The sequence below is a fragment of the Micromonospora matsumotoense genome (assembly GCF_050951065.1).
Taxonomy (GTDB): Bacteria; Actinomycetota; Actinomycetes; order Mycobacteriales; family Micromonosporaceae; genus Micromonospora; species Micromonospora matsumotoensis.
This window is the reverse complement of record NZ_CP192025.1, coordinates 1,944,810-2,001,445: the sequence shown is the minus strand read 5'-3', so window position 1 is coordinate 2,001,445 and position 56,636 is coordinate 1,944,810. Positions and strand designations below refer to the sequence as shown.

50 protein-coding genes and 5 tRNA genes (2 of these 55 cut by a window edge) are annotated in these 56,636 nt (G+C 71.0%); 22 read left to right on the top strand and 33 right to left on the bottom strand.

Going from position 1 to position 56,636, the window contains the following annotated elements; all coding sequences use genetic code 11:
- Positions 1-222, bottom strand: partial view of an alpha/beta fold hydrolase gene (locus tag ACQP1S_RS09115; protein ID WP_432905166.1) — the beginning only. Its footprint begins 699 nt before the window's first position; only the first 222 of its 921 coding nucleotides appear in the window; it begins with the start codon at positions 220-222; its stop codon lies off the left edge, out of view.
- Between the two features lie 79 nt (positions 223-301).
- Here ACQP1S_RS09115 and ACQP1S_RS09110 point away from each other — a divergent pair, with 79 nt between their 5' ends.
- Complete coding sequence (locus ACQP1S_RS09110; protein ID WP_432905163.1) at positions 302-871, top strand: TetR/AcrR family transcriptional regulator; 570 nt, start codon at positions 302-304, stop codon at positions 869-871.
- Between the two features lie 179 nt (positions 872-1,050).
- On the opposite strand, the gene ACQP1S_RS09105 is transcribed toward ACQP1S_RS09110, so the two are convergent.
- From ACQP1S_RS09105 to ACQP1S_RS09095, 3 genes are all read right to left on the bottom strand, one after another.
- Positions 1,051-1,434, bottom strand: a complete 384-nt coding sequence (locus tag ACQP1S_RS09105; protein ID WP_432905160.1) for a PIN domain-containing protein — start codon at positions 1,432-1,434, stop codon at positions 1,051-1,053.
- A complete protein-coding gene (locus ACQP1S_RS09100) occupies positions 1,431-1,679 on the bottom strand; it encodes a type II toxin-antitoxin system Phd/YefM family antitoxin (protein ID WP_091251897.1) in 249 nt (82 codons plus the stop codon). The genes ACQP1S_RS09105 and ACQP1S_RS09100 overlap by 4 nt, the downstream gene beginning before the upstream one ends.
- Positions 1,680-1,794: 115 nt before the next feature.
- Complete coding sequence (locus tag ACQP1S_RS09095) at positions 1,795-2,160, bottom strand: DoxX family protein (protein ID WP_432905156.1); 366 nt, start codon at positions 2,158-2,160, stop codon at positions 1,795-1,797.
- A 117-nt stretch (positions 2,161-2,277) separates the two neighbouring features.
- Here ACQP1S_RS09095 and ACQP1S_RS09090 point away from each other — a divergent pair, with 117 nt between their 5' ends.
- The gene (locus ACQP1S_RS09090; RefSeq protein ID WP_091251901.1) at positions 2,278-2,655 is read left to right on the top strand and encodes a winged helix-turn-helix transcriptional regulator; all 378 of its coding nucleotides are present in this window, start codon (positions 2,278-2,280) and stop codon (positions 2,653-2,655) included.
- A 28-nt stretch (positions 2,656-2,683) separates the two neighbouring features.
- On the opposite strand, the gene ACQP1S_RS09085 is transcribed toward ACQP1S_RS09090, so the two are convergent.
- Together ACQP1S_RS09085 and ACQP1S_RS09080 are read right to left on the bottom strand one after the other, a co-directional pair.
- Positions 2,684-3,457 (bottom strand): phosphotransferase, encoded by a 774-nt coding sequence (locus tag ACQP1S_RS09085; protein WP_432905152.1) that lies wholly within the window; start codon positions 3,455-3,457, stop codon positions 2,684-2,686.
- 184 nt (positions 3,458-3,641) lie between these two features.
- Positions 3,642-4,076 (bottom strand): hypothetical protein, encoded by a 435-nt coding sequence (locus ACQP1S_RS09080; protein ID WP_432905150.1) that lies wholly within the window; start codon positions 4,074-4,076, stop codon positions 3,642-3,644.
- Positions 4,077-4,134: 58 nt separating this feature from the next.
- Here ACQP1S_RS09080 and ACQP1S_RS09075 point away from each other — a divergent pair, with 58 nt between their 5' ends.
- Together ACQP1S_RS09075 and ACQP1S_RS09070 are read left to right on the top strand one after the other, a co-directional pair.
- Positions 4,135-4,338, top strand: a complete 204-nt coding sequence (locus tag ACQP1S_RS09075; protein ID WP_091251909.1) for a hypothetical protein — start codon at positions 4,135-4,137, stop codon at positions 4,336-4,338.
- A gap of 218 nt (positions 4,339-4,556) precedes the next feature.
- Positions 4,557-4,910, top strand: coding sequence for a hypothetical protein (locus tag ACQP1S_RS09070; protein ID WP_432905147.1), 354 nt, complete (start codon positions 4,557-4,559; stop codon positions 4,908-4,910).
- A gap of 99 nt (positions 4,911-5,009) precedes the next feature.
- Here ACQP1S_RS09070 and ACQP1S_RS09065 read toward each other — a convergent pair whose 3' ends face one another.
- The 5 genes from ACQP1S_RS09065 to ACQP1S_RS09045 all read right to left on the bottom strand — a co-directional run bounded on the left by ACQP1S_RS09065 (position 5,010) and on the right by ACQP1S_RS09045 (position 8,255).
- A complete protein-coding gene (locus ACQP1S_RS09065) occupies positions 5,010-5,984 on the bottom strand; it encodes a serine hydrolase domain-containing protein (RefSeq protein WP_432905144.1) in 975 nt (324 codons plus the stop codon).
- Positions 5,985-6,270: 286 nt separating this feature from the next.
- A complete protein-coding gene (locus ACQP1S_RS09060; RefSeq protein ID WP_432905141.1) occupies positions 6,271-6,543 on the bottom strand; it encodes a hypothetical protein in 273 nt (90 codons plus the stop codon).
- A gap of 226 nt (positions 6,544-6,769) precedes the next feature.
- Positions 6,770-7,042, bottom strand: a complete 273-nt coding sequence (locus ACQP1S_RS09055; RefSeq protein ID WP_432905138.1) for a VOC family protein — start codon at positions 7,040-7,042, stop codon at positions 6,770-6,772.
- A 122-nt stretch (positions 7,043-7,164) separates the two neighbouring features.
- Positions 7,165-7,386: a DUF397 domain-containing protein gene (locus tag ACQP1S_RS09050; RefSeq protein ID WP_432905135.1), complete on the bottom strand. Its 222-nt coding sequence runs from the start codon at positions 7,384-7,386 to the stop codon at positions 7,165-7,167.
- Complete coding sequence (locus tag ACQP1S_RS09045; RefSeq protein ID WP_432905132.1) at positions 7,383-8,255, bottom strand: helix-turn-helix domain-containing protein; 873 nt, start codon at positions 8,253-8,255, stop codon at positions 7,383-7,385. Before ACQP1S_RS09045 ends, ACQP1S_RS09050 begins: the two co-directional genes overlap by 4 nt.
- A 305-nt stretch (positions 8,256-8,560) precedes the next feature.
- Between ACQP1S_RS09045 and ACQP1S_RS09040 the strand changes: the two genes are divergently transcribed.
- Both ACQP1S_RS09040 and ACQP1S_RS09035 read left to right on the top strand, forming a co-directional pair.
- A complete protein-coding gene (locus ACQP1S_RS09040; RefSeq protein WP_091251920.1) occupies positions 8,561-8,818 on the top strand; it encodes a DivIVA domain-containing protein in 258 nt (85 codons plus the stop codon).
- Between the two features lie 41 nt (positions 8,819-8,859).
- The gene (locus ACQP1S_RS09035; protein WP_091252001.1) at positions 8,860-9,090 is read left to right on the top strand and encodes a hypothetical protein; all 231 of its coding nucleotides are present in this window, start codon (positions 8,860-8,862) and stop codon (positions 9,088-9,090) included.
- Positions 9,091-9,105: 15 nt separating this feature from the next.
- Here ACQP1S_RS09035 and ACQP1S_RS09030 read toward each other — a convergent pair whose 3' ends face one another.
- A complete protein-coding gene (locus ACQP1S_RS09030) occupies positions 9,106-9,882 on the bottom strand; it encodes a DeoR/GlpR family DNA-binding transcription regulator (RefSeq protein ID WP_091251921.1) in 777 nt (258 codons plus the stop codon).
- Positions 9,883-9,922: 40 nt separating this feature from the next.
- A complete protein-coding gene (locus tag ACQP1S_RS09025) occupies positions 9,923-11,971 on the bottom strand; it encodes a beta-galactosidase (RefSeq protein ID WP_432905128.1) in 2,049 nt (682 codons plus the stop codon).
- 279 nt (positions 11,972-12,250) lie between these two features.
- On the opposite strand from ACQP1S_RS09025, the gene ACQP1S_RS09020 reads away from it, so the two are divergent.
- From ACQP1S_RS09020 to ACQP1S_RS09005, 4 genes are all read left to right on the top strand, one after another.
- On the top strand, positions 12,251-13,576 hold the full coding sequence (locus tag ACQP1S_RS09020) for an ABC transporter substrate-binding protein (RefSeq protein ID WP_432905125.1): 1,326 nt from the start codon (positions 12,251-12,253) through the stop codon (positions 13,574-13,576).
- 22 nt (positions 13,577-13,598) lie between these two features.
- Entirely contained in the window at positions 13,599-14,558 is a 960-nt protein-coding gene (locus tag ACQP1S_RS09015; RefSeq protein ID WP_432905122.1) for a carbohydrate ABC transporter permease, read from the top strand.
- Positions 14,555-15,475 carry a carbohydrate ABC transporter permease gene (locus ACQP1S_RS09010; RefSeq protein WP_432905119.1) on the top strand — a complete coding sequence of 307 codons (921 nt, stop codon included), beginning with the start codon at positions 14,555-14,557 and terminating at the stop codon, positions 15,473-15,475. Before ACQP1S_RS09015 ends, ACQP1S_RS09010 begins: the two co-directional genes overlap by 4 nt.
- Before the next feature lie 196 nt (positions 15,476-15,671).
- Complete coding sequence (locus ACQP1S_RS09005; protein WP_432905116.1) at positions 15,672-17,960, top strand: alpha-galactosidase; 2,289 nt, start codon at positions 15,672-15,674, stop codon at positions 17,958-17,960.
- Positions 17,961-18,299: 339 nt separating this feature from the next.
- Here ACQP1S_RS09005 and ACQP1S_RS09000 read toward each other — a convergent pair whose 3' ends face one another.
- Positions 18,300-19,688, bottom strand: a complete 1,389-nt coding sequence (locus tag ACQP1S_RS09000) for a cellulase family glycosylhydrolase (RefSeq protein ID WP_432905113.1) — start codon at positions 19,686-19,688, stop codon at positions 18,300-18,302.
- A gap of 394 nt (positions 19,689-20,082) precedes the next feature.
- Between ACQP1S_RS09000 and ACQP1S_RS08995 the strand changes: the two genes are divergently transcribed.
- Both ACQP1S_RS08995 and ACQP1S_RS08990 read left to right on the top strand, forming a co-directional pair.
- The gene (locus ACQP1S_RS08995) at positions 20,083-21,045 is read left to right on the top strand and encodes a TIGR03557 family F420-dependent LLM class oxidoreductase (protein WP_091251934.1); all 963 of its coding nucleotides are present in this window, start codon (positions 20,083-20,085) and stop codon (positions 21,043-21,045) included.
- Between the two features lie 188 nt (positions 21,046-21,233).
- Complete coding sequence (locus tag ACQP1S_RS08990) at positions 21,234-21,989, top strand: alpha/beta fold hydrolase (RefSeq protein ID WP_432905110.1); 756 nt, start codon at positions 21,234-21,236, stop codon at positions 21,987-21,989.
- A 466-nt stretch (positions 21,990-22,455) separates the two neighbouring features.
- On the opposite strand, the gene ACQP1S_RS08985 is transcribed toward ACQP1S_RS08990, so the two are convergent.
- The 6 genes from ACQP1S_RS08985 to ACQP1S_RS08960 all read right to left on the bottom strand — a co-directional run bounded on the left by ACQP1S_RS08985 (position 22,456) and on the right by ACQP1S_RS08960 (position 27,794).
- Positions 22,456-23,280 (bottom strand): endonuclease/exonuclease/phosphatase family protein, encoded by an 825-nt coding sequence (locus ACQP1S_RS08985; protein WP_432905107.1) that lies wholly within the window; start codon positions 23,278-23,280, stop codon positions 22,456-22,458.
- Positions 23,281-23,299: 19 nt separating this feature from the next.
- The gene (locus ACQP1S_RS08980) at positions 23,300-24,793 is read right to left on the bottom strand and encodes a phosphatase PAP2 family protein (RefSeq protein WP_432905105.1); all 1,494 of its coding nucleotides are present in this window, start codon (positions 24,791-24,793) and stop codon (positions 23,300-23,302) included.
- A gap of 82 nt (positions 24,794-24,875) precedes the next feature.
- On the bottom strand, positions 24,876-25,877 hold the full coding sequence (locus ACQP1S_RS08975; RefSeq protein ID WP_432905103.1) for a YihY/virulence factor BrkB family protein: 1,002 nt from the start codon (positions 25,875-25,877) through the stop codon (positions 24,876-24,878).
- A complete protein-coding gene (locus ACQP1S_RS08970; RefSeq protein ID WP_432905101.1) occupies positions 25,870-26,877 on the bottom strand; it encodes a diacylglycerol/lipid kinase family protein in 1,008 nt (335 codons plus the stop codon). Before ACQP1S_RS08970 ends, ACQP1S_RS08975 begins: the two co-directional genes overlap by 8 nt.
- Positions 26,878-26,979: 102 nt before the next feature.
- Entirely contained in the window at positions 26,980-27,561 is a 582-nt protein-coding gene (locus tag ACQP1S_RS08965; protein WP_432905098.1) for a Clp protease N-terminal domain-containing protein, read from the bottom strand.
- Positions 27,558-27,794, bottom strand: a complete 237-nt coding sequence (locus tag ACQP1S_RS08960; RefSeq protein WP_432905095.1) for a helix-turn-helix domain-containing protein — start codon at positions 27,792-27,794, stop codon at positions 27,558-27,560. The genes ACQP1S_RS08965 and ACQP1S_RS08960 overlap by 4 nt, the downstream gene beginning before the upstream one ends.
- A gap of 114 nt (positions 27,795-27,908) precedes the next feature.
- On the opposite strand from ACQP1S_RS08960, the gene ACQP1S_RS08955 reads away from it, so the two are divergent.
- From ACQP1S_RS08955 to ACQP1S_RS08940, 4 genes are all read left to right on the top strand, one after another.
- Positions 27,909-28,712, top strand: coding sequence for a PP2C family protein-serine/threonine phosphatase (locus tag ACQP1S_RS08955; RefSeq protein ID WP_091251944.1), 804 nt, complete (start codon positions 27,909-27,911; stop codon positions 28,710-28,712).
- A gap of 85 nt (positions 28,713-28,797) precedes the next feature.
- Entirely contained in the window at positions 28,798-29,628 is an 831-nt protein-coding gene (locus tag ACQP1S_RS08950; RefSeq protein ID WP_432905091.1) for a universal stress protein, read from the top strand.
- A 125-nt stretch (positions 29,629-29,753) separates the two neighbouring features.
- The gene (locus ACQP1S_RS08945) at positions 29,754-32,156 is read left to right on the top strand and encodes a phosphoketolase family protein (RefSeq protein WP_432905088.1); all 2,403 of its coding nucleotides are present in this window, start codon (positions 29,754-29,756) and stop codon (positions 32,154-32,156) included.
- Between the two features lie 113 nt (positions 32,157-32,269).
- Positions 32,270-33,136: a universal stress protein gene (locus tag ACQP1S_RS08940; protein ID WP_432905085.1), complete on the top strand. Its 867-nt coding sequence runs from the start codon at positions 32,270-32,272 to the stop codon at positions 33,134-33,136.
- 414 nt (positions 33,137-33,550) lie between these two features.
- Here the strand turns inward: ACQP1S_RS08940 and ACQP1S_RS08935 are convergent, their stop codons facing one another.
- A complete protein-coding gene (locus ACQP1S_RS08935; protein ID WP_432905082.1) occupies positions 33,551-33,736 on the bottom strand; it encodes a hypothetical protein in 186 nt (61 codons plus the stop codon).
- 1 nt (position 33,737) lies between these two features.
- A complete protein-coding gene (locus ACQP1S_RS08930) occupies positions 33,738-33,950 on the bottom strand; it encodes a hypothetical protein (protein ID WP_432905079.1) in 213 nt (70 codons plus the stop codon).
- 133 nt (positions 33,951-34,083) lie between these two features.
- Here ACQP1S_RS08930 and ACQP1S_RS08925 point away from each other — a divergent pair, with 133 nt between their 5' ends.
- Positions 34,084-35,094, top strand: coding sequence for an Acg family FMN-binding oxidoreductase (locus ACQP1S_RS08925; protein ID WP_432905076.1), 1,011 nt, complete (start codon positions 34,084-34,086; stop codon positions 35,092-35,094).
- 96 nt (positions 35,095-35,190) lie between these two features.
- Positions 35,191-36,861 (top strand): GAF domain-containing protein, encoded by a 1,671-nt coding sequence (locus tag ACQP1S_RS08920; RefSeq protein WP_432907905.1) that lies wholly within the window; start codon positions 35,191-35,193, stop codon positions 36,859-36,861.
- Between the two features lie 154 nt (positions 36,862-37,015).
- Here the strand turns inward: ACQP1S_RS08920 and ACQP1S_RS08915 are convergent, their stop codons facing one another.
- Entirely contained in the window at positions 37,016-37,654 is a 639-nt protein-coding gene (locus tag ACQP1S_RS08915; protein WP_432905073.1) for a response regulator, read from the bottom strand.
- Between the two features lie 320 nt (positions 37,655-37,974).
- Between ACQP1S_RS08915 and ACQP1S_RS08910 the strand changes: the two genes are divergently transcribed.
- Complete coding sequence (locus ACQP1S_RS08910) at positions 37,975-38,949, top strand: Acg family FMN-binding oxidoreductase (protein ID WP_432905070.1); 975 nt, start codon at positions 37,975-37,977, stop codon at positions 38,947-38,949.
- 523 nt (positions 38,950-39,472) lie between these two features.
- Here ACQP1S_RS08910 and ACQP1S_RS08905 read toward each other — a convergent pair.
- The 4 genes from ACQP1S_RS08905 to ACQP1S_RS08890 form a co-directional block, all read right to left on the bottom strand.
- Positions 39,473-39,886 carry a hypothetical protein gene (locus ACQP1S_RS08905; RefSeq protein ID WP_432905067.1) on the bottom strand — a complete coding sequence of 138 codons (414 nt, stop codon included), beginning with the start codon at positions 39,884-39,886 and terminating at the stop codon, positions 39,473-39,475.
- Between the two features lie 6 nt (positions 39,887-39,892).
- Positions 39,893-46,762, bottom strand: coding sequence for a polymorphic toxin-type HINT domain-containing protein (locus tag ACQP1S_RS08900; RefSeq protein ID WP_432905064.1), 6,870 nt, complete (start codon positions 46,760-46,762; stop codon positions 39,893-39,895).
- A gap of 124 nt (positions 46,763-46,886) precedes the next feature.
- Positions 46,887-50,567 carry a LamG-like jellyroll fold domain-containing protein gene (locus tag ACQP1S_RS08895; protein WP_432905061.1) on the bottom strand — a complete coding sequence of 1,227 codons (3,681 nt, stop codon included), beginning with the start codon at positions 50,565-50,567 and terminating at the stop codon, positions 46,887-46,889.
- Between the two features lie 440 nt (positions 50,568-51,007).
- Positions 51,008-52,012, bottom strand: a complete 1,005-nt coding sequence (locus tag ACQP1S_RS08890) for an NAD-dependent epimerase/dehydratase family protein (RefSeq protein WP_432905058.1) — start codon at positions 52,010-52,012, stop codon at positions 51,008-51,010.
- Between the two features lie 573 nt (positions 52,013-52,585).
- Between ACQP1S_RS08890 and ACQP1S_RS08885 the strand changes: the two genes are divergently transcribed.
- The gene (locus ACQP1S_RS08885; RefSeq protein ID WP_432907902.1) at positions 52,586-53,188 is read left to right on the top strand and encodes a hypothetical protein; all 603 of its coding nucleotides are present in this window, start codon (positions 52,586-52,588) and stop codon (positions 53,186-53,188) included.
- 60 nt (positions 53,189-53,248) lie between these two features.
- Here the strand turns inward: ACQP1S_RS08885 and ACQP1S_RS08880 are convergent.
- The 6 genes from ACQP1S_RS08880 to ACQP1S_RS08855 form a co-directional block, all read right to left on the bottom strand.
- Positions 53,249-53,323 (bottom strand) — tRNA-Val (locus ACQP1S_RS08880).
- A 9-nt stretch (positions 53,324-53,332) separates the two neighbouring features.
- Positions 53,333-53,405: transfer RNA gene (locus ACQP1S_RS08875), tRNA-Gly, on the bottom strand.
- Between the two features lie 101 nt (positions 53,406-53,506).
- A complete protein-coding gene (locus tag ACQP1S_RS08870) occupies positions 53,507-54,772 on the bottom strand; it encodes a tetratricopeptide repeat protein (protein WP_432905055.1) in 1,266 nt (421 codons plus the stop codon).
- Positions 54,773-54,937: 165 nt separating this feature from the next.
- Positions 54,938-55,009: transfer RNA gene (locus ACQP1S_RS08865), tRNA-Val, on the bottom strand.
- Between the two features lie 13 nt (positions 55,010-55,022).
- A tRNA-Cys gene (locus tag ACQP1S_RS08860) sits at positions 55,023-55,093 on the bottom strand.
- A 34-nt stretch (positions 55,094-55,127) separates the two neighbouring features.
- A tRNA-Gly gene (locus ACQP1S_RS08855) sits at positions 55,128-55,200 on the bottom strand.
- A gap of 297 nt (positions 55,201-55,497) precedes the next feature.
- Here ACQP1S_RS08855 and ACQP1S_RS08850 point away from each other — a divergent pair.
- Together ACQP1S_RS08850 and ACQP1S_RS08845 are read left to right on the top strand one after the other, a co-directional pair.
- Positions 55,498-56,097, top strand: coding sequence for a TetR/AcrR family transcriptional regulator (locus ACQP1S_RS08850; RefSeq protein WP_432905052.1), 600 nt, complete (start codon positions 55,498-55,500; stop codon positions 56,095-56,097).
- Positions 56,098-56,214: 117 nt separating this feature from the next.
- On the top strand, positions 56,215-56,636 hold the beginning of the coding sequence (locus tag ACQP1S_RS08845; RefSeq protein WP_432905049.1) for a M36 family metallopeptidase. It continues 2,509 nt past the right edge of the window; only the first 422 of its 2,931 coding nucleotides appear in the window; it begins with the start codon at positions 56,215-56,217; the stop codon falls past the right edge of the window.

Genomic DNA, 56,636 nt, shown 5'->3' with positions numbered 1-56,636 from the left:
GGACCCGCGCGGGTCGACGGCGACGACGGTGTGCGTGCGGGCGAGGGCGGGCATCACCTTGCGCCAGGCGTACCAGGTCTGCGGCCACCCGCCGACCAGCAGCAACGGCGGGCCGTCCCCGCCGGTGACCGCGTGCAGCCGCAGCCCGTCCAGCTCGACGAGCCGGCTGGTGAAGACGTCGGTGAACCCGGCGGGCAGCCGCAGCGAACTCAGGGTTGTCATGCCGGCGACCATACCCATCTTGGAACGATCAGTACAAGACCCTTGGAACGATCGGTACAAGATGGGTATGCTGGCGACCATGGCAGGTCGCAAGCAGTTCGACGTGGACAAGGCGCTACGACGGGCGATGCACGTCTTCTGGCGCTGGGGCTATTCGGAGGCCTCGATCGACCGCCTCACCGAGGGCACCGGCCTGGGCCGCAGCTCGCTCTACGGCACCTTCGGCGACAAGAGCGCCCTCTTCCGCAAGAGCCTCCAGCTCTACACGCAGACCTACCACCCGCTGTTCGACCAGGCGCTACGCGGCCCCCACCCCAGCCCGAACGCCGTGGTGGCCGCCTTCCTCCGGGTCACCCTGAACCGCATCGCCGACCCGACCGTCCCGGACGGCTGCCTGGTCACCGTGTCGGCAGCGCAGTTCCCGGCCCTCGATGCGGAGGGCCAGGCGATGGTCCGCGCCGTGATCGACGGCCTGCGGGCGATGCTGGAACAGGCGTTGCTGGCGGCGGGGGCCGGTGAGCAGGAGGCGGCCGAGTGGGCGTTGTGCACGCTGGCGACGAACAAGTCCCTGGCGGTGCTGAGCCGCGCCGGCTTCTCCGGCGAAGACCTGGCAACCGTGGCCGCAGTCGCCGCCCGCCCCCGGGACTGACGGTGCCGGTGACGCCGACCCCGCCCGCCCCGGGAGCGGTCAATGCGTCCAGAAGGTCGCCGGGAGGGCTCGACGTCGGTCGCGGACCGTTCGAGGAGTGCGGCGATGGGCAACAGTGCGGTCGCCGCGGCGTCCCCGGCGCGGGCCAACTGACGGATCACGTCCGCCTACGGATCGCGTCAGATTATGCGGATCCTGACGAGGTCTTCGATTCCTGCGAGGTCGTCGGCGTTGCGGGTATAGACGGCGGCGTCGTGGGCATGTGCGGTTGCGGCGATGAGGAGGTCCATCACCCTGGCTCGCGGCTGACGGCCGGCCTCGACGACGCGGGCAGCCAGTCGTGCGTAGCTGTCGGCGATCACGTCGTCGATGGGCAGCGGATCAAATCGGCGCTGGATGGCACTCAACCGCGCCAATCGGAGCGCCCTCGCCTCGGCGGTTTTCGCGACCAGGACACCGAACTGGAGTTCGGCGAGGCTGGCGACGCTGATGGCCAGTTCACCCGGAATCGGGGTCACGTCGTTGGCGATGAGGATGCTGGTGTCGAGGATGCCGCGGCTCACCGCTCAGCCCATGGATCGGTGACGGTGCCGTCCAAGAGATCACGGTCGCCTGCCCACGCGGCGTCGGTGGGTTGGTCGAACACACCGGCAAGGTCGTCCCACTCGCGCCAGGTTCGCGGGCTGACCGGGCCGAGCACGGCTGCCGGGCGGCCGGCGACGGTGATCGTCAAGCGTTCACCTGCCTGCGCCCGACGTACCAGGTCGCTGGCGTTCTGGCGCATCTCCCGAAGCCCCACCTCATGCATGCGCCAAACGTAGCACATGTGCTACGTGCAGTCGGCGATCGCCGGCCGCGGCCCGGGCCGACTACTCAGATTCGGCCGCCGTCACGCAGGCAGGTACGGGTGCCCTGGGCCGTACTCAGATCCAGGTGGTGGCCAGCCAGGCCGTGACGGCGGCGGTCACCAGCAGGACGATGTTGAGTCCGATCTGGCGGGCCTCACCCCGGGACAGGTGCACGACGATGCCGCCGACCTGGATCAGGACGAGGCCGACGGCCGCCGCGACGGCGAGCCAGGGCGCGATCCCGGTCAGCGGTGGCAGGAGCAGGCCGGCCGCGCCGAGAATCTCCAGCACCCCGATGGTCCGGACCATCGGCATGGGTACGCGATCGACCCAGCCCATCATCGGCTGGAGCTGCTCCCGGCTCTGCGTGGCCTTCTTGCCCCCGGCGTACAGGTAGAACACGGCCAGCAGGGCGGCGACGATCCAGTAGGCAAGTGTCATGACGGGCCCCTTCGGTAATGAGCACGATGGTTACGAGAAGGAAGTAGCCACATCATGTGTCAGTATCGGAGGGCTTACAAAAGGCACACGGGTGTGCGTGAGGCACAGGGGATGGTCATGTCGCAGTACGAACACACCTGCCTGATCCGGGGCGACGGCGGCCGGACGATCCGGGCGATCCTGGATCGGATCTGCAACAAGTGGACACTGCTGATCGTGGCGACCCTCGACCGGGGCGCACTGCGCTTCACCGAGCTGCACCAGCAGATACCCGGCATCTCCCAACGCATGCTGACGCTGACCCTGCGCCACCTGGAGCGCGACGGCCTGGTCGCGCGGACGGCGTACGCGGAGGTCCCACCCCGGGTGGAGTACGCGCTGACCCCCACCGGCAAGAGCCTCATCCCGCCCGCGCTGGCCCTCGCCGGCTGGGCCATCGAGCACGTCCCCCACATCGAAGCCAGTCGGGCGCTGCACCAGAACCGGCCCGGATGACATCGCAGGGCCGGGTGGTGGACCTCGATCAACGCGTCCAGAAGGCGGCCGGCAGGGCCTCGACGTCAGTCGCGGACCGTTCGAGGAGTTCCGCGATGGGCAGCAGCGCGCTGGCTGCGGCGTCCCCGGCGTGGGCCAGGTGGCGGATCACGTCGGCCTGCCGCCGGGCCCGCTGCGGCACTGCGACGGCGAAATCGTCCCGGTCGCCCTCGTAGCCGTACGCGTCGAGCAGAAGACGCAACCGACGGGCCCGCTCGCGTACGTCGTCGTCGCTCAACGGCCTGCCGTCGCGCGGCGACGCGAGCGGCACCCAGGTCAGCGCGGAGAACGCCAGGTCCCAGTCCCGGGACGACGGGCCGGCGGTGTCCCAGTCGCAGAACCCGACCAGCCGGTCACCGTCCACCACCGCGTTGTAGGGCGACGCATCCTGGTGCCCGACGACCAGCCCGGGGCCCATCGTGCGGCCGACGAACCAGCACTCGTCCTGCGGTGGCGTGAAGCCGGCCGTCAGGTCGTGGACCCGGCGCAGCCATTGGCCGACCTGGACCAGCATCGAGTCGGCCGACGCCCAGCCGGGCCACGGCTCCCGGCCGCCGATCGTCTCCCCCGGCAGAAAACTGAGCATCTCGCGCCCCTGGTCGTCGAAGCCGAGCGCGCGGGGAGCGGCATCGAACCCGGCATCCTCCAGATGTCGCAGCACCGCGTGCACGGTGGCGGTCCACCGCGACGCCCGCTTGTGTACGACACCACCGATCAACACGGCACCGGTGGTGTTACCGCCGGGCAGCAGTTCCTCGCGCATCTGCCGGGTATACCGGGCTCCGCCACGCCAGCGACACCGAGTTTCGCAAGCCCTCGGCGTCCCACCTGGCCTCTCGACCGGTAGAGGGTCCACACCGGTCGGCCATCCGACACCGCACACCGACTCGCTCCGAACGTGGGCCCGCCGGTGGCCGGGGTGACTCTCGCTGTTGAGATGCGCGGCGTTACGCCTGGCTGAGGAGGTGGCGTGACGGAATGTAGTCGATCTTCGTGTCGGCGTAGACACCGAGCGTGCCATCGTTGAGACACCTCAGGCCGACGCTGATCCAGCGCACCTCTCCGTCGTCGAAGAGCGCGTAGCCGACCGCGACGGCGAACTCCTCACCTCCACAGGGGCAGGCGCAGGACTCGTGGTCGGTCCCGGCCCAGTGTTCGGCGCTGTCGCCGATGAAGGCGACCGCGCCGCAGGTGAGACAGGTCCGCTGCGTCGCCTCCTCCTCGTCGATGGTGACGCGAAAGGTACGGCCGTCGCACTCGCCGCAGCGGGACTCCAGCACCGTGGCCACCGGGTAACCTCCCGCCGCGAAGTGGCGGAGGTACTCGGCGAGGTCGTCGACATTCTCCCCACGCCACAGCTTCCCGGACCTGTCGAGTGCCATCTCCGCATTGTGCCTGGCACCGGCGGTGCGCCCGCGAGCGGATCACTAGACTGGCCGGATGCGGCAGGCACTGAGAGACCTCACCTTCTCCGACCACTCCGAGTGGTTCGGCCTGGGCCCGCTGCTGCTCGCCGTCCTGGCCGGCATCCGCGCGTTCATGGCCGACGAGCCCTTCGCCCGCTGGGGCTGGACCGTCGTCGCCGTCCTCATGCTGATCATCTGCGCCGTCTACGCGATCTGGGCGAGGAAGAAGCACTCCTGAGACCTATCCGGAAGGCAGCTACAGCCACTCGTTGACTGCGACGGCCTTCGACCCCTGCTCGGACGCCAGGCGCACCTTCGAGGTCAGGTATGTGGCCGGCCCGCTGGTCGGCGGGTTCCTGACCGATCACGCCGGGTAGCGGTGGATCTTCCTCGTCAACCTGCCGATCGGGGATCCGGATGGCCGCGCGGGCAACAGCCGTGCCGCATAATCCGTTCATGACCTCTACCGGCTCGTCACGGCTGTCGTTGTGGTCCACCGACTCGTTGTTGTCCATCGGATCCCGAGGCTCGGTGCTGTCCATCGGCAGTGTCGGCTCGATCGCCTCTGTCGGCAGCATCGGCTCCGCCGGATCGGTCCTGTCCGTCGGGTCCGCGCTCTCGGTCGGGTCGGCCCTGTCGTGGCGGTCCTCCTGGTCATTGCTGGCTGACCATTCCTTCGGAGCCGCGATGGGCTCCCGCGAGCGAGCCCGCGCACTCATCGGGCCGTCCGCGGCGTTGGCCGCCGTGGCGCTGACCGCCTATGCCGGCTACCTCCTGGCGCGCAGCCGCCGGCCGGACGAAGGTCACTGAGGGCCGCAACGGGACAGCCGACGGGCGGCACCTGCCCCGTCGAGACGCGGTCTGTCCGCACGCCCCGGAGACGCACACTCCGCAGCGGGTGAGTGCACCTCAGGCTGCGAAGCGGTCGATGTCTCTTGCGAGGTCGTCCCCAGTCAGCGGCTGCTGCATGTCGCTGACGACTCTTGCCAGGGCGGGGAGCGCGTGCTGCTGGTTGGCGAAAAGGACACTCACGTAGTCATGGTCGGGAACCAGTAGCATCGCGGTCCGGTATCCGGGCAGGCGCCCGTTGAGGTACATCTGGCCCGAAGGGCCGAGCGCCCATCCGAGGCCGTACGCCAGGGGGTCGTCCGGCGTGGTGCGCGGTCGGCGGATGTCCTCCAGCAGGTCCCGATCAGCGAGCAGCCCCTCACCAAGTGCCAGGACGTCCGAAACCGACGACCACAAGCCTCCGCTGGGGCGGCGCGCGTGCGGGTAGTCGCTTCGGGGGAGTTCGGTCGGACCGTCCCAGCCGGTGACCGAGTCGCGCGGTGCGTCGAAACCTGTTCGAGAGAGACGCCAGGGTTCGAGCAGCTTCTCCGTCAATGCCGTCTCGTACGAAGCGCCGTGGAGGGCCGCGAGGATCGCGCCGGCCAGGAAGTAGTTGCCGTTGTAGTAGGACCAGTGCGCCCCGGGCTCGTGTGCGTTTCCGGCGCGTACCACGAGCCGGGCTGCCTCATCGAGCGCGGGAGGCCCGTGGCCCAGGGCGGCCACGGCGGTCGAGTCCACGGACTCGCGCAGCCCCGAGACCTGCCCGAGGATCTGCTCGACGGTAACGCCCGTATCGGCGCGCCAGTCAGGCGCGAGGTCTGGCAGCAGTTCGATGGCGGGGCTGCCCAGCGGGACGTCGTGCTCCCGCAGTGTCATCACGAGCGCGGTGGAGGTGAAGGCCTTCGTCAACGACGCGATTCGGAAGCACGAATCCGGGGTCACCTGAACCGCCCCGCGAGCAGCCGCACTTCTTGCCCCCGCGACGGAGACCCCCGCCACCACTGCCGGGACGCCGCGGAGAGCGACCTGCGTGTCGAGCACATCCTGGAGATCCACGGTACGAATACTCCCAGCCGTGCCAAGGCGTCGCAGGGCGGCTTGACCGCTCCTCACAAACGTGAGCGCTCCTCAGCGCGCTGGCGACGATGCGGGCACGGAATTGTTCGGCGCGACGCGCCGCATCCGCGCGCAACGCAGGAGCCTCAGCACGCTTCATAGGCACCGGTGAGACCGGCGAAGATCACCGCCGCCTCCCCATTGCGGTGACCAGCAGGAGAGGAAGGAACAGCAAGGACGGTACGCGGGTTGCGGCACATGGGCGCGGCACCCCCTTCGATGGTGGTCACTCGTAGCCGAGATTCTCCTCGGAGTGCAGGTGCCACCCGTCGTGCCGCTTGACCAGGACGAAGGCGGTGCGCTCGAAGACGTCGTAGAATCCGGAGTCCGGATCGTGGCCATACGTGTACCAGAGCGCATCGACCCGCGCCGTGTCCGGGGCCTCGCTGACGACAGTCACCGAGTCCACACTCGACTCTCCGCCGAACTCACCAACTTTGCCGTTGCTGTGCGCTTCGGCGTACCTGGCGCAGAAATCAGCAGGGCTCTGATAGAGCATCTGAACCTCCCCTTGCCCTGCCTCCGGCGGGCGGTTGGCGGGCGCCGTCGCGTCGGGCATGTTGTCCACCGTAGGGCTCGGCACAAACGCGTAGGACCGCAGGAGCACCGTCACGAACGGCAGCAGATCAGCAGCACGTGATCACCCGTCCGTTCCCAGGCGGAGGCTGAGCACACCCCGACAAGATCAGCTGCGCGCTCATCGACAGCAGCGGGTGTTGCGCGGCTCAGCCGATGCGCTCGGCCAGCGAGACGATGATCCCTTCGGGCCCCCGGACGTAGGCCACCCGCCATGCACCCTCGTGCTCGCCGATGCCACCGACCAGCCCGTAGCCCTCGCTCGCCGCCCAGTCGACGGCGGTCCGCAGGTCGTTGACCTCGAAGGACACGCTGCGCAGCCCCCGCTCGTTGGCCATGGCCGCCGGTGAGCCCGGCACGGACTCCGGCCGCCCGAACCTGGCAAGCTCCAGGCGGGCGCCACCGCGGGGCGAGGTCAGCATGACGATCTCGGTGCGGGAGTCGGGAATGCCGCAGATCACCGATGGCGTAACAGCTCGTCATGTCCACGGCACCACCCCTATGCGACCTCAAGCCGCTTGAGATGCAAGCCCCTCGTCCTGCGTCAGCCGCCGGTGAAGTCGAACTCGCCGTCCTTGACGCCGCCGACGAAGGCCGCCCACTCGGCGGCGGTGTAGACGATCGTCGCCGCGTCACGTGCCTTGCTGTGCCGCACCGCCACCCGGCCCGAGCCGTCGAGCAACGGCCCCGCCTCGACGCAGTTGCCCCCGTTGTCCGGACTCCTGGTACTGATGTGCCACGCCACCTCAGGCACGATCTCGCTCATGACAGCTCCTCTGCGAGTGCTGCGATCAGCTTCGCCGACTCGCTCACACTGAGTGCGGACTCCCGGAGGCGATCGTACGCGTGGACGTACCGGAGGGCCTTGTCCGATTCCATGAACAACCGCCCGCCCAGAGTTTCGGCGTGCGCCACGTCGGAATACGGGGATGGCATCTTGAACAGCCAGAAGGTTCCATCGAGACCGGCGTGGAGCCCCAGCGAGGCCGGCAGCACCCTCACCTCGATCGTCGGCCTGGTCAACATCTGCCCCAGGTGGACGAACTGCGCGGCCATCACTCCACGGCTCATCACCGGACGACGGAGCGCGGACTCTTCGATGATCACCGCGAGGTTGGTCGCGGAAGGCCCGTCAAGAAGGCGTTGCCTGTCGATCCGCAGTTGCACCCACTTGCGGATCTGACTCTCACTCGTAGAGCTTGGCTCCGCGTTCCTAATGACGGCTTCGGCATAGTCCCTGGTCTGGAGCAGGCCAGGGATCAGCAGCGATGCGTAGGTGCAGACCTGGTTCGCCCTCGACTCCAGCCAGGGGAAGTCGATGAAGGATGTGTCGTAGATCGTCCGATCGAAGCTGTTGTCCCAGCGGTCCACGCGCCAGGCATCCTGGGCAAGCTGAATCAGCCGATCGCGCTCGCGCTCGTCGTAGACGCCATAAAGATCGAGTAGCTCCACCACGAGATCACGCCGGAACGGCCACTCGGCACGCTCGTACCGGGCCAGCGACGAGTAGTCCCGTTCCAGGAACTTCGCGACGTACTTGAGGGTCAGGCCGCGTTGCTCCCGCAGCTCGCGCATCTGCTGACCGAGCCACTGCGCACGCAAGGTGTGGACGAACGCTTCTCTCTTTGCGGCCATGCTCACCTCTCCGGGTTCCGACGAGAAGAAATCCGTTGGTGTCGTTGCACCAACACGGAGGCCACTGGAAATGTGGCCTTCGGGTGAGGGTGATCACCGGCCCCCGGGGACGCCCGGTGCAAGCGCAGTAACCGCGGCTGTGCCAACAGCCGAGAAGGTGACGAGAGACGGCGTCGCGGGTGGCAGCCGCATACCGGATCTCGTCGGGTCTCCACATGAAGCCGAATTCCCGGCTCCGACCGACTTGCTGAATACCTATCACGGCGGCGGGTGTCCCGCGACCCCGCACCACCAGGAGGCGACCGATGATCCGCGACGCCCGCGACGACGGCACCCTGCCGGCCCGGCTGCATCCGGTCCTGGTCCGCGACCACCAGTTCCCCACCGTCGGCTTCGGCCGTCGTGGCCTCGACCCCCGGGAGGTACGCCGGTTCCTGCTCCGGGTCGCCCTGGAGTTGGCCAGCCTCCATCAGGAGGTGACCCGACTGACCGAGGAGAACACCAGGCTCAAACGGCTGCTGCGGGACCGCCGCAGCGCCCAGGCCAACAGGTCCCCGTGGTGAGCCACGGCCCGGCACCCGGCCGGGACGACGGCCCCCACTACGTGGTGCACCTGCCCGTCACGGCCACGACTGAGGATCAGGCGCTGCGTTTCGCGTACACGCTGGCGCGTTCGCTGGCGTTGGTGCCGGGGGTCGAGGTCGCCGGAACCACCGTCTCCGCCGAGGACGCCCAGCACGTACGACAGTGGGTGTTCTGTGACCGGATCATGCCGGACCGCCGGCGCTGCCTGGCGCGGGCCGAGCACGACGGACCGTGCGATCCGGGACGGTGAGCGGGGCGACAGGTCTCAGTCGACCTCGACGACGACCAGCTCGCCGACCTGTTCGCCGATCTGCTGCCGGCCGTCCGTCGGCAGCCCGGCGTCGGTGATCAGCAGGTCGGCCTCGGCCAGCGGGGCGATGGTGGCGATGCCGATGGTCTCCCACTTGGTGTGGTCGGCCAGCACCACCAGGTGCCGGGCCGCGCCGATCAGCCGCCGGTTGACCGCCGCCTCCAGCAGGTTGGGGGTGGTGAACCCGGTGCGCGGGCTCATCCCGTGCACGCCGAGAAAGAGCAGATCCACATTGAGGGTACGGATCGCCGCCTCGGCCACCGGCCCGGTCAGCGCGTCCGACGGGGTACGCATGCCGCCGGTCAGCACCACCGTCTGGTCCACGCGCGGGTTCTGGTAGAGCGCGTCGGCGACCGGGATCGAGTTGGTCACCACGGTCAGCCCGGGTACGTCGCCGAGCAGGGTGGCCAGCGCGGCGGTGGTGGTGCCGGCGGAGAGCGCGACGGCCATCCCGGGCTCGACCATCCGGGCGGCCCGGCCGGCGATGGCCCGTTTCTCGTCCTGCTGGCGGATCGACTTCGCGGCGAAGCCGGGTTCCTCGGCCGACCCGGGGCCGGCCAGGGTCGCCCCGCCGTGCACCTTGTCGACCAGACCGCGCTCGGCGAGCACCTCCAGGTCGCGGCGGATCGTCATGTCGGAGACGCCGAACCGGCTGACCAGGTGGCTGACCCGCACCCCGCCGCGCTGCCGGATCAGCTCCAGGATGGCGTTCTGCCGTTGCTGAGCGAGCATCGGACCTCCCAACCGCGCGGACGAGGGAACGGTACGCAGGTCAGGCCGCTGCGGCCGGGGGCGGCTCAACCGCTGGGACCGCCTGTGTCGCCGCCTGCTCCTCCCGGACCACGGCCACCTCCCCGGCGGGCACCCTCAGCGTCCCGCCGCAGGGCTGACCGGTGAGCAGATCGGTGCCGGTCGCGTCGAGGGTCGCCTCGGCGTCGGTGTGGTTGACCACGAACAGCCAGGACCGGTCGTCGGCGCGGCGGCGGACCACCTCGACGCCGGGCGGGGCGGCGACCGGCGGGCGGACCCCGGCCTCGGTGAGCAGCCGACCCACCAGGGCGTCGGTGGCCGCCTCGTCGAGCCGGGTGGCCAGATACCAGGCCGTGCCGTCGCCGACCCGGTGCCGGGTCAGCGCGGGCACGCCGGGCAGCGGACCGTCCTGGTAGGACGCCACCACCTGCGCGCCGGCCGGGTGCAGCCACTCGGTCCACACGTCGGCCGTGGACCCGTCGTCGAGGGTGACCTGCTCGCCGGCCAGCAGCGGGAAGAACTCCTCGGTGCGCACCCCGAGCAGCTCCCGGAACGCGCCCGGGTAGCCGCCGAGCCGGATGTGGTCGTGCTCGTCGACGATCCCGCTGAAGTACGTCACCAGCGCCGTCCCGCCCCCGGCGACATAGCGGCGCAGCGCCTCGGCGTCGGCGTCGCGGACCAGGTAGAGGGTGGGGACGAGGACCAGCCGGTAGCCGGACAGGTCGGTCGACGGGTGCACCACGTCGGCGGTGACCCCGGCCCGCCACAGTGCGTCATAGAGCGCCCGCATCCGGTCGGCATAGGTGACGTCGACGCTGGGGTGGGAGTCCAGCTCGACGCCCCACCACGCCTCCCAGTCGAACAGGATCGCCACCTCGGCGTCGACCCGGCTGCCGCGTACCTCGGCCAGGGCCTTGAGGTCGGCGCCGAGCCGGCAGACCTCGTCGAAGACCTTGGTGTCCGGGCCGGCGTGCGGGACCAGGGCGGAGTGGAACTTCTCCGCGCCGGCCCGGGAGGCCCGCCACTGGAAGAAGAGCACCCCGTCGGCGCCGCGCGCCACGTGGGTGAGGCTGTTGCGGCGCAGCTGGCCGGGAATCTTGGCGACGTTGCGGGGCTGCCAGTTGACCGCGCTGGTGGAGTGCTCCATGAGCAGCCACGGGTCACCACCGGCGACGCCACGGGTGTGGTCGGCGGCGAACGCCAGGCCGAGGTGGGCGTTCGGGTCGGTGACGGTCAGGTAGTGGTCGTTGGCGACCAGGTCCACGTCGGACGCCCACGAGTGGTAGTCCATGTGCTTGATGCCCATGCCGATCATGAAGTTGGTGGTGACCGGCTGGTGGACCCGCCGCTTGAGCACCTCACGCTCGGCGCGCAACTGGGCCCGCTGCTCGTCGGAGGAGAAGCGCAGGAAGTCGAGCTGCTGGGTGGGGTTGGCGAAGGTGAGCGCGGCGCGCGGCGGGTTGATCTCGGCCCAGTCGTGGTAGCGCTGGCTCCAGAAGGTGGTGCCCCAGGCGTCGTTGAGCCGGTCGAGGTCGCCGTAGCGCTCCCGCAGCCAGCCCCGGAACGCCTCGGCGCTGACGTCGCAGTAGCAGTGCACGTTGTGGCAGCCCAGCTCGTTGGAGACGTGCCACATCACCACGGCGGGGTGGTCGGCGTAGCGGTCGGCGACCGTCTCGACCAGTGCCAGCGAGCGCTCCCGGAAGATCGGCGAGCTGGGACAGTAGCCCTGCCGGCCGCCGGGCCACAGCACGGCGCCGTCGGCGGTCCGCGGCAGCGTCTCGGGGTGCCGGTGTGCCAGCCACGGGGGCGGGCTGGCGGTGGCGGTGGCCAGGTCGACGTGGATGCCACCGGCGTGCAGGACGTCGAGGGCCCGGTCGAGCCAGCCGAACTCGTACCGGCCGGGGGACGGTTCGAGCAGCGCCCAGGAGAAGATCCCGACGGAGACCAGGTCGACCCCGGCCTGCCGCATGAGCGCGACGTCCTCGGCCCAGACCTGCTCGGGCCACTGCTCGGGGTTGTAGTCGGCGCCGAAGTAGATCCCGTCGCCCTGCCAGCTGCCGTGTTGCCGCATGAGAGCAGAGCGTGCCCCTAGCGGACGATCAAGTCAACACTTTCCAACATCGGCCATCTTTCCAACGTTTACCACCGGGATCGCCCGTCAACCCTGCGATATCGATCCGGATCAGCCCTCTTGACAGGGCCCCACGGAGGGGTAGCTTCAAGCGCCACCGGGAGTTTGTGTTTGCCAATGTTCGTTCTCGGTGGATCCATGTTGGCATTTCCGAACTGCCGTTCCCCCACCACTGACGGCCCTCGGGCGCAGCGCACCTCTTCATCCGCAGGAGGCACCATGTCCCGTCCCCGCACCGAAGCCGAGTACCTCGCCCGGCTCGTACCGTCCTCCGTCGCCGGCATCGGGCGACGCTCCCTGCTCACCGGGGTCGGCGCGGGCGCGCTGCTCGGCACCGGGCTGCTCGCCGGCTGCGGATCCGACTCCGGCTCGGGCAGCGACAGCAAGGAGGTGTCGGTCGGCTCGAACCAGTCCGACCCGAAGCCCAAGGCCGTCATCGCCAAGGTGATGGACGGGTTCAAGACCGCGTCCGGCATCACCACCAAGATCAACACGGTGGACCACAACACCTACCAGGAGAACATCAACAACTATCTCCAGGGCAAGCCGGACGACGTGTTCATGTGGTTCGCCGGCTACCGGATGCGCTTCTTCGCCGCCAAGGGCCTGACCGGCGACATCAGCGACGTGTGGGGCAAGCTCTCCGGCTATTCCGACGCGTTCAAGAAGGCGTCCACCGGGGACGACGGCAAGCAGTACTTCGTGCCGTCGTCGTACTACCCCTGGGCGATGTTCTACCGCAAGTCGGTCTGGAAGCAGCACGGCTACCAGGTGCCGACCACGCTCGACCAGCTCACCGCCCTCAGCGCGCAGATGAAGAGGGACGGCCTCACCCCGATCGCCTTCGCCGACAAGGACGGCTGGCCGGCGATGGGCACCTTCGACATCCTCAACCTGCGGATCAACGGCTACCAGTTCCACATCGACCTGATGGCGGGCAAGGAGGCGTGGACCTCCGACAAGGTCAAGAAGGTCTTCGACACCTGGGCCGGGCTGCTGCCGCTGCACCAGCCGGACAGCCTGGGCCGCACCTGGCAGGAGGCCGCCCAGTCGTTGCAGCAGAAGAAGAGCGGCATGTACCTGCTCGGCCTCTTCGTCGCCCAGCAGTTCGGCAACGACGAGCAGGACGACATCGACTTCTTCACCTTCCCCGAGATCGACCCGGCCATCGGGGCCAAGGCGCTGGACGCGCCGATCGACGGCTACATGCTGGCCCGCAAGCCCAAGGCCGAGGCCAACGCCAAGAAGCTGCTGGAGTACGTCGGCTCGAAGGAGGCCGCCGACATCACGGTGAAGAACGACCCGACCACCCTGGTCGCCAACAGCGGCGCGGACACCAGCGGCTACACCGCCCTGCAGAAGAAGGCCGCCGAGCTGGTCGGCTCGGCCACCGAGATCGCCCAGTTCCTCGACCGGGACACCCGGCCGGACTTCGCCTCCACCGTGATCATCCCGGCGCTCCAGCAGTTCATCAAGAACCCCAAGGACATCGACGGGCTGGTCAACAGCATCGAGAACCAGAAGAAGTCGATCTTCACCAGCTGACGGCGAGAGGGGGAGGACCATCGTGTCCGACCTGCCCCTGATCCACGCGGATCACGCCGTGCCGGCACCGGCCACGGCCACCCCCTCCCGGGGTGGTCGCGGCCGGCGGCTACGGCTCCTGTCCCGCACCGACCGCGTGGTGATCACGCTGATGGTGCTCGTACCGCTGCTGCTGGTGGTCGCCCTGGTCTGGCTGCCCGCACTGGCCACCGTGGCGCTCTCCGGCACCGACTGGGACGGCATCGGCCCGATCAGCGAGATCGACTGGGTCGGCGGCCGGAACTACTCCGACGTGGTCAACATCTATCCGCCGTTCGTGCCGGCGATGCAGAACAACCTGCTCTGGCTGGCCGCGCTGTTCGTGGTCGCCACCCCGTTCGGGATGTTCCTCGCCGTGCTGCTCGACAAGGAGATCCGGGGCAGCCGGTTCTACCAGACCGCGCTCTATCTGCCGGTGGTGCTCTCGCTGGCGCTGATCGGCTTCGTCTGGCAGCTCATCTACTCCCGCGACCAGGGGCTGCTCAACGCCGTCCTGGGCAGCCAGACCGACTGGTACGGCGACCCGAACGTCAACATCTGGGCGGTGCTGGTCGCGGCCGGCTGGCGGCACGTCGGCTACATCATGCTGCTCTACCTGGCCGGGCTCAAGGGCGTCGACCCGTCACTGCGGGAGGCCGCCTCGGTCGACGGGGCCTCGGAGACCAGCACCTTCTTCCGGGTCATCTTCCCGGTGCTGCGACCCATCAACATCATCGTGCTGGTGGTGACGGTGATCGAGTCGCTGCGCGCGTTCGACCTGGTCTGGGTGATCAACAAGGGCCGCAACGGTCTGGAGCTGATCTCCGCCCTGGTCACCCAGAACGTGGTCGGCGAGGCGAGCCGGATCGGCTTCGGCTCCGCCCTGGCGACCATCATGCTGGCCGTCTCGCTGGTCTTCATCACCGTCTACCTGGCCGTCGTCATGAGGGAGAACCGGCGATGAGCGCGTCGACCATGACCCGTCCGCCGGCCTCCGCACCGGCGTCGGAGCCGGCCCCGCGCCGCCGGCCGCTGCGTCCCGCCCGGGTGGTGCTGCACCTGTTCCTCGGCGCGGTCGCGGTCGGCTGGCTCTTCCCGATCCTCTGGGCGGTGTTGACCTCCCTGCGCTCGTACGAGTACACCGCGACCAACGGGTACGTCTCGCTCGGCGGTTGGACGCTCGACAACTACGTCACCGCCTGGCGGACCGCCGAGTTCGGCCAGCACTTCCTGAACTCGGTCTACATCACCGTCCCGGCCGTACTGCTCACCCTCTTCCTCGCCTCGTGCGTGGCGTTCGTGATCGCCCGGTTCAGCTGGAAGCTCAACATCGTCCTGCTCGGCCTCTTCACCGCCGCCAACCTGCTGCCCCAGCAGGCGCTGCTGATCCCGCTGTTCCGGATCTTCACCGAGGTGCCGCTGCCGGAGTTCATGAGCGACTCGGAGTTGCTCTACGACAGCTACTGGGGGCTGATCCTGGTCAACGTGGCCTTCCAGTGCGGCTTCTGCGTCTTCGTGCTGAGCAACTACATGAAGGCGCTGCCCCGCGACCTCTACGAGGCGGCCATGGTGGACGGGGCGAGCATCTGGCGGCAGTACTGGCAGGTGACCATGCCGCTGTGCCGGCCGGCGCTGGCGGCGCTGGCCACCCTGGAGGTGACCTGGATCTACAACGAGTTCTTCTGGGCCACCGTGCTGATGCGCACCGGCGACAAGTTCCCGGTGACCAGCTCGCTGAACAACCTGCGCGGCGAGTTCTTCACCGACAACAACCTGGTGTCAGCCGGCTCGGTGCTGGTCGCCATCCCCACCCTGGTGATCTTCTTCCTGTTGCAGAAGCAGTTCGTCAAGGGCCTGACCCTGGGAGCGTCCAAAGGCTGAGGCCCCCACCCACACCTGCGCGAGCTGAAGATCTCGGTGGCCCCCCCACCGCCCCCACCCACACATGCGCGCGAGAGCGGTATTCCTGGCAGGCATGAACATGACCCACAGGCATACCGCTCTCGCGCGGTACTGACACCCGGCGACCTCACCCACCGTGACGGACGCCGGGGTGCCCGCACCGGAGATGAGCGCCATGACCGATCCGACCGTGATCCACCTGCGCCGGGGCCGCACCAGCCTGGTGCTCGACGCGCGCGGCCCGGGGCTGCCCCGGGTCGCCCACTGGGGGGCCGACCTCGGCCCGGTGCCCGCCGACGACCTGCCGGCCCTGGTCGACGCCACCGTGCCGCCGGTGGTGCCGAGCAGCTTCGACGCGCCGACCGTGCTGTCCCTGCTGCCCGAGGCGAGCGCCGGCTGGAGCGGCCGACCCGGACTCGCCGGCCACCGCGCCGGCCGGGACTGGTCCACCGCCTTCCACCTCGACAGCCTCGACGTCGACGACGTGGGCGGGCACAGCGGAAACGGTGGGAGCCCGGCCGGGCACAGCGGGGACCCGGGTGGCGAAGGGCGTGGTCGGCGGGGCGACGTCGGGCGGGGGCGTGGCGACGCCGGGGACCCGGTGCGCGTACCTCATGGGGAGCAGGAGCACGACGGGGATGGGGCGGCGCGGGTGACCGTGCGGGCGACGGACCCGGGCGCGGGGTTGACCCTGACCGTCGAGATCACCCTCGACCCGGTCGGGCTGCTGACCCTGCGGCACCGGCTGCGCAACGACGCCGACCAACCCTACGAGGTACGCGAGCTGACGCCGGTGCTGCCCGTGCCGCCGGTCGCCACCGAACTGCTCGACCTGACCGGGCGCTGGTGCCGCGAACGCGCGCCGCAACGGCACCCGTGGCCGCAGGGCGCCTGGGTCCGCGAGGGCCGACACGGCCGCACCGGGCACGACGCCACCCTGCTGCTGGTCGCCGGCACCGCCGGATTCGGCTTCGGCCACGGCGAGGTGTGGGCGGTGCACACCGCGTGGAGCGGCGACCACGTGACCGCCGCCGAGCGCCGCCCGACCGGCGAGTCCACCCTGAGCGGCGGGGAACTGCTCGCCCCGGGTGAGATCGTCCTCGGCCCCGGCGACGAGTACGCCACCCCGCTGCTCTGCGCGGTGCACTCCACCGCCGGGCTGGACGGGCTCAGCGACGTGCTGCACACCCACCTGCGGGCCCGGCCGGAGCACCCCCGCACCCCGCGCCCGGTCACCCTCAACGTGTGGGAGGCGGTCTACTTCGACCACGACCTGGACCGGCTGCGGACCCTCGCCGACCGGGCCGCCGAGGTGGGGGTCGAGCGGTTCGTCCTCGACGACGGCTGGTTCACCGGCCGCCGGCACGACCGGGCGGGCCTGGGCGACTGGCAGGTCGACGCCGACGTCTGGCCGGCCGGCCTGGGACCGCTCATCGACCACGTCCGTGGGAACGGCATGCAGTTCGGGCTCTGGGTCGAACCGGAGATGGTCAACCCCGACTCCGACCTGTTCCGCGCCCACCCCGACTGGGTGCTCACCGCGCCCGGCCGGCTCCCCCTGCCGTGGCGGCACCAGCAGGTGCTGGACCTGGCCCACCCGGCGGCGTACGCACACCTGCTCGGCCGGCTCGACGCGCTGCTGACCGGACACCCCGGGATCGGCTACCTCAAGTGGGACCACAACCGGGACCTCACCGAGGCCGGGCACGCCGGTCGGCCCGGGGTGCACGCGCAGACCCTGGCGGCCTACCGGCTCTTCGACGAGCTGCGCGCCCGGCACCCGCACCTGGAGATCGAGAGCTGCTCGTCCGGCGGGGCCCGGGTCGACCTGGAGATCCTGCGACGCACCGACCGGGTCTGGGCCAGCGACTGCAACGACGCCCTGGAACGGCTGTCGATCCAACGCTGGACCGGCCTGCTGCTGCCCCCGGAACTGGTCGGCACGCACATCGGCCCGGAGCGCTCGCACACCACCGGCCGGGTGCACACCCTGGGCTTCCGGGCGGTCACCGCGCTCTTCGGACACCACGGCATCGAGTGGGACATCGTCGCGATCAGCGCCGAGGAGCGGGCGGAGCTGACCGCCTGGGTGGCCCTGCACAAACGGCTCCGGCCGCTGCTGCACACCGGCCGGGTGATCAGGATCGACCACCCGGACCCGGCCGTCCAGGCGCACGGCGTGGTCGCCCACGACCACTCCCGGGCGGTGTACGCGGTGTCCCGGCTGGCCACCTCCGGCACGCAGACCCCCGGCCCGGTCCGCCTGCCCGGCCTCGACCCGACCCGCCGGTACGCCGTCCGCCCGGCCGAGGGGGTGCCGGAGCCGGCGGCGATGCAGATCACCGCACCCCGCTGGCTGCCCACCGTGACGCTGAGCGGATCGGTGCTGGCGACGGTGGGCCTGCAACTGCCGGCCCTGCACCCGGAACAGGCCCTGCTCCTGGAGGTCGACGCGGCCGACTAGACGAACATGGCCACACCGCACAGCCCGGCTCGGGCGCAGTGCCCCGGTCGGCCCACGGCACGGCCGGCACAGGCAGCACGGCCGGACCGCTCGGCGCGCTCAAGCGGCCCCCGAGGCGCTTGATCCACTCAATGGGGGCGATGTGGCGGTATCCGAGACAGGTCGATACCGCCACATCGCCCCCGTTGCGGCGACCACGAACGCACCCGGCGGCGCGGACCGAGGGGCCGGCGGGGCGGGAACGGGCGGGGCGGGAACGGGCGGGGCGGGAACGGGCGGGGCGGGAACGGGCGGTGGCCGGGGCCCGCTGGGGCCCGGCCACCGGTGGAGCGGTTGTGCTCAGCTCGCGGTGCAGGTCACCGTGGGCGTCGGGTTCACGCTGTTCCCGCTGCCGATGAAGCCGAAGGCGGCGCTGGCCCCGGCCCCCAGCCGGCCGTTGTAGTCGACGTTGCGGGCGGTCACCGTGCTGCCGCTGCTGCTCAGCGTCGCGTTCCACGACTGGCTGACGGTCTGGCCGTTGGCGAAGGTCCACTTCGTCGTCCAGCCGTTGATGGCCGCGCTGCCGGCGGTCACCCTGACCTCGCCCTGGAAGCCGCCCTGCCACGAACCGATGGGCGTGTAGGTCGCGGTACACCCACCGGTCGCGGGCGGGGTCGTGGTCGGCGGGGTGGTGGGTGGCGTGGTCGGCGGGGTCGTCGGTGGGGTCGTGGGTGGGGTGGTCGGCGGGGTCGTCGGGGTGGTGCCGGAGTAGACCGACGCCTCCTTCGAGGTCGACTTGATGCCGTTGACGCCGTTGAAGATCCGCTGCCCCCAGGTGGTCAGGGCGGCCGGGTTGAAGTTGGTGGTCATGTCGAGGTATTCGACGCCGCCACCGTTGCCGCTCCACGACCAGCCGAGGTAGCCGATCCCGTTGGCCTGGGTGTACGACAGGATGGTGTCCTCGTCGGGGTTGCCGTCGGAGTGGTCGAAACCGAACTCGCCGACCACGATGGGCAGCTTGGCGGTACGGAACCGGCCCAGGTAGTCGCTGATCTCGGCGGCGGTGTCGAAGACGCCGTACATGTGGATCGAGAAGACGGTGTTCTTCTGCGGGTCGGCGGCGAACACCCCGGCCGCGTTGTCGCGCATGGTGAACGACCAGTCCTGACCCCAGTTCGGCGCGTCCACCATGATCGTGTGGGCGAGCCCGCCGGCCCGCAGCCGCTTGATCGCGTTGGCGTTGTCCGTGGCCCAGGTGGCGAAACCCTGGTTGCCGTACGGCTCGTTGCCGATGTTGACGATGACGTACCGCTCCTGGCCCTGCAGGGCGCTGGCGATGCTCAGCCAGTAGTCGACCGCCCGGTCCAGGGTGATCGCCCCGGCCTGCTCGCCGTAGCCGGTGGTGTCGTGCACCTCCAGCACGCAGATCAGCTTGTTGGCCTTGCAGAGCGAGATGACGTTGCTGACGTCGGCGGCGGTGTTCTTGGTCCAACGGTCACCGCTGGCCAGCACCACCCGCACGGTGTTCGCGCCGAGCGCCTTGATGTTGGCGAAGGAGGTGGTCTGCTGCGGATACCAGGTGTGGGCGTGGTTGACGCCCCGCATGATGAACTCGTTGCCGTTGGCGTCGTAGAGCTTGCCACCGGAGACCGAGAAGCCGGCGGCGGCCTGAGCCGGCTGCCCGAAGGCGAAGACGGCGGCGAGGACGGTGAGCAGGGCGACGCCGGCGACGGAAAGTCGCTTCTTCATGGGTTTCCTCAGGAAGGGTCGACCCCGTTGCCCTGGCGGGGTGCCGATGCTGGTGACGGTGGCGCTCGGCTGCAGCCCGACAGCCGCCGCCGGAACTCCCTGGCCGCGTGCGGATCAGCGTATGCCGATGGGATCGGGAAGGCAACCGGTTAAGTTACTCAGCCATTTTCCGCCGACCCTGTGGCGACCCACCGACCATGGGCCGCCACAGGGGGCGGTCATCCCCACCACAGGATGTGACACCACCAGCCTGAACCGGTTAAGTCGGACCTTAGACGCCCCTCGCGGGACCGTCAAGAGGCACCCCGTCGGGCGGGCCGGCCGCGCATCCGAGGTTGACCGGCACCGGGCAGGGGTATCCGGTGACGATCGTCGCCCGGAAGGAGAAACCAGGATGGTCCGCGTCGGCTACACCCTGATGTGCGAACAGACCGGCCCGAAGCAGTTGGTCGACCACGCGGTACGGGCGGAGGCAGCCGGCTTCGACCAGCTGGTCATGTCCGACCACTACTACCCGTGGCTCGACGCGCAGGGCCACTCCCCGTACGCCTGGTCGGTGCTGGGCGCGGTCGCCCACGCCACCAGCCGGGCCGAGCTGATGTCCTTCGTGACCTGCCCGATCCGCCGCTACCACCCGGCGGTGGTGGCACAGAAGGCCAGCACGATCGGGGTGCTCTCGGACGGGCGGTTCACCCTCGGCCTCGGCGCCGGGGAGAACCTCAACGAACACGTGGTCGGCGGCTGGCCGCACGTGCAGCAGCGGCACGAGATGTTCTCCGAGGCGCTCCAGATCATCCGTCCGCTGCTCAACGGCGAGACACTGACCTTCTCCGGCAACCACTTCGACGTCCCCGACGCCTACGTCTGGGACCGTCCGGAACGCCCCGTGCCGATGGCCGTCGCCGCGTCCGGGCCGTCCTCGGCCGCGCTGGCCGCCGAGTACGCCGACGGCATCGTCGCCACCGAACCCGACTCCCGGATCATCCAGCTCTATGACGACGCGGGCGGCGTCGGGCAGCCCCGCTACGGCCAGGTGGCCATCTGCTACGGCCCCGACGAGGCCGAGTGCCGCAAGATCGTGCACGACCAGTTCCGCTGGTTCGGCAACGGTTGGAAGGTCAACGCCGACCTGCCCGACCCGGACGCCTTCGCCGCCGCCACCCAGTTCGTCCGGGAGGAGGACGTCGCCGACGGCATCCCCTGCGGCCCGGACGTCGAGCGGCACGTCGAGGCGTTCCGCGCCTTCGTCGACGCCGGCTTCACGCACGTGGCGGTCCTGCAGGTCGGCGGGGACAGCCAGCCGATGTTCCTCGACTGGGCGCAGGAGAAGTTGCTGCCCCGGCTCCGCGAACTGTGACCTCCGTGGCGGGTCGGAACGGGTCGCGTACCCGTCCCGACCCGCACCCGACCGGCGCCGGCCCCGGCGCATTGCGGCGCGCCCTCGCCGCGCCGCGCCCGACGGCCGGCCTGGGTGGGGACTCGGTGGCGTCCCACCCGACGGCCGACGTCAGCCGGAACCCCTCCGTGCCCCGCCGGAGAGCGGCGTTGACAAGTGAGTTCCGCCTCGTCGACCGGCTCCGCACGCACACCCGGCGTTCCGCCGACCCGGTGGCCCCCGACACACCCCCGGTGCTGCTGGTGCACGGGCTGGCCGTGTCACACCGCTACCTCACCCCGCTGGCCGAGACGCTCGGCACCACCCACCCCGTATACGCGCCGGACCTGCCCGGCTTCGGGCTGAGCGCCCGTCCCGGCCACTCCTACGACCTGCGGCAGCACGTCGCCCACCTGCTGGCCTGGCTCGACGCGTACCGGATGCCGCCCGTCTGCCTGGTCGGGCACTCGTTCGGCGCAGAGGTGGCCGCCGCGCTCGCCGTGGCCCGCCCCAGGGCGGTCCGGGCACTGGTGCTGGCCGGTCCGACCAGCGATCCGACCGCCCGCTCCCGCCGGGGGCTGGTCGGGCGGTGGCTGGTGGACACCCTGCGGGAGTCGCCCTGGCAGGCGCCGATCCTGTGCCGCGACATCCTCGACGCCCGGCCGTGGCGGGTCGCCACCACCGTCTCGCACTCGGTACGCCACGCGGTGGAGGCGGACCTGGCCCGGATCACCGCGCCCACCCTCGTGCTCGCCGGGGAACGGGACCCGATCGTGCCGCCCCGGTGGCGTGCCCAGGTCACCCGGTTGGTGCCGGACGCCCGGCTGGTCACCGTGCCCGACGTCGCCCACAACGTGCTCACCACCGCCCCCGGGCCGGTGGCCGAGGCGATCCGCGACCTGCTCGACCCGAACCCGAGAGGGTGAGCCATGCGCTTCGGTAGCACCCAGATCCGACCCCTCGGCGGCGGCTTCGGCTGCCTCCTGATGATCCTCTTTTCGGTGCTCGCCTCGATCGCCCTGACCGTGCTGGTCAACCTGCTCCTCTGACGACGGCGGAACCGGATCTGGTGCCGCACCCGACGTCGTGCCCCACCGAGCCGGACGGCAGCAGGACCCCCGAGCAGCGGCTGCCGCACACGCAGCATGGTGGGTACCACTTGCCCGGAGTAGACATGCCTGCTTGTCATATTCATGCCCCGGCGGCATAGGGACGTGCCGAGGTGGTGACTCCGCTCCCCCACCGGACAGAGTGCCCCGCAGGGTGCACCGCGTCGCCGACCGGGGCGGTCCACCAAGGCGCAAAGGCACCAGGATGAGCCCCGGCTCGGTGCGATGGCCGGTGCGGCTCGGTGCGATGGCGTGCAGCCGGCAGGCATTCGCGACGAGCCCGTCAGGCCGGGTCGAGGTTCAGCTCGGCGACGACCGGGTAGTGGTCGGAGGCGTACTCGGTGTCGCCGCCGCGTACCACGTGGAAGTCCCGCAGCCGGGCGGCGAGCGCCGGGGTGCCGAGCAGGTAGTCCAGCCGCATGCCGGAGAACTCGACGCCGCCGCCGTGCCGCGTCGGCGCGGTCAGCCCGGCCTCGACCGCCCCGCCGGCACGGGTCGGGTCAGCCAGCCCGGCGGCGCGGGTCCAGAGGTCGACCAGGCCGGCGGCGAGCAGCCGGGCCACCGCCCTGGTCTCCACGGTCCGCCCGTCGCGGCGCAGGTGCCGTCGCCGGTACGCCGCCGGCAGCCGGGCCACCCGGTCGGCGTGCTCGGTGCCCGGGTCGAGGGTGTTCAGGTCACCGGCGACCAGCGCCAGCTCCCCCGGCGCGCGGCGCACCGCCCCGACGAGCCAGCCGGCCTCGACCCGCCGCCGCAGCCCGGTGTACGGGTCGAGATGCGTGCTGAGCACGGTGAGCGGGCCGGCGGCGGTGGCCAGTTCGACCCGCTGCGCCGCGTGGTGGAACGGTCGGCGGACCGGCCCGGCGGAGCGGGTCCGCCAGGGCGGGCGGACCAGCACCGCCACCGGCTGACCGAAGCAGGTGCGGGCCAGGTACGGACGCATCCCCACCCGGTCGGCGAACCCGGCCAGCACCCCCGGCCGGTCGAAACCGCGCAGCTCCTGCACCGCCAGCACGTCGGGGGCCTGCGCGGCGACGACCCGGCACACCAGGTCCCGGCGGTCGGGGCCGGTCCGGTCCCGACCGCCGGTCCTGATGTTCCAGCTCATCATCCGCAGCACGGTCGACGACTCACTCCGGCCGGCCGGCCTTGGCCAGTTCGTCGTCCAACTCGTCGACCTGTTCCGACTCGATCTCGGGTCGGTTGCCCTCGTAGACGTCGGCGTTGGGTCGGATAACCCAGTAGAGCAGGCCGATCCAGAGGCCGCTGAGGATGAGCGCGCCCATGAAGTCGGTCGGGTGGTGCATCCCCCGGTACATCCGGGAGACCGCCACCCCGACCGGCATGATCACGGCCAGCGCCACGAAGAGCCACCGCCACCAGCGGTCGGTGCGGACGAACACGATGATCGCGATGACGAGCCAGAGGCAGGCGGTCGCCGCGATGTGCCCGGACGGGAAGGACGAGGTGGGCATCTGCCCGTCCAGGTTCTCCACCGCCGGGCGGGGCCGGTCCACCACCCGGGCGGAGGCGAGGAAGAGGCTCAGCTCGCCGAAGAGCGCCAGCACCACGAAGAGCACCGGCCGCCACCGCTTCCAGATGGCCAGCACCAGCGGGCAGAAGACCAGCGAGACGATCAGGATGGCGTGGGTGTCGCCGAACTTGCTCCACCACCAGCTCAGCTCGGTGAGGAAGTCGGTGTGCCGGGCGGCGAACCAGCGCGGCACGTCGGTGTCCAGGGTGTCGAAGATGGTGCCCTTGGCGTGGTAGCTGACGTAGGTGCCGAAGCCGTACAGCGCGCCGAAGACGATCACCCAGCCGACCAGCAGCTCGGCGACGGCGGAGCGGGGGTGCTCCAGCACGTGCTCCTCGGCCGGGGCGGGGGTGATCTTGTCAGCGGCCTCCGGCTCCAACCCCTCGCTCAGCGGTGGCACCGGCCGGCCACGCTCACGCCGCCACAGCCGGAAGGCGTACGCGGTGACGCCGAGCCAGGCCGCGCCGAGCAGCCAGCCGCCGAACACGTCGGAGACGAAGTGCACGCCGAGCGCGATCCGGGTCAACCCGATCAGCGTCACCAGCACGGCGGCGATGGCGATCGCCGGCTTGCGCCACCGGGGCGCCATGGCCGGCAGGAAGACCAGCAGCAACGCCCCGTACGCGACGAACGAGCCGAGCGCGTGCCCGCTGGGGAAGCTGTTGCCGGGGGCGCTGGCGACCGGCACGTCGACCACCGGGCGGAGCCGGCCGACCAGGGCCTTCAACGACGGGTCGAGGATCAGCCCACCCACCCCGGTCACGATCAGATAGACCGCCAGCCGGGACTGGCGACGGATCAGCAGGGTCACCACCGCGATGGTGACCAGCCAGATCAGCATCGGTCGGCCGCCCAGGTCGGTGACCGCCTGGAGCACGGTGACCAGCGCGTGGTGCGGCGCGACAAGCCCGTTGACCCACTCGGCCGCCTCGTGGTCGGCGTGGTACATCGGGCTCCACTTGAAGCGGACGAGCATCAGCAGCAGCCCGAAGGCCACGCCCGCGCCGGCAACGGCCAACAGACCGACGACGCTCCGTTCGGCGAAGTGGCCGAGCGGCCGTCGGGCCGTCGTCTCCTTGACCGCGGTCAACCCGCACCTCCCTGCGTCAACGTGGCGAGGCGCGCTGTACCCGATTCCGCCACCTCGTACACGCCCGTCCGGTGTGGCGGGGTCAGAGTGCGGTCATGTCACCGGTGTCGAGCAGCTCCTGCCGCTCGGCCTCGGGCTCCCACAGGTCCGGCTGGGCCGGCTCCGGAGACCCGATCCGCATCGCCTCCAACTGGGCGGCGAACGACAACCCGCCGAAGAGCGCCATGCCGGTGAGGTTCGCCCACAGCAGCAGCGCCATCATCCCGGTCAACGCCCCGTACGTCTGGCCGAAGCCGCCGCCGACCTTGACGTACGCGGCGAGCAGCAGGCTGGCCAGCCACCACAGGGCGGTGGCGATGCCCGCGCCGAAGAAGAGCCAGGACAGGCCGGGCTGCTTGCGCCGGGGCGCGTGCCGGAAGATCACCGCCACCGCGACCACGGTCAGCACGAGGCTCAACGGCCACCGCACCACCTCCCAGAGGCCGGCGGCGAGATCACCCCACTCGTAGTGGCGCTGCACCGACTCGCCCATCTCCCCGCCGCCGACCAGGATCAGGAACCCGGCCAGGGCGGGCAGGCCGGCGACCACGGCGAGCGCGGCCGCCCGCAGGTACTTCCACAGCGCGGGGCGGTCCCGTTCCACGCCGTAGATCCGGTTCGCGCCGCGCTCGATCTGGGCCATCGTGGTGGTCAACGCCACCAGGCCGGTGAGCAGACCGAGGGTCAGCGCCAACTCGCCGGTGCTCTCGGTGCGGTCGCCCTCACCGAGGAGATCCTGCACCATCTGCTCACTCTGCCCGGGAGTCAACGCCAGCACGGTGTCGGCGACCACCCGGCCACCCTCCTCGACCCCCAGGTCGCTGATCAGGCCGGTGAGCGCGATCAGGAACGGCACCACGGCGAGGCAGAGTTGCAGGGCGAAGGCCCGGGAGTGGCTGAACCCGTCGCCGTAGCGGAACCGGATGAACGCGTCCCGCAGCAACTGCCAGCCACCGAGTCGGCGCAGCGTCCGCCAGGCGTCGTCGGCGGAGAGTTCGTCCGCCGCCATCAACCGGGTCTCGGGGACGAGCTTGGTGCTACTCACGGCGGGCTTCCTCGACCAGCTTCTCGCCGCGCTGCGCCGCCGCGTCGGCGTCGTACGCCAGGTCGGGGTCATGGGCCGGGCGCGGCACGCAGAGCCAGAGCGACTCGGGTTTGATCTCCGCGGTCAGGGTGCGGCCCGGCGCGATCAGGTCGCCGTCGAGCTGCCGGGGCTGGGCCCGGTTGCTGGTGATGACGACCTTCCTGGCCCGGTGGACCTCCATCCGGGGGACGCTGCCCTGCCGGCGGACCAGCGCCCAGCCCATGGCGAGCCAGTGCCGGACCCGGTTCGGGGTGAGCACGGCGACGTCGAGCCAGCCGTCGTCGGGCTCGGCGTCGGTGAGCAGGCGCACCCCGCCCTGGAGCCGCCCGACGTTGGCGACCAGCACGGTGCGGGCCCGGCGGCGCATCGGCGGCCGGTCGTCGATGCGGATGGTGAGCCGCATCGGCCGGTCCCGCAGGTGCTTCGCCGCCCCCACCACGTAGGCGGGCCAGCCGATCCGGGCCTTGGTCGTCTCGGAGGTGTCCGCCAGCATCTGCGCGTCGAAGCCCATCCCGGCCATCACCGCGAAGCACCGGTCGTCGACGACGCCGACGTCGAGTCGGCGTCGTCCGCGCTCGACGGCCACCTCCAGGCCGGCGGCCAGGTCGTTCGAGAGCCCCAGGTTGGCGGCGAGCAGGTTGCCGGTGCCCTGCGGCAGCACGGCGAGTTCGACGTCGGTGCCGGCCAGCGCGGTCACGCAGGCCATCACGGTGCCGTCGCCGCCGCAGGCGAAGACCAGCTCGGCGCCCGCCTCGACGGCCTGCGTGGTCTGCCCCCGGCCCGGGTCCTCGGCGGTGGTCTCGTACCAGGTCGGGGCCGGCCAACCGGCGGCGGCGAGCGACTCGTCCACGGTCCGGCGGAACTCGTCGAGATCAGTCACCTTCGTCGGGTTGACCACGACCGCCGAGCGGGGGGCGCGGTCGTCGCCGGTCACCGTACGCTTCTGCTTTGCACCGTCCACGGCGTCAGTGTGCAGCACCCCGGCCGGGTCAGCGACCCGACGACGACCGACGTTGCGTTGACCGCAAACAGGTTTGATCCGGGTCGGGACCGACCCGACCGGTCAGGCCGCCGTCCGCAGCGCCAACTCGACACGTCGGCGCAGATCGTCGAGGTCCACGCCCGCCTCGGTCAGCACCACCGCACCCAGGCCGCCACCCTCGCGGAGCACGCCGAGCAGGAGGTGTTCGGTGCCGATGTGCCGGTGCCGCAGCCGGAGCGCCTCGCGCAGCGCCAACTCCAGCACTTTGCGGGAACGGGGCGAGAAGGGCCCGCCGACCGGCCGGCGCAGCCGCCACCGTCGACGTGGGGCCGGGACCGCCTCGCGCAGGGCGTCCGGGCCGAAGTTGTCCTCGATCCGGGCGACGATGGCCGCGAGGTCGATGCCGATCTCGCGCAGCGCGGCCGCGTCCGCCTCGCCGAGCCCGATCCCGCCGGCACCGACGTGCCGCCGGATCCGGGCGCGCAGGTCGTCGGCGTCGACGCCGGCGGAGGTGAGCACCCGGCTGGCGAGCGCATCGGTGTCGGCCAGGACGGCGAGCAGCAGGTGTTCGGTGCCGACGGGACGTCGCCCGTCGCGCTGGGCCTGTTCGACCGCGCTCCGGACGACGGCACGGGCCCGATCGGTGAACCGCTCGAACATCATCCCTCCCAGGTTCCTCGGACCGCCGGTCGCCCGGCGTGCTTCTTGTGGACCGCCTGCCGGCTCACCTCGAGCGCGTCGGCGATCTCCTGCCAGGACCAGCCCTGCCGTCGGGCGTTGTCCACCTGGACCACCTCCAGCCGTTCGAGGAGCCGGCGCAGGGCGAGCACCGCGCGCAGGCCGACCCGGGGGTCGGTGCTGCCGGCGGCCGCCGCGAGTTCCGTAGCCTGACTCATGCCGTCAACTTACGTTGACAATCCCACCCTGTCAACCTCAGTTGACGCAATCGACCTGCGCCGACACGACGCCGGACGCCCGGTCCGGGCCTGCGACGGTGCTACCGTCCGCTGGTGTTCCGTCGCCGTACCGCCGACCAGCCCGTCGAGGCGGCCCGCCGGCTGCCCGTCGGCCGGATCGAGTGGGAGGTCGCCGGCGGCACCGTGGCCGGCCACCGCTACTCGGCCAACTTCGACGCCCTGCACGTCGACCCGGAGCTGCCGTTCGCGGTGGTCGTCGACGGCATGGGCGAGGGCGAGGGCAGCCGGGTCGCCGGCAGCACCGCGCGGGACACGCTGTGCGAACTGGTCCGCGCCGGCTGGCCCGCCGTCGGTCCCCGCCAACTGCGCGCCGCGATCACCGAGGCCCAGATCCGGGTACGCCGGGCCGGCGCCGCCATCGACGAGCTGGCCGGTTGCACGCTGACCGCGCTGCTCGCCGAGCCCGACGGCGAGCTGGCCTGGATCGTGCAGCTCGGCGACTCCCGGGCCTACCGGCTGCGCGACGGGCTGCTGGAGCTGGTGACCGTGGACCACACGATGGCCTGGCTCGGGGTGCTGCACGGCTGGTGGCCGGCGGACTCCCGGGAGGCCGCCCGCGCCCGCTACCAACTGCTGCGCTATCTCGGCCATCCCGACCGGCCGGACCCGGACCTGCTCGGGGTGCCGCTGCGCCCCGGCGACACCTGGCTGCTCTGCACCGACGGGGTCAGTGACCAGCTCGACTACCACCGCCTGCGGGAGCTGCTCGCCGAGCCGGACCCGACCCGGGCGGTACGCGCCCTGCTCGCCGCGACCCTCGCCGAGGGTGGCAGCGACAACGCCACCGCCGTCGTGCTGCGCGTACACCCGGCGACCGGAGGGCGTCCGTCCGACTGATCCGGCTCCACCCGCCGGCCGACGCGACTAGCGTCGGTGGGGACGGCGTGGCCGTGCCGTGCGGGACGCCCGGGAGGTGAACCGGATGACCGGGTCCACGGACGCTCCGGTGGTGGTCGGCATCGGACCGACGCCGGCGGACCTCGCGGTGGTCCGGCTGGCCGCCCGGGAGGCCGCCGCGCACGGGCGGGAGCTGACCCTGCTGCACGCCTTCAACTGGGAGGCCGCGTTGGCCGGCCCGACGGTGGCCGGCACCCGCGACGCCGCCGAGGAACTGGTCGCCCGCGCCGCCACGGCCGCGAACGAGGTCGCACCAGGGCTGCCGGTCAGCGGTGAGATCGTCGAGGGGGCACCGGTCGGGATCCTGGTCCGCCGCTCCGGGACGGCGTTCCTGGTGGCCATCGGGGACGGCGGGATGGCCGGCTGCGGCGGCTGCGTACCCGCCGACGCGCCCGCCGTGCAGCTCGCCGCCCGCGCCGGCTGCCCGGTGCTGGTGGTCCGCCCCGAACCACCACCGCCGGGGCCGGTGCTGGTCGGCGTGGACGGCTCACCCAGCTCCCGGGCCGCGCTCGTCTTCGCCTTCGGCTGTGCCGCCCGCCGCCGGGCCCGGGTCATCGCGGTGCGGGTGGTCGAGCCGGGACGACCCGACGACCGCGACGACGTGCTCGACGCGCTGGTCGCCCAGGCCCGCCGGCACCATCCGAACGTGCCGGCGGAGTGCCACACCGTACGCGGCGATCCCGGGGCCGTCCTGGTGGAGCAGTCCCGGTCGGCGCAGCTGGCGCTGGTCGGCGCCCGCGGTGACGAGCCGGGGCGGGGAATGCTGGGCGAGGTGAGTCAGACCCTGCTCTACCACGCGCCGGCACCGGTCATCGTCGTCCGTGGACTGGTTTCCGCCGTTCCGGGCGGGGCATGACGTCCCCAAGGGCCGGGACCAACGGCCCTGATCGATGACCCCGGGAACGCGAAGACTGGGTCTGCCCGGGGCGAAACGACGCTTCCGGGTGCAGAACTCCCCGACCCGCGAGAGGCTTTGGCAGCATGGACACCGCTCTCGACCTGCACAGCCCCCTGACCGACGACGAGCTGCGCCGGCTGGACGCCTACTGGCGGGCGGCGAACTATCTGACCGTCGGGCAGATCTACCTGCTGGACAACCCGCTGCTGCGCGAGCCGCTGGCCCCCGAACACGTCAAGCCCCGGCTGCTCGGCCACTGGGGCACCAGCCCCGGCCTCAACCTGCTCTATGCGCACCTCAACCGGGTCATCGTCAACCGTGACCTGTCGGCCATCTTCGTCACCGGCCCCGGGCACGGCGGCCCCGCGCTGGTCGCCAACACCTGGCTGGAGGGCACCTACAGCGAGCTCTACCACTCGGTGAGCCGCGACGAGACCGGCATGCAGCGGCTGTTCCGCCAGTTCTCCTTCCCCGGCGGCATCCCGAGCCACGTGGCGCCGGAGGTGCCGGGCTCGATCCACGAGGGCGGCGAGCTGGGGTACGCGCTGAGCCACGCCTACGGCGCCGCCTTCGACAACCCGGACCTGCTGGTCGCCTGCGTCATCGGCGACGGTGAGGCCGAGACCGGCCCGTTGGCGGGCAGCTGGCAGTCGTCCGTCTTCCTCAACCCGGCCCGCGACGGCGCGGTGCTGCCCATCCTGCACCTCAACGGTTACAAGATCGCCAACCCGACGGTGCTGGACCGGATCCCCACCGAGGACCTGCTCAACCAGATGCGCGGCCACGGCTACCAGCCGTACCTGGTCGCCGGGGACGACCCGGCGCAGGTGCACCAACTCCTGGCCGCGGCCCTGGACCGGGCCTGCGACGAGATCGCCGAGATCCAGCGGGTGGCCCGCTCCGGCGGCACCGTCGAGCGTCCCCGCTGGCCGATGATCATCCTGCGCACCCCGAAGGGCTGGACCGGCCCGGCACAGGTGGACGGCAAGCAGGTCGAGGGGACCTTCCGCGCCCACCAGGTGCCGATCGCCGAGGTGCGCGACAACCCGGAGCACCGGGCCGAGCTGGAGCGCTGGCTGCGCAGCTACCGTCCGGAGGAACTCTTCGACGCCACCGGCGCCCCGGTCGCCGAGCTGACCGCACTGCCGCCCAAGGGTGAGCACCGGATGAGCGCCAACCCGGTCACCAACGGCGGGCGGGTGCTGCGGGACCTGACCCTGCCGGACTTCCGCGACTACGCGGTCGACGTCCCCAAGCCGGGCGAGCCGGTGGTCGGCGCAGCCGGGGTGCTCGGCACCTGGGTCCGCGACGTGATCACCGCCAACCCGCAGACCTTCCGGCTGTTCGGCCCGGACGAGGTCGCCTCGAACCGGCTCGGTGCCGCCTTCGAGGTCACCGACCGGGCCTTCGACGGCCGGATCGAGCCCACCGACGACCACCTCTCCCCCGACGGCCGGGTGATGGAGGTGCTCTCCGAGCACCTCTGCGAGGGCTGGCTGGAGGGCTACCTGCTGACCGGTCGGCACGGCATCTTCACCAGCTACGAGGCGTTCATCCACATCGTCGACTCGATGGTCAACCAGCACGCCAAGTGGTTGAAGGTGACCCGGGGCATCCCCTGGCGGGAGCCGATCGCCTCGCTGAACTACCTGCTCTCCAGCCACGTCTGGCGGCAGGACCACAACGGCTTCTCGCACCAGGACCCGGGCTTCATCGACCACGTGGTCAACAAGAAGGCCGAGGTCGTCCGGGTCTATCTGCCGCCGGACGGCAACACCCTGCTCTCCACGATGGACCACTGTCTGCGCAGCCGGCACTACATCAACGTGGTGGTGGCCGGCAAGCAGCCCGCGCCGAACTGGCTGACCATGGACGAGGCGGTCCAGCACTGCCGGCGCGGCCTGGGCATCTGGGACTGGGCCAGCACCGACGAGGGCCAGGAACCGGACGTGGTGCTCGCCTGCGCCGGTGACGTGCCGACCCTGGAGACCCTCGCCGCCGCCGACCTGCTCCACCAGCACCTGCCCGAGCTGAAGGTGCGGGTCGTCAACGTGGTCGACCTGATGCGGCTCCAGCCGTCGTCGGAGCACCCGCACGGCCTGCCGGACAACGAGTTCGACACCATCTTCACCCGCGACAAGCCGATCATCTTCGCCTACCACGGCTACCCGTGGCTGATCCACCGGCTCACCTACCGCCGGGCCAACCACGACAACCTGCACGTGCGCGGCTACAAGGAGGAGGGCACCACCACCACGCCGTTCGACATGGTGATGCTCAACGACCTGGACCGCTTCCACCTGGTCATCGACGTCATCGACCGGGTGCCCGGCCTGGCCGCCCGCGCCGCCCACCTGCGTCAGGAGATGGTCGACACCCGGCAGGCCTGCCGCGACTACACCCGCCGCCACGGCGAGGACGACCCCCGGGTCGCCGAGTGGCGCTGGATCCGGGAGACCCAGCCGGCCCAGTTGGACGGTCAGTGACGCCTTCCGACGCCCGACGTGGACCGGCCGGTGGACCCCGGCCGGTCCCCCACCCGTGACCACCCACCCCCTGACCAGCACCGCGTGACCGGCATCCAGGAAAGGACGAGACGATGAACACCGACGAGATCCTGGTCGGCTATGACGGGTCCCCCGACGCGGGAGTCGCCGTGGACTGGGCGCTGGCCGAGGCGCGGCGCAGCGGCCGCCCGGTCCGCCTGGCGTACGTCTTCGAGTGGCTGACCGTCGCCGGTTGGGTCGGCCCCGGGGTGGCCCCCGGGATCTGGCCGGACGACAACGCCCGGCGGCAGGTCGAGGAGCTGGTGCACAAGGCCGCCTCGGACGCCACCGCCGCGTGGCCCGGCGTCACCGTGCACGGTGAGGTCTTCGACGGCCCGCCCGCCCTGGTGCTGGAGGAACGCTCCGCCGAGGCCGGTCTGCTGGTGCTCGGCAGCCGGGGCCACGGCGGCTTCACCGGCCTGCTCGCCGGCTCCACGGCGGTGCCGGTGGCCGCCCACGGGCACTGCCCGGTGGTGGTGGCCCGGGAGGCGCAGGCCAAGGCCGAAGGCCCGGTGGTGGTCGGCTTCGACGGCTCCGCGCAGGCCGGCACGGCGCTCGGATTCGCCGTCGAACGGGCCGCCCAGCGGGACGCCCCGCTGCGGGTGCTGCGGGCCTTCGAACCGCCGGACGACCGCTGGCGGCCCTCCGACCCCGACGCCGAGGCCAGACTCGCGGCGGACCGGGCCGAGATCGAGGAAGCCCTCGCCGGATGGCGGGAGACCTTCCCCGAGGTCCCGGTCACGGTGGAGATCGCACCGGCCCGACCGGCCGCCGCGCTGGTCGAGGCGAGCCGGGACGCGCAACTGGTGGTGGTCGGCAGCCGGGGCCGGGGCGGCCTGCGCGGGATGCTCCTCGGCTCCGTCGGCCAGCAGCTCATCCAGCACGCGCACTGCCCGGTCGCGGTCGTCCGCGAACGCTGACCACCCCAACCCCGACCCCGGCCCCACCCGCCCGGCCGACGGGTCCACGGGCCGACGGGCCGACGGGCCGACGGGTCCACGGGCCGACGGGTCCACGGGTCCACGGGTCCACGGGTCCACGGGTCCACGGGTCCACGGAAGCATGATCGACTCGCTTGGGTCGATGTTGCGGTATCAGGTCGCCAGGTCACCGCAACATCGGCCCAAGCGAGTCGATCAAGGCCGGGATGGGGCCAGGCGGAGTGCGTCGCAGCGGAGTGTCGACGGCCGGCGGGGCCAGGAGCCAGCGGGGTCGGCAGGTCGGGCCGGGATCGGACGGGGGATCGCGGCGGCCACCGGCGGCTCAGAGCGGGCGGCTCAGAGCAGGCAGCTCAGAGCAGGCAGCTCAGAGCAGGCAGCTCAGAGCAGGGCAGCTCAGGCCGGTGCGTCAGGCGGGGCGGCTAGGGCGGGATGGGTCAGGCGGGTCGCGCCGGCCAACGCCAGCACGGCGATCACGTCCACCCCGAACCGCTGCCGCAGCACCGTCCAGACCGCCGGCACCAACGCCACCAGGGTCACCAGCGCCAGACCCCGTCGGCCGGGCCACGTCAGCCGGGCCACGTCAGCCGGGCCCCGTCGGCCGGGCCACGTCGACCGGCGCCCACAGTGCCGCCCCGACCAGCACCGCCCCGGCGAGCAGGGTCAGCGGCGTCCACTCGCGCCAGCACACCCGGTGCCCGCCGACCGGCCGCTCCGGAACGCACCCCCGCTGTTCCGCGCACACCTGCGGATCGTCCCAACGCACCGCGCCGGCGACACCGAACAGAGAAACCACGGGCCGAAATGCCCGTCCGGGTGGGACCTGCCGCCCATGCCCGGGACGGGGTGGGCGGGGCAGGATGGGACGGTATCCCCGCCCGTGGACCGACCGGGTGGGGCACGATGGGAGAAACGGAAAGGTCGTACCGATGAGCCACCAGACGCCCGCGACGGACCGCCCGCTGACCACCGCGCTCGCGGAGGCAGCCGCGACGGCCGGCCACGCCCCGTCGGTGCACAACACGCAGCCGTGGCGCTGGCGGGTCCTGCCGGACGCGCTCGAACTGCGGGTGGTCCGGGACCGGCAGCTCACCGCCGCCGACCCGGAGGGACGCCTGCTGGCGCTGAGCTGCGGCGCGGCGCTGCACCACGCCCGGGTGGCGTTGGCCGCCGAGGGCTGGACGGCGGTGGTCGAGCGGCTGCCCGACCCGCAGCAGCCGGACCTGCTGGCCCGGTTGACCGGTCTGAGCCGCTCCGGGGCCGACCCGGACGCGATGCGTCTGGTGCAGTGCATGCAGGTGCGGCACACCGACCGTCGACCGGTCAGCGACGAGCCGGTGCCCGCCGAGGCGATCGACGACATCACCCGCGCGGCGGACGACGAGGATTCCCGGTTGCAGATCCTCGACGCCGACCAGGTGATGGAGTTGGCCGCGACCGCCTCGCACGCCGGCACGGTGGAGGCGGAGGACCCGCAGACCCGCGAGGAGTTGCAGTACTGGACCCACCGGGCCGGCACCGGCACCGGCCTGCCGCCGGAGGTGCTGCCGCAGGACCAGCCGCAGACCACCGTCCCGGCCCGCGACTTCGGCAGCCCCGGCAACCTGCCGGTGGGGCCGGGGCACGACAAGGCCGCCGTGTACGGGCTGCTCTACGGCGACGAGGACGAACCGGACAGCTGGCTGCGGGCCGGCGAGGCGCTCTCCGCGCTCTGGCTCGCCGCCACCCGGCACGGGGCGTCGGTGGTGCCGCTGTCCGGCGTGGTCGAGGTGCCCGGCACCCGGCAGACGCTGCGTCAGCTGCTCAGCGGGCTCGGCTACCCGTACCTGGTGCTGCGGATCGGGCTCGCGGACCCGGCACACGCCGGCCCGCCGCACACCCCGCGGTTGCCCGCCGCGCAGGTGGTGGACACCTCCGCGGTCCGCGACCAGCAGGCCTGACGATCTCGTGTCGTGCGGTCACCGGGCGGTAACATCGCCCGCGTGGCCGCCAGCACCCCGACTCCCCGCAACGAACATCCGACCCCGTCGTTGGGGCTGAGCCCGTTGTCCCGGGTCCGCCTGGACGAGTTGCTCCAGGAGATGCTGGACCGGGTCGGCGACGTGGTGACCAGCCGGGAGCGACTGCGGGCCCTGCTCGACGCGGTGGTCGGCATCGGCACCGACCTCGACCTGCGCAGCACCCTGCAACGGATCGTGCAGGCGGCCTGCGAGCTGGTCGGGGCCCGTTACGGCGCGCTCGGCGTGATCGGGCCCGACCGGCTGCTGCACGACTTCATCACCCACGGCATCGACGCCGAGCTGCACGCCAGGATCGGTGACCTGCCGCACGGGCGGGGGGTGCTCGGCCTGCTGATCGACGAGCCCCGCCCGGTCCGCATGCCGGACATCACCCAACACCCCCAGTCGTACGGCTTCCCGCCGCACCACCCGCCGATGCACAGCTTCCTCGGCGTGCCGGTACGCATCCGCGACCAGGTCTTCGGCAACCTCTACCTGGCCGAGAAGCAGGGCGCCCCGGAGTTCACCGAGGACGACGAGGAGATCGTCGTGGCGCTGGCCGCCGCCGCCGGGGTGGCCATCGAGAACGCCCGGCTCTACGCACTGGCCCACCGCCGGGAACGCTGGCTGGCCGCCACCGCCGAGATCACCTCGGTGCTGCTCGGCGAGGTGCGTCGTACCGACGCGTTGACCCTGGTGGCCCGGCGGGCCCGGGAGGTCGCCGAGGCGGAGCTGGCGCTGGTGCTGCTCTATGACGAGGACGCCGGCCAGTTCACCGTCGAGGTGGTCGACTCCGCCGACGGTGACGCCGAGGGGCTGGTCGGCGCGGTACTGCCGGCCAGCGAGACCAGCTTCGCCGGCTCGGTGACCGAGCGTCGCCGCGAACTGCTCGACAATCTGGCCGAGGCGGCGCCCTGGCCGGTGCCGGTGGTCGCCGGCCCGGCCGTGGTCTCCCCGCTCGCCGCCGCCGACACCCTGCACGGGGTGCTGGTGGTCGCCCACCCGCCCGACTCCGGCCGGGCCGCCGACGCCGACGTCACCCTGCTGGCCAGCTTCGCCGGTCAAGCGGCCCTGGCCATGGAACGGGCCCGGGGCCAGGAGGAACGGGAGCTGCTGGTGGTCCTGGAGGACCGCGAGCGGATCGCCCGGGACCTGCACGACGTGGTGATCCAGCGGCTGTTCGCCACCGGCCTGCAACTGCAGAGCGGCGCGATGCACGCCCGGCCGGACGTCGCCAAGCGGATCAACGCGGCCGTCGACGACCTCGACGCCACCATCCGGGACATCCGCCGCACCATTTTTGAGCTGCGTACCCCGATGAGCGCGGCGCTGCGCACCGAGATCCGGGAGGCGATCGACGTGGCCGCCGGGTCGCTCGGCTTCCGCCCCGCCGTGGAGCTGGACGGCCCGATCGACAGCGCCGTGCCGGAACCGGTCCGTCCCGACCTCACCGCCGTGCTCCGCGAGGCGCTGTCCAACACGGTACGCCACGCCGAGGCCGACCGGGTCGCCGTCGCCGTCCGGGTGGACGCCGGCCGGGTCACCGTGACGGTCACCGACGACGGGGTGGGCTGTGACCCGGCCGCCGCCCGGGGCGGCCTGGTGAACCTGCGGGAGCGCGCCGAGCGCCACGGCGGCGAGTTCGAGGTGCGCCGGGTCCACCCGCACGGCACCCAGCTCTGCTGGTCGGTCCCGCTGCGCGACTGAGCTGGAAGCTGGCTGCTCCTGGGCGGCCCGGCGGTTCGCGTGCCGTCGCCCGGCAGCCGGTGGGGCCGGTGGGGCCGGTGAGCCGGGTCGCCTCGGGCCGCGCCCGGAGGGTCGCTTCCGGCCGTGGCGGCGGCCGATAACGTCGGCCGGTGGGTCAGTGGCGTTGGCCGAGGAGGCGGGTGGCGAGGACGGCGGCCTGGGTGCGGCGTTCCAGGCCCAGCTTGGCCAGCACGCTGGAGACGTAGTTCTTCACCGTCTTTTCCGCCAGGAACATCTTGCCGGCGATCTCCCGGTTGGTCAGCCCCTCCGCCACGTACTCCAGGATGCGGCGCTCCTGCTCGGTGAGACTCTTCAGCTCGCGGGGCTGCTCGACGCCGCTGCGGATGCGCTCCAGCACCCGGGTGGTGATCGCCGGGTCGAGCAGCGACTGCCCGGCCGCGACCCGACGGACCGCGTCCACCAGGTCGGTGCCCCGGATCTGCTTGAGCACGTAACCCGCCGCACCCGCCATGATCGCGGCGAACAGCGCCTCGTCGTCCTCGTACGAGGTGAGGATCAGCCCCTTGATCGACGAGTCGACCGCCCGGACGTCCCGGCACACGTCGATGCCGTTGCCGTCGGGCAGCCGGGCGTCGAGGATCGCCACGTCGGGACGGAGGGCGGGAATGCGTCGGGACGCCTCCTGCGCGGAGCCGGACTCGCCGACCACTTCGATGTCGCCGCTGCTCTGCAACAGGTCGGCAAGGCCACGGCGGACGACTTCGTGGTCGTCGAGGAGGAACACCCGGATCATCCCTCGTTTCTACCCGCCCGAACCGGCCGGTGCACGGGTCGAAGGTCCCTAACCTGGCGCGTCGGGCCGGGAAGTGCCGCCCGGCGACCGGGGCGGCACTGTGTTGCGCGCGCAGGATGGCCAGGTCGGATCGAGGGCACCCGGCGGGTCGGGGAGGGCGGCCCGGCGGGTCGGGACGTCCGGCCCTGCCCGGCCCACGCCCGGGTGACGGACCGTGGAGGGGAGCCACCACCGGGAACCGGGTCGGCGTCGGCCGACCGGGGCGACGCGTTCCCCGCTCGGGGTGGAGCGGCACGAACCGCCACGGAAGGAGCACGACCATGGGCACCGGGTACACCGAGGAACAGCTACGGGCCGCCGTCGCGGACGCCGTCCGCGCACCCTCCCTGCACAACACCCAGCCGTGGCGGTTCCGGCTGCGCGACGGCGGGATCGAGCTGTCCGTCGACCCGGCCCGCCGGCTACCGGCCACCGACCCGAGCGGCTGGGGCACCCGGATCGCCGGTGGGGCCGCCCTGTTCAACCTGCGGTTGTCCCTGGCCGTGGCGGGCACCCCGGCGACCGTCCGGCTGCGACCGTACCCGGCCGACCCGGACGTGCTGGCCCGGCTGGCCCCGGAACTGCCGCGCCGCCCCACCCCGACCGAGCAGAGCCTCTACGCGGCCATCCCGCGCCGGTTCAGCAACCGGGCGCCGTTCTGGCCCGACCCGGTGCCGGCCGACGCCCGTTGGCGGCTCGGTGAGGCCGCCCGCGCCGAGCAGTGCTGGCTGGAACTGGTGATCGGGGTGAGCGCCGTCAACGCCTTCGCCGAGGTCGCCCGCAGCGCCCACCGGGTCCTCGAACGCGACCCCGCCTACCGCGCCGAACGCGCCGACTGGGTCCGCACCGAGCCCGCCCCCGACGGGGTCCCGGCCCGCGCCGGCGGACCGCAGACCGAGCCGCAGGACCTGCTGCCGTCGCGGGGCTTCGGCGGCCTCGATCGGGCCCCCGGCCGCGACTTCGAGCCGGAACCGCTGGTGGCGGTGCTCGGCGCGGCCGGCAACACGGTCGTCGACCAGGTGCTGGCCGGGCAGGCGTTGCAACGGGTGTTGCTGACCGCGACCGATTCGGGGCTGGCGGTGTCGATGCTGTCCCAGCCGATCGAGGTGTCGGGGGCGCGGGAGGCGCTGCGGCTGTCGCTGGGGCGTTTCGGCACGCCGCAGATGGTAATGCGGATCGGGTACGGCCAGCCGGGGGTGGCTACGCCGAGGCGGAGCGTCGACGAGGTGCTGGACGTGGCGGTGGCACCGCGCTGACTACCGCTCTCCTCGAGCAGTCCGACTACCCTTCACGGGCGACGGCTTCGGGGGCGGGGACTGCGTAGATCTCGCCACACTCCCTCAGCCACGACGAGCAGGCCCCGCCAAAAGCCCGCAATCGCGCACCAAGCATTGAGCCAGCCGAGCCAAGACCCCTCGGCCAAGACCGACTGGCTCAAAACTGATCCACAGGATCAAGCTCGGCCCCAGGTTGCACCGGGCTGCTCGGACGCCCACCAACAGCGGCCTATTCATCCTTGCGCCTGGACGATCACTGGCCGAGGCCGTGACGATCCCTTCACCGACCACCTGAGCATGTGGTTCCGGGGATCGACGCCGCACCGCTACGCGGCAGCCACCGGGGAACTCGCAACCTGCCACAGCCCCGAAGGCAGCCGTAATTCGAGGTATATAGAAGAGTTACTCGCTCTTGACAGCAGCCCACACGCACACCAGCGTCTCTCAACGCGTACCGGCATGGCTCCATCACCATCAGCGACAGAGCCATGCCGGCATTCCATCAGCCAAACGACGTGCGAAAAATCCTCCTAATCTCTGCTTTCTGTTCGGCGATGGAGGCGACGTCTGCACAGTCAGCCGGCGCGAAGACGTCTACCAAGTCTTCGTCGGATGCTCGAACTTCGGGCCTGAGGCAATAAGCCAATCTTCCGTTGCTCATCTGCCGCGTCATCCCGGACGGACTTACATTTCTCCTCGCCCCCTGGCAACACAACAGGAGACCCTTCTTCTCAAGTGCCTCGCGTAGTGAGAGCAGGCAGTCAAACAGATCAACTCCCGGAAAACGCCGCTCCTCATCACCACCTATTCGAGCCATGATCACAGCAGGGTTCTCCGACACGACACTGAGAGCAACCTCAACGCCGCTTGGATCACCGTTTCCGCAGGCCAGAAGGTCGAAATGAGGTCCGGCCACCTCGTCTCACCTTCCTCCATAGTTGGGATTCGCAATTCGCGTACCGTCGGGCAGCCGACACGAGACGATACACTCGGGGCCTATTCGACCTGGCACAGCAATCTCTCGTTCATGGGAAAACGGGTTACCAGGGAACTCTTTGTTCACGTCCCGCCCACTCGCACGAACCTCGTAGACGTTACCACCGCGCCCAATAGCAACCCGCTCACTTGTTGTTGTAGCCACGTATCCGGAATCCCGAGACCACCCCGATGCATGTTCCATCAGGTCCATGTTGTTACCTCGCGGCTCGAATCCAGCCTCAAAGATCTCATCTGGACCACGAGTGTCACTTCGATAAAGGGTTCCACCGCCGCAGTTGTGTACGAGGACCGGCGTTTTGCCGGCGAGCACATAGTACGTGTGGATGTCGGCGACGGTCAGGTCGTGCATGACCTTCGTGGCCGTGTACGAGCGCGAGGCCCGCAGCGTCACCCGCTTACCGTCGAGCGACCGCAGCCGCTCCCCCACCCGCAGCTCCTTGGCGTCGACCCAGTCGTGGCGGGTCTCGCTCCAGAACGGGTGGTGCTGGGTGGTCTCGATGGTGGTCTGCTTGCCGGCCGCCGCGACCCGCAGGTCGGTCAGCTCGGTGTCCTCGTGACGGTGGGTCCGGGTGACCTCCCGGTCCTCCGTCCGGCCCGTCTCGGGGTCCGTGGCGACGACCTCGTCGCCTTCCTTCAACTCACCGATGGCCTTGGTGCCGCCGGCGGCCATCACCACCTTGGTCGAAGGAACGAAGCTGTGCCGCTTTATCTGACACGAGGCCTGCTCGATGACATCATCGGCCCACTTCGTCTCATCGGACCACTTGATAAGGGCTTTGGCGGCCCGGCCGATCAGCTTGACTGCCGAACCGGCCTTGCGGGCTAGTTGGATGGCCTTGCCGATCGGCAGCATGCCGACGAGCGACCAGGCACATGCCGCCAGGTCACCGTGGATGCAGTCCAGGATGTCTTTGACGCCAAAGAAATCGAGTAGAAGCTCACCACCGGCCTTGATGATGATCGAGACCGCGTTCTGCTTCTTGATCTCGTTGGCCCGTTTGATCTGCTCGTTGGTGGGAGCACCGTTTTTGCCGCCCCCCTTTCCGCCCCCACCGCCGTTGCCCCCACCGGCATTGTTGGCCGCCTGGGCCTCAGCCCAGTCGTCGTCGCCACACTTGCCGTTACAGCCATCGTTGTTCGCCGCGCCGTCGTGGAAGTTGCCGAACATGTCCTCGAAGTCGCCGCTGTGGCAGGCATCGTCGGCACACGCCTTGAGGCCGGTCGGGTCGGAGAAGGTGATCGGGCTGTTGTTGCTGTAGGCGTAGGCGTTCCACTGCTGCGGGTCGGCCAGGTCCTGCACCGGGTCGACCGAGACGAACCGACCGAGGCCGGCGTCGTACTGTCGGGCCCCGATGTGGGTCAGGCCGGTGGGGTCCTTGTCGCCGCCGACGAAGCCCTTGCTGTTGGTCCAGAGCGGCGGGTTGCCACGGGGGTCGCCGTACGGGGTCTGCCGGCGGATCGTCACCGCCTGGGTGGCGGCGTTGACGGCCGTCTGCTGGGTGCCCTGGTGATCGGAGAAGAGCCAGGTCAACGCGGTCGGCGTACGGTTGCCGACCAGTTTGCCGGCGAAGCTGTAGTAGCGGGTGCCGGTGACGATGGAGCTGTTGTCCCGCCGGATCTCCTGGCCGGGCAGGTAGAGGGTGGTGCCGGTGGTGTCCCGCCGGACCAGCCGGGCACCGTCGGCGTCGTAGATGTTGGTCTCGACGGTCTGCCCGCCGACGCTCACCGAAGCGAGCCTGCCCTCGGCGTTCCAGTTCAGGGTCTGGGAGTTCGCGCCGGTCGTGCAGTTGTTCGCGGCACCGCTGACGGGCCGACAGCGCATGTTGCCGACGTTGTCGTAGCTGTAGTTGGTGGTGACGTCGGCCTGACCGGGCACCTCGGTCAGGACCGAGGTGACGGCGTGCGGACGGACGACGTTCGCGCCGCCGGTGGGCGTGGTGTACGTCCGGACGGTGTCGCCGGCGGCCGTGTGCACCTTCTCGGTGCTCCGGTTGCCGACCTCGTCGAGGGTCCACTCGTGCCAGTACTGGGCCGGTCCGCCGAGGTCGGCGACCTTCGGGTCGGCGGCGCAGTCGACACCGGCCTTCGGGGTCCAGGCGTGCCGCATCCGGCGCAGCTCGTCATAGCGGAAACACTGCGTGTCAGCCACCCCGACCTGGGGCGTGTCGGCGATCGACAGCATGTTGCCCGCAGCGTCGTATTCGTAGTTGGTGTCGCTGACCCGGCCGGTGGCCGTCTCCGGCTTGACCGTCGTGCGGGTCACCCGGCGGGTCACCGCGTCGTAGTAGGTGTCGTCCTGGACGTAGACCCCGCCGTCGGTCTTGCGGGTGGTCAGCGTGGGCTCGCCGTAGCGGGTGTAGTCCTGCCCGATCACGTAGCGGCCGACGTTGGTCAGGTTGGAGGACAGCTGGGTCGGCAGGCCGGTCGTCGCGTCGTACCCGGTCTGCACCGTCTCGGCGGTCAGGCCCCCGGCGGCCGGATAGGTGATGCTGGTGGGGCTGCCGTCGTACGACGAGTAGCCGTAACTGTAGATCCAGGTGCCGGCCAGGCCGCTGCCCTCGTTGGCGGGGATCACGTAGTTCGCGCCGGTCGGCTGGTAGCGGGTGTTGAAGGTCCGCGCCTGCCACTTGTAGGCGTTGGTGGAGCCGGCCGACTCGTAGCGGATGCTCTCGGTCAGCTGGCCGCGCAGCGTCTGCCCGGTGTAGAGCTTGTCGTACTTCCACTCGGCCAACTTGTTCGCCGCGGCGACGCTGCCGGTGTAGAGCGCCTTGCGCCGACCCATCCCGTCGTACTCGTTGACCAGCACGGTGTTGTTGAGGTCGGTGGTCGTCTCCACCTCGTCGTACACCGTGTAGGTCGTCTGGGTGGTGCCCTTGTCCGGGTCCTTCGCGGTGATCTGCCGGCCCTTGACGTCGTAGGTGTTCACCCACTCGTTGCCGTCGGTGTCGGTGACCTTGGCGAGCTGACCCTTGCGGTTGTAGGCGTACGTCGTGACGAGATCGGGGGTGGCCTGGGCGTCGTCGGTCTGCTGGCGCAGCTCGATGGTCCGGCCTTCGATGTCGGTCTTCGTGGTGGTGACCGTGCCGCCCTCCGGCGGGGTCACCTTGACCGAGTCACCCAGGTACTTCGTCGTGGTGCGCCACTTCTCCACCAGGTTGGTGACGCCGTCGGTGCCGAAGAGGATCTGGTCGGTGGCGCGGGAGGCGTTGTCGTGCAGCGTCCTGGTGACCGTCGGCACGGACCACTCCGGCTCCCACCAGAGCGCGCCCTCGGGCGTGCCCGGCTCGGCGTGCGCCTGGTAGCTGGTGGCCGCGCGGCCGGTCGCGTCGTACAGGGTGTCGGTGACCACCCGGTCGCCGCCGACCCCGGCGGTCTGCGTCTGCCGGGGACGCAGGAAGGCGTCCTTGATCTCGTACGAGGTGAGATAGCCGCCGCCCGCGTGCAGCTTGCGGGTCTTCGTGTACGGGTAGGCGTCCCGGTTCGGCGCGTACGAGTAGGTGTGCTCGACCGACGGGGTCGTCGGATGGTCCACCTTCGCCCAGCCGACCTCCCAGCCCTTGGCGAGTCGACCCATCGGGTCGTACTCCAGGTCGGCGAGACGGCCGTTGTAGTCGGTGGTGCGGACGGGTTGACCCCAGTAGGGCCGGGTGTCGATGGTGTTGACCCAGTCGGCGGTGCCACCGTTCGGGTCCGGCGTCCTGGTGGTCACCGTGGTCACCGGCCCGCCGGTGGCCGGGGTGTACACGGTGGTCACCGTCCGACCGCGGTTGTCGGTGGCGGTCAGCGGCCGGCCGTACGCGTCGAAGGTGGCCTGGCTGGTGGTCTGCCAGACGGTGCCGCCCGCGGACGACCAGTCCTTGAGCTTGTCGATCCGGGTGACCTCACCCCGGATCGGCGCGGTGTCGACGCTGCTCGCGCCGTCGTAGAACTTCCGCTCGTCGGCGACGATGTCGGCCTGGGTTGCCGGCGCGGTCGCGCAGGGCACCGCCTTGACGGTGATCTGCTTGACGGTCTGCAGGATGTTGGCGGTGGCGTTCCGGTTGTAGAGGTAGGTGGTGCACTTCTCGTCGCCGGTGCTGGCGACGTCCCCGTCGGCCTGGATGGTGTCGGTGGTGCCGTACGTGTCATTGAAGGTCGACACGGTCCGCGCGGTCCGCCAGCCCCCGGCCCCGTCGACGCCCAGCGCGGTGGCGTTGTAGGCGACCCGGGTGTTGGTGTACCGGGCGGTGACCTCGTCGTCGTTGATGGTGCGGGTCGCGGTGGCCGGTGAACGCCACGGCACGTTGACCGTCTTGGAGACCGGCTTGGTGTCGACGCCGTTGTAGACGACCTGTTCCCGGACCATGCCGGCGAACTGGTCCTCGTCGTACACCGTCTCGGTGCCCAGGCTGGCGGCCACGGTGACGGTGCGCTTGGCGTTGCCCGACCTGCTCACCCGGTCGCCGTGCATGCCGCGCAGGAAGGTGGTCCGGGTCAGGGTCTGCGCCGGGGCGTCGCCCTTGCGCACCTCGACCTGGCCGTAGCCACGGAACTGGTTCCAGGTCTTGCGCTTCGGCTTGACCAGGCCGTTGTCGTCGGCGAAGTGCCAGGCCGGGGTGCCGAGGTAGCTGTAGTAGGTGTTCTGCACCGGCTGGCCGTGGTCGGTGCTGCCGACCATCACCTTGATGTCGGACTCGGAGACCTGCGTGACGACGTACTTGTGCCAGTACTCGGTGAGTTCGACGTCGGCGTCGGACGGGTCCGGGCCGACCACGGGATAGCAGCGGCGGGTGTTGGTCTCCGGCGCGGACGGCAGACTGGTGGAGGTGCAGTCGCGCTGGCTGTAGCTGACCTGGATCTTGCCGCCGGTCTCGGTGAGGATGTTGCCGATCCGCATCCGGTTGTTGCTGGTGTTGTTCTTGGTGAGCACCCGGTTGGGCATCGACACCGGCTCGAACGTCACCGGTGGCATGGTCGCGGTGCCGCCGACCAGACCCTGGTGCACGAGCGAGGTGAGCCACATGCCGGCGTGGTCACTGCCGTCACCGACCGCCGGATAGGTGTGTCCCAGGGTCCACGAGTCGACCGGCTGCCAGGCGGGCGTGGTCTTCGTGGTGTCCCAGACCTGGGTGGTGACCTTCGACAGCCGCTTCGTGGTCCAGAACGTCGGGCCGTAGTTCTCCCCGCAGTTCGCCGCCCCCGAGGCGCAGTCCTGGTCCCACGGGACGTCCTTCCAGTGTGCGGCGTCGTGGGTCTGGCAGTCCGCCGCGCACCGGTCCTGTGTCTCCAGCAGCACCTGTGCCAGCGGGGTCACCGACCGGTCACTGGTGCCACGGTCCCAGGTGCCGTAGTCGATCCGCTTGAGCACGCCGCCGCGCACGTACTCGGCCTTGTTGGTGGAGGTGGCGTTCTTGGCGTACCGGTTGAGTTCCTTGTCATACCAGTACGACACGGTGTTGCCGCGGGGGTCGACGACGTAGTCGAGGTTCCACCGCCACGCCTGGTCGCAGAAGGACGACGCGAACGACGACACGTTGCAGGGCTCGTTCGGGTGGTTGCCGGCCACCGGCACGGTCCAGGCGGAGTTCGTCGCGGTGCTCTGCCCCGGGAGGTTGTTGCGGCCGAAGAAGTACTGCACACCGTCCGGCGTGGTCACCTTCCAGTGCTCGCCGTCGTTGTCGCCGTTGGTCGCCCCACCAATCTTCTCGATCTTGGAGCCGTCCTCGTTGCGGCTGTGCCAGCCCTTGCCCGCCTCGTAGACCAACTCGCCGCCCCGCCCGTTGAGCGACATGGTGGCGTTGTCCGAACGCCAGCACTGGTCACCGGTGCGGTTGGTGCTGTTGTTGCCGCCGGACATGTCGTCGGCACACGGCACGTAGCTGCGCTCGATATAGCCCGACCAGAGGTCGAAACCCTCACCGACCCAGGACGGCTGGCTGTTGGACGCGTCGGACTGCCCGTCCACCTTGTCGGAGGTGTAGGAGAGTCCGAGGCTGGGCGCGGGGCCGCCGATCGTCGGCGGCATCCGCATCGGGTACGACCAGGAGAAGCCACCCGTCGAGGTGCCGGCCGACCAGGTCGCGCTCGCCGACATCGGGGTGGCCGCGAAGTCGCCCTCGGGACCGGACGCGCCGGCGGCCAGCGCGACCAGCGACGGAGCCGTAGTCCCGGCCCGACCGGCAACATCCGCACCGAGGGGCACCTCGGCGCTCACCGACGATCCGTCGTTGCGCGAGGGCAACGGCTGCGCCGCGCATCCGGCCCGGTCCGGGGTCCGCAACGCGCACTCCGGCACCTGCCACAGCCGCAGCCGGGACGACCAGTTGCCGCCGAAGGCGTTCCGGAAGGCCCGGTAGTCGACCGAGACGGTCACCGCGCTCGATCGCTCCGCGGCGGTCGCGCGGTCGGCACCGCTGCCCTCGGCGGTCCCGCCGAGCCGCAGCAGCAGGCCGTTGCGCCAGCGTTCCGGTGCGGCGGCCCGGTCCAGTATCTCCACCGAGACCGCTGGCGTGTCGGCTCCCGCCACGCCGGGTGCCCGGCTCACCGTGACCGGCAGCTTTCCCGCCTTCACCCGGGCCGGTGCTGCCCGGCGCTCGTCGTCGACGGCCGGTAGGGTCACCGACGCCCGGCCTGGAGCGGGCCACACCGGCGGGCTCAGCTTCGCGCTGGTGGCTGGGCTGGTGGGATTAGCCCTCCCCTGGGCGGTCTGCCCGTCCCGGTCGAGCTTCTCCCGCTGTCGGCTGAGGGTGACCGACCCCGGGGACGCCTGGGCGGGCACCGTCATGCCGGAGACGACCAGTACGGAGGTGAGCACCGCCGCGACCACCTGGGTGAAGCGGCGCCTGGGGGCAGCACGTCCTACAGAGGTTTTCACCAGACTCCCAGTGGGGATCGCGTACGCGGCTGACGGGGGTGTGCGCGTGGTGCTCGGCGAGCCGTCAGCCGGTGACATCGGCTTCCCTGACGGCTTCGGTCTCGTTGATCTCACGGACGTCGTTGTCACTCAGCGCACCCTGGTAGAGACCCACGTCGTCGATGTCGCCGTGCCAACGGTCGACCAGCTGGGTGGCGCCTCCGGCGGGAGTAAACAACGCGGCACCGACATAGAGCGGCCCGGTCGCGTCGAAGGCTCCGGTGAAGGCGCCTGAGCCGAACGGGGTCACCTTCACAAGGTCACCATTGACGTAGAGACGGACCTGCCGACGGGATGCGTCGTGGACGCCCACGAGGTGGGTCCAATGGGACAGATCCTCTTCCTCGGTCAACACCCGGGAAGTCATGAATGCCTCAGCGAGCCGGCTGCCGATGGGTTCGATGTCAGCGCCGAAGACGCTGAACGACCAGTAGTTGACGGGCTGTCCGTCCACAGTCCTGATGCGCTGGCCAAGATAGAACGCGGACTGCTTCGTACCGATCTGCGACACGGCGGTCTGAAAGCCGAGTGACCTCGGCTGGACCCAGGCGGAGACCGAGAAGGACTGGTCGGTACGCAGCACCCGCCCGTCCTGCCAATCAGGATTCAGCGGATCGTTTCGCAGATCGTTCTGGCTGCGCCCGTACTCGACGGTCGGTTGGGCGGGATCATCGATGGCCTGCGAGTCGAAGGAGAGGAAGCTCGCACGGCTGCCGTCGCCGACGTCGACGCCCTTGGTGAGGGCCAGCCGACGGCCGAAGGCGGTGTTCTCCGGACTCGTGCAGAGGGTCCAGTCGGCGGGGTTGTCCTCGTAACAGCCCGTGGCACCATCGAAGGTCCACTGACCCACCCGGGTCGGCTTGAGCATCCCGGGCTCGTCGAAGCCGCCGGAGCCTTCCTCATCCCGGCGCTGCCCGGTGAAGTCGTGAGGGACCAGCGCTCGGTTGTACACCTGCATCTGGGCGATCGATCCGCGGAAGAGATTGTCCGAGACGCCGCCGCCAGCATTGCGCCCGATCTGGAAGGCATTGGTGGCGTTCCAGGCACTCGTCCAGGGTGCCGAGGCGACGGGTACCCCGTCGACGAACAAGGTCATCAACTTCGCCGGGTCGTCGTAGGAGAAGCCCAGGTGCTGCCACCGCCCGACGTCCGCGCTCGTGATCGCAGTCGGTGCGCTCTCCGAGGTGTAGGTGCCGGCACAATCGGCGCTACGGGTGGTCATGTTCCACTTCGGTATGCCCGCCGCGACGTAGACCCCGAAGAAGAAGCCGTACCCGCAGTCGCCACTCTGGGTGGCGATCGCCATGCTCTGGGTGGGCAGCGCGGACAGCCGTACCCATGCCGCGACGCCGTACGACTTCGAGGTGTCGACCACCGGCCCCGTCGTGCGCAGATTCGACGAGGTGCCGTTGAAGGTGGTGGTCGCGCCCTTGACGATCCGCACGTCCGGGGCCCACTCGACGTTGCTGGCCGTCAGCGGGGTGTCGCCACCCAGCGCCGGCTGGGCGTCCGCCAGGGCCGCGCTCGTACCGACGCCGGGCAGGGTCTCCAGGCCCCACCGCGCGATCGCCGGCGACGGTCGGCCGGCGATGAACTCGGCGGAGCCGTCACCGGGGTTGCCTGCGCTGTCGTACGCCCGGACGTGCAGCGTGTTCTGGCCGTACTTCGGCACGGACAGCGACACCGAGCCGATCCGGTAGCAGATGTTGGTGCCCGTCGGCACGTGGTAGCTACAGGCGGAGGTCGCCGGGACCTCGATGGTGCCAGGGAAGGTCCAGCCGTACCGGAACTTCGTCACGCTGGTGTCGGTGGAGGCGAAGCCGAAGGTGACCTTCTCACCGGGCGTGGGCTCATCAGGGCCGTTCCGGGTCACCACCACCGGCGGGACGGTGGTGTCCACCCGGAACTCACACCAGGCCGACCAGCCGCTGGTCTTGCTGTACGGCGCGGGGTCGGTGGCCCGGGTCCGGAAGGCGTACGCCTGGCCCTGGGTCAGCACGGGCAGTGCGGCGGTGGTGGAACGACCGCCCGCCGGCACGGATGCCCCTGCGGGGGCGGGCTTACGGGGGGTGGAGTCTCCATAGGTGCCGGTGCTGGGGACCTGCAGCCATTCGTAGGCGGTCGTCAACGCCTGGGTGCTGTCGGCGTCGGGGAAGATCCCCGAGAAGGTGGGAGTGAGCGTGCCGATGCTGATCCGCTGGCCCGGAGCACATGCCACCCCGGACGCCTGAAGGCTGTGCGGCGCGCCGGGCACCGAGTCGTAGTCGACGACGAGCTTCGCGCTGTTGGGCCAGAACTTCTTCCACCGGTCGGTGGTGGACTCACCCGAGCCGTCGGTGCCACTACAGGCGCAGAACCCCACGGTCACGTTGGAGTAGTTGTTCGTGGCATGGGTCTGGATGAGCGACGTCACGGCCGACCCGGTGAAGTTGACAGTCATGTCCGGCTGGGGAGAGTCCGAGCAGCCGAAGCCCTCGTTGGCGTGGGACTGTGCGGTCGACTTCTGGCTGTGCAGCTTGGGTGCCCACGTGGTGCGCGGTGTCGAGGCGATGCCGTTGGAGTGGTACAGGTACGTCGGCGTGTCGGTGCAGGACCAGGAGTGGTCCAGCTTCATCTGCACGTACGCGGACTCGATGTGCTTGCCCCTGATGGCGGACAGCGGGAAGTCGAAGTACGAACGGTAGATCTTCCCCGAGTCAGGGTCCTTACCGACCCGGGCGATGGTGGTATCCGTGTTGTTGGAGTTGTTCTGTGTGGCGTAGGCCCACCGGGACTTCGCCGTCGACCAGGCCGGATCGATGAACACCGGGAAGGTGGCCTTCCCCCCGGTCAGCAGCTGCGGGTCGGGGCGGAGGACCAGCTGCCCGTCGGAGACCTCGGCGCGGACGGCTGCGGTCCTGGCCCGGTCACCGGGTACGGCGGCCGTGGAGCTGGTCGAGGGCCCCGGCCTGGTCACCGTCCCGCCGGACGCCCTGCCCGCCAGACCGGCGTCGCCCGACCCCGTGGTCGAATCCCACATCACCGCCGACTCGGCCGATGCGATCTCCTGGCCGTCCACGACGGCGGACAGCCGCCCGCCCGCGCCCTGCCTGACCTGCGCCTCGCCCCCGAGGTCGAAGCGCAACTCCCGTAGGCGCGCGTTTGCTGCGGCCTGTGGTGTCCGTACCACGAAGACGTGGGTGAAGCCCGTGTGCGTCGCGCGCAACACCAGATCGGTGCCGGGAAGCACCTCCGCGTACGTGGCCGCCTCACCGGACACCGTCGGCTTCGGCAATCCGTCCGGCCACGACAACGACAACGTCCTGCCGGCGCGCGACAGCACCACCGCCGGGCCGCGTCCACCGTCGGAGAACCGCACCTGTGCCGCCGAGGCCTTCGGCACCCAGCCGTCCGCCGACCGCCGCAGCGACAGGTCGATGTTCACCCAGGACCCGTCGTCGCGTTTCACCCGCTGTGGCATCACCGCCGCCTCGGCGGTGAATCCGCCAGACGGATTGGCGAACAGTTGGGTCAACTCGGTGCGGGCGGATCCCACCTCGACCCGGTGACCCGACCGCCTCGCGGCGGTCACCGCCGAGGCCGCATCCGGTGCCACCGAGACATCGCCCACCGCCCGCGCAGGGGACCCCGGCGTCGCCTGCGCCGCCCCGGCTCCCGTCGCCACCGAACCGGCGAGCAGTCCGGCCAGGGCGACGAGTGCGGTCACCCGACGCCCGGCTGTCGGTCCGCCAAGGCGTGTGGGGTCGGTAGGAGCGGGTGTCACGATGCCTCCACGGGCGCAGTCAACGGCAGAATGTGCAGACGGGATGAGTAGGGCGACCGGCTCCCGAGTTCGCGCGAGGGCGGCGGCGCCGGGCGGAGGAGAGCCCTGGACGCGTGGACGCTGTCCACCGGACGCACCACCACGAGGGCCCGGCGATGAATCGCGCCAGCCCAGGCAGCAGCTAGCCACCGTTCACCATGGAATCCCCCGTGCAGATGAGCACCAGCGGTCGAACCCTAAGGGCGGTTAACGCTGGTTGTCTACATTGATTACCTTGCGTAGACAACAAAAGGAACTAATGGCTATATTTGGATCGCCCGATGTACTGGGCATCCGCCCTCCGAAGCGGGCAGCACCCGCCCGAAGCGACCGAGGATGCGTGGTCAGGCTGGATGGTGGGTGGCGAGCAGCGCGGCCTCCCGGGCCAGGTCGAGGCCGACGGTCGACCGCACCGGCCGCCCCGCCCGGGGCGGGACCGCGCCCACCCGGTCCAGCCAGCGCCAGGTGTCACCGACCGTCTCGGCCACCGGGCGGCAGGCCAGTCCCGCCGCGTACGCCTTCTCGACGCCACGCTCCTGCAACCAGCGGTACTCGTGGCCCGGCGGAATCCAGATCGGCAGGTCGTTCCACGGTGCGATCCCGGCGGCGAGGATCACCTCGGGGTCGGTCCAACGCAGCCGGGCATCGCCGCCGGTCGCCGCCACCGCCTCGGCCAGCAGCCCGCCCATGGTGGTGTGCCCCGGACGGCTGATCACGTTGAAGGCACCACCGACGCCCTCGGCGACCCGGTCGAGCGTGAAGGCCGCCAGGTCCCGGACGTCGACGTACTGCACGGGCAGGTCGGTCGGCCCCGGGGCGAGAACGTCACCGCCCCGGGCCACCCGGCGCAGCCACCACGGCAGCCGGCCGATGTCCTCCCCCGGCCCGAGGATCAGCCCGGCCCGCACCAGCAGTGCGCGTTCCCCGAACACCTCGGTCGCGGCCAGTTCGCCGCCCGCCTTGCAGCGGGCGTAGTCGTCGTCGCGGATGTCGTCGGCCGACGCCACCACCACCGGCGATTCCTCGCCGACCCCGGGGAGCACGGGCGGGGCGTAGACGGAGCCGCTGGAGACGTAGGCGTAGTGCCCGGCGGAGCGCAGCAGCGTGGCGGCGTCGCGTACCGCGTGGGGTGCGCCGTCCCAGGTGTCGACCACCACGTCCCACCCGCCGCCGGCCAGTGCAGCCAACCCGCCCGGCACGGTCCGGTCACCCCGCAACCGGTGTACGCCCGGCGGGGTGTCCCCGTGTAGCCCCCGGTTGACCATCGTCACCGTCCAGCCCCGGCGTACCCCCTCGGCCACGATGGCGGATCCGACGAACCCGGTGCCACCCAGCATCAGCAGTCTCATGCGTCCCAATCTGCCGCCTGAGGGCACCGACGCGGCACCCTGTTCACCGGCAGCGGATCTGCCGTCGGCAGAACCCCCGCACCACCCCGACCCCACTGGGTTCCCAGCGCACGTGGTGGGGATCGGGCCAGGATGGGTGGTTTCCTCAGGAACGCTCATGCCGCTGGGGCATGTTTGTGACGCGCAGGCATGAAGGTCTCTGCGCGAGATGAACCACCCGACCGGGTTGCCGGGAGCAGGGCCACCCCCGGCCGCACGACGCCTTGGCCTCCGGCGGAATGACCGGGCACCCACGGTCGTTACATCTCCCGTACGACCGCAGCAGCACCCGGCCAGCCCGCATGCTTGCGGGAATGGTCCCGGGACCCCGGTCGTTACACCTGACCCTGACACGAGCGGCCACCGCCCCACGCGGCAAGCCCCACCGGAACCCCCGCAAGCACTTCCCCCGTATGAGCGCCCCCGACGTGGTGCCCACGCCCCCTTCCGCAGCCCGTCCCCACGGGCGCGTCCGGCCTACGGGCTGGTCGGGGCGTCTACCCCCGAAGGAGCTTCCCCATGAACACCACCATCATGAACACCACCATTCTGCGTAAGAGCGTTCTCGGTATCGCCGGTCTGGCCGTCGCCGGTGGTCTGGCCGCCGGCCCGCTGAACCACGGCGCCCCCGACACCACCACCCTCGACGCCCGTCCCGTCGCCGCCACCGTCCAGGCCGACAAGCCGGCCGTGGACAAGGGCAAGCTGATCCCGCACGGCGTGCAGGGCGACCAGTCCCGCATCGACCTGAACGACGAGCAGACCGGCAACGTCAAGGCGATCATCGCCGCGACCAAGAAGTCGGGCCTGGACGAGCGCGCCGCCGTCATCTCCATCGCCACCGCGTTGCAGGAGTCCAAGCTGGAGAACCTCGGCCACCTGGGCGACCGTAACGACCACGACTCGCAGGGCCTGTTCCAGCAGCGCCCGTCGTCCGGTTGGGGCACCGTGGAGCAGATCACCGACCCCGAGTACGCCACCACCGCGTTCCTCAAGGGCCTCAAGCAGGTCGACGGCTGGCAGGACATGCCCCTGACCAAGGCCGCCCAGACCGTCCAGGTCTCGGCGTACCCCGACCACTACGCCCAGTGGGAGCAGCAGGCCGCCGACCTGGTCACCGCGCACTGGAACAGCTGACCCGACGCACCGCCCACGCGAAGGCCCCGGCTCTGTTGAGCCGGGGCCTTCGCGATTCTCTGGTGGGCGATACTGGGTTTGAACCAGTGACCTCTTCCGTGTCAAGGAAGCGCGCTCCCACTGCGCCAATCGCCCGTGGTCGAGAGCGGACGACGGGATTCGAACCCGCGACCCTCACCTTGGCAAGGTGATGCGCTACCAGCTGCGCTACGTCCGCGTGCCACCCGGTCTCCCCGGTGACGGGGTGAACTCTACCTCATTCCAAGATCGCCCGCCGGGCCGACCCCACCGGTCCGCCCGGCCCGGCGATCGCCCTGCTCATCGACGCGCCTGGCGATAGCAGTCGAGGGCGTCGCGGTGCCGGCCGAGGTGGTGGTGGGCGAAGCCGAGGCTGTCCCACGCGTGCGCCTCCCAGTAGCGGTTCCCGGTCTGCTGCTGCCGCACCAGGGCCTGACCGCAGTAGTCCAGCGCACGGGGGTAGTCGCCGAGTTCGGCGTAGAGCTGCCGGGACCGTTCCAGGTGCTCGTGGGCCTCGTCGTACGCGCCGAGGCGCAGGCAGGCGATGGCCCGGTGCGGTGGGCGCGGGCCTGCCCGTCCCGGTCCCCCACCGTCGTGGCGGCCCGCAACGCCAACTCCTGGGCACGGGACTGGCCAGCCCAGGCGCCCACCCGGTCGAGGTAGGTGTTGACGCTCCACGCCACCTGCCAGGCGGCGTGGGTGGGCAACCCGTGTTCGACGGCCAGCCCGATCGCGGCGAGTAACGCCCGGTGCTCGGCGGCCAGCCACGCCCAGGCCTCGTCCCGGTCGGCCGGCGCGACCACCGCCGTCCCGGGGTGCGCCGCCGGCAGGTCGATGTCGTCGCGGTGCTTGTGCAGCAGCAGAGCAGCGGTGTAGGCGGTGTGCAGGTAGTGGTCGAGCAGCCGGCACAGCACCGCCCGCCGCAGAGCGGCCGGCGCACCTCGGCCGGCGACAGGGCGGCGAGGCTGGCGGCTGCCGGCACGGACACGTCGGGCCCGGGGTGCGTCCCGAACGCCCGGAACAGGTCGGCGGCTGCCGGGTCCAGCCCCCGGTACGACCAGGACAGCACCGCCCGGGCGTCGATGCCGGCCTCACACCGTTGAACGCGTCGAGGGCGCCCCGGCTCGCGGTCAGCTCCGCAGCGAACCGGTCCAGCCGGAAATCCGGGTAGCTGGCGGCCCGCGCGGCCACGATGGCCAACGCCAGGGGCAGCCCGGCCGCAGCGGCGACGATCCGGTCCACCGCCTCCGGCTCCGCCGCGACCCGGCCCGCGCCCAGCCGACGGGACAGCAGTTCACGTCCCTCCGCCGGGGAGAGCAGACCCAGCGGCAGAGGTCGGGCCCCCTCGGCCGTGACCAGCCCCGGAAGCTGGTTGCGGCTGGTCACCAGGACCAGGCACCCCGGAGAGCTGGGCAGCAGCGGACGCACCTGGTCGGCGTCACGGGCGTTGTCCAGGAGCACCAGTACCCGCCGGTCGGCGAGCAGCGCCTCCCGGCCGGTCTCCCCCACACCACACCCACCCGGCGTCGCGACGTCCCCTGGAAGAATCGGAGCCAGAATAGACATCGAATCGACGCAGAGCGATCGTCTCCCACAAGCCGGGAGAACCCACCCGGGTGGGTTCGGGCTCCGCTGCGGAGGGGGCACCGATGCGCCCGGCCAGTGGCGGCGACCGGCGGGGAAAGCAATAGGGTCACCTCCCGATACCGGAAGGTGACCCTACTGACCGTGTGGGCGATACTGGGTTTGAACCAGTGACCTCTTCCGTGTCAAGGAAGCGCGCTCCCACTGCGCCAATCGCCCGTGCTTGTTACCGAGGTGGGGACGGGATTTGAACCCGCGTACACGGCTTTGCAGGCCGTTGCCTCGCCTCTCGGCCACCCCACCGAGGTTGCCCCCGTCATACGTGGCGGCAGCTCCGAGCGGACGACGGGATTCGAACCCGCGACCCTCACCTTGGCAAGGTGATGCGCTACCAGCTGCGCTACGTCCGCTTGCCCCCGGAACACACCCGGTGACGGATGGAAACTCTAGCCGAGCGGTCGGACCGATGCCAAATCGGGTACACGGTCGGCGCGTCCAGTGGCGGCCGGGTGACCGCCATCCCCACGCCCAGAGCTTCCTAGGAGAGTTCGTCGACGGTTGCGGTGCGGTCGGCTCACACCTGCATTGAACAGGTCGGGAAAGCTACCCGACGCGCCGGTGGACGCTGTCCGGCTTCCGACTGCCAGCTGCCCGATCGGGCGGCTCGGTAACTCCCCGTGGTCGTGTCGATGGGTTACCGTAGCGGCGTGACGAGACGTGCCGCCGCCGATGTCCGCCTGGATTCCCTGCTGCGCACAGCCTGCGACGTGATCGTCGAGCGTGGACTCGCCAACACCCGCACCGCCGACGTGGCCGCCGCCGCCGGAGTAAGCCAGGCGCTGGTCTTCTACCACTTCGCCACCAAGGAGCGGCTGCTCGCCCAGGCGTTCGCGTACGCCGTCGAGCAGGAACTGTCCCGGCTGGACGCCGTGCTGCGCTCCGCCACCCCGCCCCTGACCAAGCTCCGACGCATCCTGCGCCTCTACACCCCGACCGGCCGGCCCTGGTCGATGTGGATCGACGGGTGGGCGGAGTCGCTGCGTGCCCCGGAACTGGAGAAGGTCTGCCGCCGGCTGGACCTGCGCTGGCGGCAGGACCTGGCGGCGGTGATCTCGGCCGGGGTGGCCGACGGCACCTTCGAGTGCGCCGACCCGGCCGGCGCCGCCTGGCGGATCAACGCGGTGATGGACGGGCTCGCCGTCCAGCTCGCCGTGCACGAGCGGGTCATCTCGCGGCGACAGTTCGGCGAGTGGATCCGGCTGGTCGCCGCCCGGGAACTGGGCCTCGACCCGACCCGACTCGTCTGATCCGGCGCCCGCGCCATTGCCCCCGTCCGGTTCGCCTGGTATTCACGAATGCGCATGCGTAACCACGCCTGCGCCGGGCCGGCGTCGCGCCGGTCCCCGCTCCCACAAGGAGGTTCCGTGCCCATACCGGAGTGGACACCCCGAACGAGCCGGCGCCGACGCCGGCTCGTTCCCGTACTGGCGACCGCCGCCGTGGTCGCCGCCCTGCTGCCCGGCGGGGGCACCGCCACGGCCGCGCCGGGCGACACCGCGGCCCCGGCCCCGGGCCGCTCCGGCTCGTTCGCCGACGACCGTCACCAGGCCGCCGACGTCGACAACCGCACCGGTACGGCCGCACCCGACGCCCGTCAGCGCAGCCTGGCCCGGGCCAGCGGTGTCCCGGTGCGGTGGAACCGGTTCGGCACCCCGCACGCCCTCGGCCCGGCCACCCTCGCCACCGGTCTGCCCACCGACCCGGAGACGGCCGCCCGGCGCTACCTCACCGCACAGCGGGACCTGTTCGGGCTGGACGCCGACGCCGTCGCCGCCCTGGACCGGCT

Excerpts from the sequence above, each read along its gene's own strand:
- ACQP1S_RS09110 (WP_432905163.1), top strand. The coding sequence starts at position 302 with ATGGCAGGTCGCAAGCAGTTCGACGTGGACAAGGCGCTACGACGGGCG.
- ACQP1S_RS09100 (WP_091251897.1), bottom strand. The coding sequence starts at position 1,679 with ATGCATGAGGTGGGGCTTCGGGAGATGCGCCAGAACGCCAGCGACCTG.
- ACQP1S_RS09095 (WP_432905156.1), bottom strand. The coding sequence starts at position 2,160 with ATGACACTTGCCTACTGGATCGTCGCCGCCCTGCTGGCCGTGTTCTAC.
- ACQP1S_RS09090 (WP_091251901.1), top strand. The coding sequence starts at position 2,278 with ATGTCGCAGTACGAACACACCTGCCTGATCCGGGGCGACGGCGGCCGG.
- ACQP1S_RS09085 (WP_432905152.1), bottom strand. The coding sequence starts at position 3,457 with ATGCGCGAGGAACTGCTGCCCGGCGGTAACACCACCGGTGCCGTGTTG.
- ACQP1S_RS09080 (WP_432905150.1), bottom strand. The coding sequence starts at position 4,076 with ATGGCACTCGACAGGTCCGGGAAGCTGTGGCGTGGGGAGAATGTCGAC.
- ACQP1S_RS09075 (WP_091251909.1), top strand. The coding sequence starts at position 4,135 with ATGCGGCAGGCACTGAGAGACCTCACCTTCTCCGACCACTCCGAGTGG.
- ACQP1S_RS09070 (WP_432905147.1), top strand. The coding sequence starts at position 4,557 with ATGACCTCTACCGGCTCGTCACGGCTGTCGTTGTGGTCCACCGACTCG.
- ACQP1S_RS09060 (WP_432905141.1), bottom strand. The coding sequence starts at position 6,543 with ATGCTCTATCAGAGCCCTGCTGATTTCTGCGCCAGGTACGCCGAAGCG.
- ACQP1S_RS09055 (WP_432905138.1), bottom strand. The coding sequence starts at position 7,042 with ATGCTGACCTCGCCCCGCGGTGGCGCCCGCCTGGAGCTTGCCAGGTTC.
- ACQP1S_RS09050 (WP_432905135.1), bottom strand. The coding sequence starts at position 7,386 with ATGAGCGAGATCGTGCCTGAGGTGGCGTGGCACATCAGTACCAGGAGT.
- ACQP1S_RS09045 (WP_432905132.1), bottom strand. The coding sequence starts at position 8,255 with ATGGCCGCAAAGAGAGAAGCGTTCGTCCACACCTTGCGTGCGCAGTGG.
- ACQP1S_RS09040 (WP_091251920.1), top strand. The coding sequence starts at position 8,561 with ATGATCCGCGACGCCCGCGACGACGGCACCCTGCCGGCCCGGCTGCAT.
- ACQP1S_RS09030 (WP_091251921.1), bottom strand. The coding sequence starts at position 9,882 with ATGCTCGCTCAGCAACGGCAGAACGCCATCCTGGAGCTGATCCGGCAG.
- ACQP1S_RS09025 (WP_432905128.1), bottom strand. The coding sequence starts at position 11,971 with ATGCGGCAACACGGCAGCTGGCAGGGCGACGGGATCTACTTCGGCGCC.
- ACQP1S_RS09020 (WP_432905125.1), top strand. The coding sequence starts at position 12,251 with ATGTCCCGTCCCCGCACCGAAGCCGAGTACCTCGCCCGGCTCGTACCG.
- ACQP1S_RS09010 (WP_432905119.1), top strand. The coding sequence starts at position 14,555 with ATGAGCGCGTCGACCATGACCCGTCCGCCGGCCTCCGCACCGGCGTCG.
- ACQP1S_RS09005 (WP_432905116.1), top strand. The coding sequence starts at position 15,672 with ATGACCGATCCGACCGTGATCCACCTGCGCCGGGGCCGCACCAGCCTG.
- ACQP1S_RS09000 (WP_432905113.1), bottom strand. The coding sequence starts at position 19,688 with ATGAAGAAGCGACTTTCCGTCGCCGGCGTCGCCCTGCTCACCGTCCTC.
- ACQP1S_RS08995 (WP_091251934.1), top strand. The coding sequence starts at position 20,083 with ATGGTCCGCGTCGGCTACACCCTGATGTGCGAACAGACCGGCCCGAAG.
- ACQP1S_RS08985 (WP_432905107.1), bottom strand. The coding sequence starts at position 23,280 with ATGATGAGCTGGAACATCAGGACCGGCGGTCGGGACCGGACCGGCCCC.
- ACQP1S_RS08965 (WP_432905098.1), bottom strand. The coding sequence starts at position 27,561 with ATGATGTTCGAGCGGTTCACCGATCGGGCCCGTGCCGTCGTCCGGAGC.
- ACQP1S_RS08960 (WP_432905095.1), bottom strand. The coding sequence starts at position 27,794 with ATGAGTCAGGCTACGGAACTCGCGGCGGCCGCCGGCAGCACCGACCCC.
- ACQP1S_RS08950 (WP_432905091.1), top strand. The coding sequence starts at position 28,798 with ATGACCGGGTCCACGGACGCTCCGGTGGTGGTCGGCATCGGACCGACG.
- ACQP1S_RS08945 (WP_432905088.1), top strand. The coding sequence starts at position 29,754 with ATGGACACCGCTCTCGACCTGCACAGCCCCCTGACCGACGACGAGCTG.
- ACQP1S_RS08940 (WP_432905085.1), top strand. The coding sequence starts at position 32,270 with ATGAACACCGACGAGATCCTGGTCGGCTATGACGGGTCCCCCGACGCG.
- ACQP1S_RS08925 (WP_432905076.1), top strand. The coding sequence starts at position 34,084 with ATGAGCCACCAGACGCCCGCGACGGACCGCCCGCTGACCACCGCGCTC.
- ACQP1S_RS08915 (WP_432905073.1), bottom strand. The coding sequence starts at position 37,654 with ATGATCCGGGTGTTCCTCCTCGACGACCACGAAGTCGTCCGCCGTGGC.
- ACQP1S_RS08910 (WP_432905070.1), top strand. The coding sequence starts at position 37,975 with ATGGGCACCGGGTACACCGAGGAACAGCTACGGGCCGCCGTCGCGGAC.
- ACQP1S_RS08890 (WP_432905058.1), bottom strand. The coding sequence starts at position 52,012 with ATGAGACTGCTGATGCTGGGTGGCACCGGGTTCGTCGGATCCGCCATC.
- ACQP1S_RS08885 (WP_432907902.1), top strand. The coding sequence starts at position 52,586 with ATGAACACCACCATTCTGCGTAAGAGCGTTCTCGGTATCGCCGGTCTG.
- ACQP1S_RS08870 (WP_432905055.1), bottom strand. The coding sequence starts at position 54,772 with ATGTCTATTCTGGCTCCGATTCTTCCAGGGGACGTCGCGACGCCGGGT.